Origin of the sequence: Thioalkalivibrio sp. ALD1, assembly GCF_000381245.1 — a bacterium.
In the GTDB taxonomy this organism is placed as follows: Bacteria; Pseudomonadota; Gammaproteobacteria; order Ectothiorhodospirales; family Ectothiorhodospiraceae; genus Thioalkalivibrio.
The window spans coordinates 878,266-934,771 of the sequence record NZ_KB906241.1 but is presented as its reverse complement, the minus strand read 5'-3'; the positions used below and the strand labels follow the sequence as shown (position 1 = coordinate 934,771).

General features: G+C 65.0%; 53 protein-coding genes and 5 tRNA genes (1 of these 58 cut by a window edge). 14 read left to right on the top strand and 44 right to left on the bottom strand.

Annotated elements, in window-relative coordinates; translation table 11 throughout:
• On the bottom strand, positions 1 to 254 hold the start of the coding sequence (locus F623_RS0104480) for an MFS transporter (protein WP_018867994.1). It extends 1,075 nt beyond the left edge of the window; 254 of the gene's 1,329 nt are visible here — the first part of the coding sequence; it begins with the start codon at positions 252 to 254; its stop codon lies off the left edge, out of view.
• Between the two features lie 57 nt (positions 255 to 311).
• Positions 312 to 950 (bottom strand): TIGR02281 family clan AA aspartic protease, encoded by a 639-nt coding sequence (locus tag F623_RS0104475; protein ID WP_018867995.1) that lies wholly within the window; start codon positions 948 to 950, stop codon positions 312 to 314.
• Between the two features lie 107 nt (positions 951 to 1,057).
• Between F623_RS0104475 and F623_RS0104470 the strand changes: the two genes are divergently transcribed.
• The 3 genes from F623_RS0104470 (at position 1,058) to ispG (ending at position 4,285) form a co-directional block, all read left to right on the top strand.
• Positions 1,058 to 1,888, top strand: coding sequence for a hypothetical protein (locus tag F623_RS0104470; protein ID WP_018867996.1), 831 nt, complete (start codon positions 1,058 to 1,060; stop codon positions 1,886 to 1,888).
• A complete protein-coding gene (locus F623_RS0104465; RefSeq protein WP_018867997.1) occupies positions 1,869 to 2,963 on the top strand; it encodes a hypothetical protein in 1,095 nt (364 codons plus the stop codon). The genes F623_RS0104470 and F623_RS0104465 overlap by 20 nt, the downstream gene beginning before the upstream one ends.
• 95 nt (positions 2,964 to 3,058) lie before the next feature.
• A complete protein-coding gene (gene ispG / locus F623_RS0104460) occupies positions 3,059 to 4,285 on the top strand; it encodes a flavodoxin-dependent (E)-4-hydroxy-3-methylbut-2-enyl-diphosphate synthase (protein ID WP_018860508.1) in 1,227 nt (408 codons plus the stop codon).
• A gap of 20 nt (positions 4,286 to 4,305) precedes the next feature.
• Here the strand turns inward: ispG and F623_RS0104455 are convergent, their stop codons facing one another.
• The 6 genes from F623_RS0104455 to F623_RS0104425 form a co-directional block, all read right to left on the bottom strand.
• On the bottom strand, positions 4,306 to 5,787 hold the full coding sequence (locus F623_RS0104455) for an AMP nucleosidase (RefSeq protein ID WP_018867998.1): 1,482 nt from the start codon (positions 5,785 to 5,787) through the stop codon (positions 4,306 to 4,308).
• A 68-nt stretch (positions 5,788 to 5,855) separates the two neighbouring features.
• Complete coding sequence (locus F623_RS0104450) at positions 5,856 to 7,448, bottom strand: Na/Pi cotransporter family protein (protein ID WP_018867999.1); 1,593 nt, start codon at positions 7,446 to 7,448, stop codon at positions 5,856 to 5,858.
• Between the two features lie 287 nt (positions 7,449 to 7,735).
• Complete coding sequence (locus F623_RS0104445; protein ID WP_018868000.1) at positions 7,736 to 8,392, bottom strand: TorF family putative porin; 657 nt, start codon at positions 8,390 to 8,392, stop codon at positions 7,736 to 7,738.
• Positions 8,393 to 8,486: 94 nt separating this feature from the next.
• Positions 8,487 to 9,872 (bottom strand): magnesium transporter, encoded by a 1,386-nt coding sequence (gene mgtE, locus F623_RS0104440; protein WP_018868001.1) that lies wholly within the window; start codon positions 9,870 to 9,872, stop codon positions 8,487 to 8,489.
• Positions 9,873 to 10,481: 609 nt separating this feature from the next.
• Entirely contained in the window at positions 10,482 to 12,053 is a 1,572-nt protein-coding gene (locus F623_RS0104430) for a PAS domain-containing methyl-accepting chemotaxis protein (protein ID WP_018868003.1), read from the bottom strand.
• 155 nt (positions 12,054 to 12,208) lie between these two features.
• On the bottom strand, positions 12,209 to 13,582 hold the full coding sequence (locus F623_RS0104425; protein ID WP_018860514.1) for an HDOD domain-containing protein: 1,374 nt from the start codon (positions 13,580 to 13,582) through the stop codon (positions 12,209 to 12,211).
• 109 nt (positions 13,583 to 13,691) lie between these two features.
• Here F623_RS0104425 and motA point away from each other — a divergent pair, with 109 nt between their 5' ends.
• The gene (gene motA / locus F623_RS0104420) at positions 13,692 to 14,543 is read left to right on the top strand and encodes a flagellar motor stator protein MotA (RefSeq protein ID WP_026278552.1); all 852 of its coding nucleotides are present in this window, start codon (positions 13,692 to 13,694) and stop codon (positions 14,541 to 14,543) included.
• A gap of 19 nt (positions 14,544 to 14,562) precedes the next feature.
• On the top strand, positions 14,563 to 15,546 hold the full coding sequence (gene motB, locus F623_RS0104415; protein ID WP_018860516.1) for a flagellar motor protein MotB: 984 nt from the start codon (positions 14,563 to 14,565) through the stop codon (positions 15,544 to 15,546).
• Positions 15,547 to 15,710: 164 nt separating this feature from the next.
• Here the strand turns inward: motB and F623_RS0104410 are convergent.
• The 21 genes from F623_RS0104410 to F623_RS0104310 form a co-directional block, all read right to left on the bottom strand.
• Positions 15,711 to 15,787 (bottom strand) — tRNA-Asp (locus F623_RS0104410).
• Positions 15,788 to 15,817: 30 nt separating this feature from the next.
• Positions 15,818 to 15,893: transfer RNA gene (locus F623_RS0104405), tRNA-Val, on the bottom strand.
• Positions 15,894 to 15,904: 11 nt separating this feature from the next.
• On the bottom strand, positions 15,905 to 16,177 hold the full coding sequence (locus F623_RS0104400; RefSeq protein ID WP_012981989.1) for an HU family DNA-binding protein: 273 nt from the start codon (positions 16,175 to 16,177) through the stop codon (positions 15,905 to 15,907).
• 251 nt (positions 16,178 to 16,428) lie between these two features.
• On the bottom strand, positions 16,429 to 18,894 hold the full coding sequence (gene lon / locus F623_RS0104395; protein WP_018860517.1) for an endopeptidase La: 2,466 nt from the start codon (positions 18,892 to 18,894) through the stop codon (positions 16,429 to 16,431).
• 102 nt (positions 18,895 to 18,996) lie between these two features.
• A complete protein-coding gene (gene clpX, locus F623_RS0104390; RefSeq protein ID WP_018860518.1) occupies positions 18,997 to 20,274 on the bottom strand; it encodes an ATP-dependent Clp protease ATP-binding subunit ClpX in 1,278 nt (425 codons plus the stop codon).
• A gap of 117 nt (positions 20,275 to 20,391) precedes the next feature.
• Positions 20,392 to 21,069 (bottom strand): ATP-dependent Clp endopeptidase proteolytic subunit ClpP, encoded by a 678-nt coding sequence (clpP, locus tag F623_RS0104385; protein ID WP_018860519.1) that lies wholly within the window; start codon positions 21,067 to 21,069, stop codon positions 20,392 to 20,394.
• On the bottom strand, positions 21,066 to 22,373 hold the full coding sequence (gene tig / locus F623_RS0104380) for a trigger factor (protein ID WP_018860520.1): 1,308 nt from the start codon (positions 22,371 to 22,373) through the stop codon (positions 21,066 to 21,068). The genes clpP and tig overlap by 4 nt, the downstream gene beginning before the upstream one ends.
• 85 nt (positions 22,374 to 22,458) lie before the next feature.
• Positions 22,459 to 22,545: transfer RNA gene (locus F623_RS0104375), tRNA-Leu, on the bottom strand.
• 116 nt (positions 22,546 to 22,661) lie between these two features.
• A tRNA-Lys gene (locus tag F623_RS0104370) sits at positions 22,662 to 22,737 on the bottom strand.
• A 144-nt stretch (positions 22,738 to 22,881) separates the two neighbouring features.
• The gene (locus F623_RS0104365) at positions 22,882 to 24,153 is read right to left on the bottom strand and encodes a YeeE/YedE family protein (protein WP_018860521.1); all 1,272 of its coding nucleotides are present in this window, start codon (positions 24,151 to 24,153) and stop codon (positions 22,882 to 22,884) included.
• Between the two features lie 138 nt (positions 24,154 to 24,291).
• Positions 24,292 to 24,975 carry a 7-cyano-7-deazaguanine synthase QueC gene (gene queC / locus F623_RS0104360; protein WP_018860522.1) on the bottom strand — a complete coding sequence of 228 codons (684 nt, stop codon included), beginning with the start codon at positions 24,973 to 24,975 and terminating at the stop codon, positions 24,292 to 24,294.
• 3 nt (positions 24,976 to 24,978) lie between these two features.
• On the bottom strand, positions 24,979 to 25,677 hold the full coding sequence (queE, locus tag F623_RS0104355; protein ID WP_018868004.1) for a 7-carboxy-7-deazaguanine synthase QueE: 699 nt from the start codon (positions 25,675 to 25,677) through the stop codon (positions 24,979 to 24,981).
• On the bottom strand, positions 25,674 to 26,441 hold the full coding sequence (gene ybgF / locus F623_RS0104350; protein ID WP_026278553.1) for a tol-pal system protein YbgF: 768 nt from the start codon (positions 26,439 to 26,441) through the stop codon (positions 25,674 to 25,676). Before ybgF ends, queE begins: the two co-directional genes overlap by 4 nt.
• Positions 26,442 to 26,585: 144 nt before the next feature.
• Complete coding sequence (gene pal, locus F623_RS0104345; protein WP_018860525.1) at positions 26,586 to 27,152, bottom strand: peptidoglycan-associated lipoprotein Pal; 567 nt, start codon at positions 27,150 to 27,152, stop codon at positions 26,586 to 26,588.
• Positions 27,153 to 27,192: 40 nt separating this feature from the next.
• A complete protein-coding gene (tolB, locus tag F623_RS0104340; RefSeq protein ID WP_018860526.1) occupies positions 27,193 to 28,479 on the bottom strand; it encodes a Tol-Pal system beta propeller repeat protein TolB in 1,287 nt (428 codons plus the stop codon).
• A gap of 32 nt (positions 28,480 to 28,511) precedes the next feature.
• The gene (tolA, locus tag F623_RS0104335) at positions 28,512 to 29,525 is read right to left on the bottom strand and encodes a cell envelope integrity protein TolA (protein WP_018860527.1); all 1,014 of its coding nucleotides are present in this window, start codon (positions 29,523 to 29,525) and stop codon (positions 28,512 to 28,514) included.
• Positions 29,526 to 29,536: 11 nt separating this feature from the next.
• A complete protein-coding gene (tolR, locus tag F623_RS0104330; protein ID WP_018860528.1) occupies positions 29,537 to 29,989 on the bottom strand; it encodes a protein TolR in 453 nt (150 codons plus the stop codon).
• A 3-nt stretch (positions 29,990 to 29,992) separates the two neighbouring features.
• Positions 29,993 to 30,667 carry a protein TolQ gene (gene tolQ, locus F623_RS0104325; RefSeq protein ID WP_018868005.1) on the bottom strand — a complete coding sequence of 225 codons (675 nt, stop codon included), beginning with the start codon at positions 30,665 to 30,667 and terminating at the stop codon, positions 29,993 to 29,995.
• 40 nt (positions 30,668 to 30,707) lie between these two features.
• Positions 30,708 to 31,160, bottom strand: a complete 453-nt coding sequence (gene ybgC, locus F623_RS0104320; protein ID WP_018860530.1) for a tol-pal system-associated acyl-CoA thioesterase — start codon at positions 31,158 to 31,160, stop codon at positions 30,708 to 30,710.
• On the bottom strand, positions 31,157 to 32,206 hold the full coding sequence (ruvB, locus tag F623_RS0104315) for a Holliday junction branch migration DNA helicase RuvB (RefSeq protein ID WP_018868006.1): 1,050 nt from the start codon (positions 32,204 to 32,206) through the stop codon (positions 31,157 to 31,159). The genes ybgC and ruvB overlap by 4 nt, the downstream gene beginning before the upstream one ends.
• Before the next feature lie 81 nt (positions 32,207 to 32,287).
• Positions 32,288 to 32,578, bottom strand: a complete 291-nt coding sequence (locus tag F623_RS0104310; protein ID WP_018860532.1) for an acylphosphatase — start codon at positions 32,576 to 32,578, stop codon at positions 32,288 to 32,290.
• 22 nt (positions 32,579 to 32,600) lie between these two features.
• On the opposite strand from F623_RS0104310, the gene arsC reads away from it, so the two are divergent.
• The 3 genes from arsC to F623_RS0104295 are packed head-to-tail and all read left to right on the top strand — an operon-like array spanning position 32,601 to position 33,921.
• Positions 32,601 to 32,957: an arsenate reductase (glutaredoxin) gene (gene arsC / locus F623_RS0104305; RefSeq protein WP_018868007.1), complete on the top strand. Its 357-nt coding sequence runs from the start codon at positions 32,601 to 32,603 to the stop codon at positions 32,955 to 32,957.
• Positions 32,954 to 33,568, top strand: coding sequence for an NAD(P)H:quinone oxidoreductase (wrbA, locus tag F623_RS0104300; RefSeq protein ID WP_018868008.1), 615 nt, complete (start codon positions 32,954 to 32,956; stop codon positions 33,566 to 33,568). Before arsC ends, wrbA begins: the two co-directional genes overlap by 4 nt.
• On the top strand, positions 33,565 to 33,921 hold the full coding sequence (locus F623_RS0104295) for a DUF2069 domain-containing protein (protein ID WP_018860535.1): 357 nt from the start codon (positions 33,565 to 33,567) through the stop codon (positions 33,919 to 33,921). Before wrbA ends, F623_RS0104295 begins: the two co-directional genes overlap by 4 nt.
• An 18-nt stretch (positions 33,922 to 33,939) precedes the next feature.
• Here F623_RS0104295 and hda read toward each other — a convergent pair whose 3' ends face one another.
• Genes hda through F623_RS0104280 form a run of 3 tightly spaced genes read right to left on the bottom strand, consistent with a single transcriptional unit; the run spans position 33,940 to position 36,775 of the window.
• A complete protein-coding gene (gene hda / locus F623_RS0104290; RefSeq protein ID WP_018860536.1) occupies positions 33,940 to 34,635 on the bottom strand; it encodes a DnaA regulatory inactivator Hda in 696 nt (231 codons plus the stop codon).
• A 32-nt stretch (positions 34,636 to 34,667) separates the two neighbouring features.
• Entirely contained in the window at positions 34,668 to 35,747 is a 1,080-nt protein-coding gene (locus F623_RS0104285; protein ID WP_018860537.1) for an AI-2E family transporter, read from the bottom strand.
• Positions 35,744 to 36,775, bottom strand: coding sequence for a DUF2066 domain-containing protein (locus F623_RS0104280; RefSeq protein WP_018868009.1), 1,032 nt, complete (start codon positions 36,773 to 36,775; stop codon positions 35,744 to 35,746). Before F623_RS0104280 ends, F623_RS0104285 begins: the two co-directional genes overlap by 4 nt.
• Before the next feature lie 425 nt (positions 36,776 to 37,200).
• On the opposite strand from F623_RS0104280, the gene purM reads away from it, so the two are divergent.
• From purM to F623_RS0104260, 4 genes are all read left to right on the top strand, one after another.
• Positions 37,201 to 38,259, top strand: a complete 1,059-nt coding sequence (purM, locus tag F623_RS0104275; RefSeq protein ID WP_018860539.1) for a phosphoribosylformylglycinamidine cyclo-ligase — start codon at positions 37,201 to 37,203, stop codon at positions 38,257 to 38,259.
• Entirely contained in the window at positions 38,256 to 38,993 is a 738-nt protein-coding gene (gene purN / locus F623_RS0104270; RefSeq protein WP_018868010.1) for a phosphoribosylglycinamide formyltransferase, read from the top strand. The genes purM and purN overlap by 4 nt, the downstream gene beginning before the upstream one ends.
• On the top strand, positions 38,944 to 39,744 hold the full coding sequence (locus F623_RS0104265) for a DUF3108 domain-containing protein (RefSeq protein ID WP_026278555.1): 801 nt from the start codon (positions 38,944 to 38,946) through the stop codon (positions 39,742 to 39,744). The genes purN and F623_RS0104265 overlap by 50 nt, the downstream gene beginning before the upstream one ends.
• A gap of 171 nt (positions 39,745 to 39,915) precedes the next feature.
• Complete coding sequence (locus F623_RS0104260) at positions 39,916 to 41,322, top strand: NAD(P)/FAD-dependent oxidoreductase (RefSeq protein WP_018868011.1); 1,407 nt, start codon at positions 39,916 to 39,918, stop codon at positions 41,320 to 41,322.
• 20 nt (positions 41,323 to 41,342) lie between these two features.
• On the opposite strand, the gene F623_RS0104255 is transcribed toward F623_RS0104260, so the two are convergent.
• The 3 genes from F623_RS0104255 to ilvA all read right to left on the bottom strand — a co-directional run bounded on the left by F623_RS0104255 (position 41,343) and on the right by ilvA (position 45,795).
• A complete protein-coding gene (locus F623_RS0104255; RefSeq protein ID WP_038040195.1) occupies positions 41,343 to 43,676 on the bottom strand; it encodes an EAL domain-containing protein in 2,334 nt (777 codons plus the stop codon).
• Positions 43,677 to 43,737: 61 nt separating this feature from the next.
• Positions 43,738 to 44,160, bottom strand: a complete 423-nt coding sequence (locus F623_RS0104250; protein ID WP_018860544.1) for a rhodanese-like domain-containing protein — start codon at positions 44,158 to 44,160, stop codon at positions 43,738 to 43,740.
• A 120-nt stretch (positions 44,161 to 44,280) separates the two neighbouring features.
• Complete coding sequence (ilvA, locus tag F623_RS0104245) at positions 44,281 to 45,795, bottom strand: threonine ammonia-lyase, biosynthetic (RefSeq protein WP_018860545.1); 1,515 nt, start codon at positions 45,793 to 45,795, stop codon at positions 44,281 to 44,283.
• A gap of 96 nt (positions 45,796 to 45,891) precedes the next feature.
• On the opposite strand from ilvA, the gene rpiA reads away from it, so the two are divergent.
• A complete protein-coding gene (gene rpiA / locus F623_RS0104240) occupies positions 45,892 to 46,551 on the top strand; it encodes a ribose-5-phosphate isomerase RpiA (RefSeq protein ID WP_018860546.1) in 660 nt (219 codons plus the stop codon).
• Positions 46,551 to 46,760, top strand: a complete 210-nt coding sequence (locus F623_RS0104235; protein ID WP_018860547.1) for a DUF2905 domain-containing protein — start codon at positions 46,551 to 46,553, stop codon at positions 46,758 to 46,760. The genes rpiA and F623_RS0104235 overlap by 1 nt, the downstream gene beginning before the upstream one ends.
• Positions 46,761 to 46,826: 66 nt before the next feature.
• Here F623_RS0104235 and F623_RS0104230 read toward each other — a convergent pair whose 3' ends face one another.
• From F623_RS0104230 to F623_RS0104190, 9 genes are all read right to left on the bottom strand, one after another.
• A complete protein-coding gene (locus tag F623_RS0104230; protein WP_018860548.1) occupies positions 46,827 to 47,666 on the bottom strand; it encodes a rhodanese-like domain-containing protein in 840 nt (279 codons plus the stop codon).
• A gap of 190 nt (positions 47,667 to 47,856) precedes the next feature.
• On the bottom strand, positions 47,857 to 51,699 hold the full coding sequence (locus F623_RS0104225; RefSeq protein ID WP_018860549.1) for a DUF3683 domain-containing protein: 3,843 nt from the start codon (positions 51,697 to 51,699) through the stop codon (positions 47,857 to 47,859).
• A 148-nt stretch (positions 51,700 to 51,847) separates the two neighbouring features.
• Complete coding sequence (locus F623_RS13050; protein ID WP_018860550.1) at positions 51,848 to 51,997, bottom strand: DUF3096 domain-containing protein; 150 nt, start codon at positions 51,995 to 51,997, stop codon at positions 51,848 to 51,850.
• 327 nt (positions 51,998 to 52,324) lie between these two features.
• Complete coding sequence (locus F623_RS0104215) at positions 52,325 to 53,242, bottom strand: MBL fold metallo-hydrolase (RefSeq protein ID WP_026278558.1); 918 nt, start codon at positions 53,240 to 53,242, stop codon at positions 52,325 to 52,327.
• A gap of 592 nt (positions 53,243 to 53,834) precedes the next feature.
• A tRNA-Gln gene (locus tag F623_RS0104210) sits at positions 53,835 to 53,908 on the bottom strand.
• A gap of 39 nt (positions 53,909 to 53,947) precedes the next feature.
• A complete protein-coding gene (rpsI, locus tag F623_RS0104205) occupies positions 53,948 to 54,340 on the bottom strand; it encodes a 30S ribosomal protein S9 (RefSeq protein ID WP_018860552.1) in 393 nt (130 codons plus the stop codon).
• 29 nt (positions 54,341 to 54,369) lie between these two features.
• Positions 54,370 to 54,798 carry a 50S ribosomal protein L13 gene (rplM, locus tag F623_RS0104200; RefSeq protein ID WP_012981954.1) on the bottom strand — a complete coding sequence of 143 codons (429 nt, stop codon included), beginning with the start codon at positions 54,796 to 54,798 and terminating at the stop codon, positions 54,370 to 54,372.
• A gap of 250 nt (positions 54,799 to 55,048) precedes the next feature.
• The gene (locus F623_RS0104195; RefSeq protein WP_017925837.1) at positions 55,049 to 55,576 is read right to left on the bottom strand and encodes a DUF4168 domain-containing protein; all 528 of its coding nucleotides are present in this window, start codon (positions 55,574 to 55,576) and stop codon (positions 55,049 to 55,051) included.
• 100 nt (positions 55,577 to 55,676) lie between these two features.
• A complete protein-coding gene (locus tag F623_RS0104190; protein ID WP_026279331.1) occupies positions 55,677 to 56,213 on the bottom strand; it encodes a hypothetical protein in 537 nt (178 codons plus the stop codon).
• Positions 56,214 to 56,506 lie beyond the last annotated feature (293 nt).

Sequence of the window (56,506 nt, the reverse complement as noted above, 5' to 3'; positions counted from 1 at the left end):
TCCATGACCGCCCCGGCAAACGGTGCGGCGATCACCACCATCGCGTAACTGGTCGCCAGCGCAAAACTCCACAACAGATTGCCCAGGCGGTAGTCCGGCCCGTCACCGACGATGATGCGGGTAAACAGGTCGCCAAAGATCACCGTGATGATCAGCAGCGTGTAAGCCTGGTTGGCGAAATCGAACATCGCCCAGCCGAAGATCTCGCGGCGCGGGGCGGGGGCATCGACGGGGTGACGCCGGATCAGCGGCATAGGGGATCAGGGGTGGTGGTTTGCCGCATCCTAACGCGAATCCACCCGGCAGTGAGCTTACGGCCGGATGGTGTAGGCCCCGCCTTCGAGCTCGACTTCGAAGGCGTCCAGAAACGCCTGGCCCAGCCGCGAGCGCGGCAAATCCCCGTCGGCCAGGACGATCACCGGGACGTCATCGCGGGCCAGATGCCCCAGTTGCAGGCGGTCAACGCGTAAGGAACGCCCCTCCACCGTGCCGCGTGCACGCTCAACCCGGATTGATTCCCCACGATCCGGATCGAGCCCCGCGCGCCGGGCATCGCGTTCGCGCAGCAGCACCAGCTCAGCCTCGGGATCGATCACGAAGGTCACCGCGTGGCCGTTGACCCCTCCGGTAACCGCGTGCTCGCCCGCCGAATCCCGATGTACGGTAACGCCGGCGCCACGCCGGTCGGATCGAGGAGCGCCAGCGCCGCGAGGGCGTCGCTCCACCTGCAATTCGCGGCGCTCGCCGTCGCGCTCGACCACCGCGCCACTGCCGGAGATGCGCAGCACCCGCACCCCGCCCGGCCCCGTCTCGCCCTCGCCGACCAGGGCGCGCTCCCCGTCGACCGACAACACAATCTGGTTGCCGAACACGGCATGTAGCTGCCATTCCTCCGCCGCGACTGGCGCAGTGAGCAGACAAAGCAGGATGATGACGACGATGCGTGGCATGCCCCGGTTATACCCTGACCACCTGAACCGAACCAGAACGGCTTCTCCCTGCATCGCGCGACGCCGACGCTTGCTACCATCGGGAGACACCCCTTGCGGAGCCACACATGTCTGTCAACGCCCCGTCCGCCGTGGCGCCCGCCCGGGCGCCGGCCACCGCCGCCCGCCAGCTGTTCACACTGGTGCTCCTGCTGATGGGGCTGTGGCTGCTCCACCTGAACCTGCGCGTGGCGCCCGAAGCGGTGATCCTGGCCCTGTGGATCGGGGCGACCCTGCTGATCGGCTACGGCGGCTTTCGCCGCCACCGTCTGCGCCGGGCGGCATTCCTGCGCGGCTATCTGGATGCGGGAAGCCCATGGAGCGAGCGTTTGCGCGGGGGCCCGTTGATGGCGCTGCGCCATCTGCTTGCTGGCGCCCTGCTGGGCGGGCTTCTGGTGCTGGCACTGGCCCGCATCCAGACCCCGGCGGTTTGGGCGGTCCTGGTCGCGGGCGGGCTGACACTGGTCGTGCTGGAGGCCGTCTTTGCCCGGCTGATCGCCGGTCACGCACACCCGCGTCTGGCCCCGGAGCTGGCCCGGCGCGGCGCCTTGTGGATTACCGGCGGAGGGCTGACGCTGGCTTTGCTGGTACTTGCTCTGCGCGGCTGGTATCCGGATCTGTCCGGCACCTCGCTGGAACAGGTGATCTGGTTCATGGTGGAGCACGAGGGGGCCCGCAGCGCCGTGCTGGAGATCGGGCTGCAACTGGCCGCGGCCCAGGACGGGCTGCGCCTGTGGCTCGGCCAGCAGTGGCTGCCGCCTGGCGCCCAGCCGCTGCCGGTTCTGGTGGCCTGGTCGCTGCTGCTGATCGAACAGGCATTCCTGGCCGCCGGCTTCCTGCTGCTGGCCAACGGGCTGTTCCCGCCCCGTGATCCCGGCGATGACCCCGCGCAACCGTAGACTCCTGCGGACCCTGGTCTGGTTCGCGCTGACCGCCCTCGCGGCGGCCGCGTTCCTGGCCCAGGTCGACCGCCACGAGCCACGCCAGTGGGATGATCAGGCACATGTCGAGCTGGAGTTCGAGGGCGAGCGCTATCGGCTCGACCGCGACCGGCTGAGCCGCCTGGAGCGCTTCTCGCTGGAGTGGCTGGAGGCCGGTGACGAGCAGGTCCGGAGCCAGTGGCAGACCCGAATCGATCAAGAACTGGATCAGCACTTCCAGACCCTGCACGACCGTGTGCCCGAGGTCGCGGACTGGTACTTCTCGCTGGGTGCGGAGTATCAGCGCCTGTTGCTCCGTGGCGCCCAGTGGCTGGGTACGGCAGAAGACGACGCGGCCACACGGGCCCTGCGCGACAAACTGCTGCCGGAAGACCTCTGGGATGGCCCCCTTCAGGCACTGGCCGAACGGGCGCAATGGGGTCTGGACGAGGATCAGCGCAAGGTCCGGGATGCCTGGCGCATCGCCCTGACACGCGAGATGGCCGACGCACGCGTACCCGCCACGCCAGCGGCCCTGCAATCCCCGATCGAACAGCACGCGCGCATCGAGCGGGCCCAACAACTGGCCAGTGCGATGGATGCGGATCTCGCCCGGCTGGAACAGCGCGCGGGCCTGGCAGCCACGGCCGCTGCCGGGACGGGGCTGGCCACCCCGCTGATCGCCCGTGCGGTGCAGGCCCGGCTGGCCGCCCAGGCAGCGCGCAGTGGCGGTGCGGCACTGACCCGGGCCGGGCGCGCTGGGGCCCTGGGCGCGGGCATCTGCGCCTGGAGCGGCCCGGTCTCGCTGGGCTGCGGGATCGCGGCCGCCGGCGCGGCCTGGGTCGGGACCGACTGGGTGCTGCTGCGGATCGACGAGGCGCGCCACCGCGAGGACCTCGAAGCCGCCCTGCACGAGGCCCTGGACGCCCTGCACACCGAGACCCGCCTGACCTGGCAGCAGGCCATTGCCGAGCATGTCAAGACACGCCACACCGCCAGCCGCGAGGCCATCGACAAGACTTTCCAGCCGTGGAAGGCGGCCATGAATCCGTGAACCGGGGCAACCCCGTCGCGCCTGCGGCGTCTCGGCAGCGGGCGGGGCCTGCGTTACACTCCGCGCACCGTTTTCCCGCCCCTGCGTAGCTCAACATGAACACGACCCCCGCCCGCCGCAAGACCGTCCCCGTTCGCATCGGCCCTGTCACCGTCGGTGGTGATTCCCCGGTGATGGTGCAGTCGATGACCAACACCGACACCGCCGACGCCCTGCGCACCGCCGTGCAGGTGGCGGAGCTGGCGCGCGCCGGCTCCGAGGTCGTGCGCATCACGGTCAACTCCGAGGATGCGGCAAAGGCCGTGCCGGAGATCCGCGAGCGGCTGGAGGCGATGGGGCTGGAGGTGCCGCTGGTCGGGGACTTCCACTTCAACGGCCACAAGCTGCTGACCAAGTACCCGGAGTGCGCCGAGGCGCTGGCCAAGCTGCGCATCAATCCCGGGAATGTCGGCCGCGGCTCGAAGCGCGACGCCCAGTACGCCGCGATGATCGAGACCGCGATCCGCTATGACAAGCCGGTGCGGATCGGCGTGAACTGGGGCAGTCTGGACCAGGCCCTGCTCGCACGCATGATGGACGAGAACAGCCAGCGTACCGAGCCGGCCGTGCCCGAGGCGGTGATGCAGGAGGCGCTGATCGCCTCGGCACTGGAGAGTGCGGCCGAAGCCGAACGCATCGGCCTGGCCCACGACCGCATCATCCTGTCGGCCAAGGTCAGCGGCGTGCAGCCGCTGATCAGCGTCTACCAGGACCTGGCCGCGCGCTGCGACTACCCGCTGCACCTCGGGCTGACCGAGGCCGGCATGGGTGCGAAGGGCATCGTCGCCTCCACCGCCGCGCTGGCCGTGCTGCTGCAGCAGGGCATCGGCGACACCATCCGCATCTCGCTGACCCCGGAACCCGGCGGCGACCGTACCAAGGAGGTCCTGGTCGCCCAGGAGATCCTGCAGAGTATGGGGCTGCGCAGCTTCCTGCCGTCGGTGGTTGCCTGCCCCGGCTGCGGCCGCACCTCCAGCGAGTACTTCCAGCACCTGGCACAGGACATCCAGTCCTACATCCGCCAGCAGATGCCGAACTGGAAGCAGCAGTACCCCGGCGTGGAGGAGATGACCGTTGCGGTAATGGGCTGCGTGGTCAACGGCCCCGGCGAGAGCAAGCACGCCAACATCGGCATCTCCCTGCCCGGCACCGGCGAGCAACCGGTGGCCCCGGTCTACGAGGACGGCGAGAAGACCGTGACGCTCAAGGGCGAACGTATCGCCGAGGAATTCCAGGCCCGCGTCGAGGCCTACATCGAACGCCGCTACGGCCAGACCGCCTGACGCACCACTATCTCGAGGCGCTACAGGAACGCCGTTTCGTTGAAGGAACGCAGCTTGCGGCTGTGGATCTCCTCGATGGGCATGTCGCGCAGCAACTCCATTGCGCGAATCCCGATCTGCAGGTGGCGGGACACCTGTGTTCGGTAGAAGCTCGACGCCATGCCTGGCAGTTTCAGTTCACCGTGAAGCGGCTTGTCGGATACGCACAGCAGCGTCCCGTAGGGGACGCGAAAACGAAATCCATTGGCCGCGATGGTTGCGCTTTCCATATCCAGGGCGATCGCCCGTGACTGGCTGAGGCGCTGCACCGGCCCGGACTGCTCCCGCAGCTCCCAGTTCCGATTGTCGATGGTGGCGACCGTGCCGGTGCGCATGATCTGCTTCAGATCGTAGCCTTCGAGCTGCGTGATCTCCGCCACGGCATCCTGAAGCGCGATCTGAATCTCGGCCAAAGCCGGAATCGGCACCCATACGGGCAGATCGGCATCGAGCACGTGGTCTTCGCGCAGGTAGGCATGGGCGAGCACGAAATCCCCCAGCGCCTGAGAGCTTCGCAGCCCGGCGCAATGACCCACCATCAGCCAGGCACGCGGACGCAGGACGGCGATATGGTCGGTCGCGGTTTTCGCATTCGATGGCCCGACACCAATATTGACCAGCGTCACCCCTGCGTAGCCCGGTCGCTGCAGATGGTAGGCCGGCATCTGCGGCAGGCGGGCCTGTGCGGGGACCGGTGCGTCGGGATCGGTGATTACGATATCTCCCGGCGCCACCAGCGCGGTGTAGCCGCTGTCGGGATCGCTCAGCTGTGCGCGGGCGAAGGCCTCGAATTCGTCCATGTAGAACTGGTAATTGGTGAACAGGACGTGGTTCTGGAAATGCTCGGGCGCAGTGCCCGTGTAATGCGCAATCCGCGCCAGCGAATAATCCACCCGTTGCGCACTGAACAGGGCCAGCGGCAGTGAGCCATCCTCGCGTGCCACGGCGTCACCATTGGCGGCCTCGTCGTTCATGGTGGCCAGATCCGGCACATCGAAATAATCGCGCAGCGAGCGTTCCTGCCCGTCATGCTCCAGCGGCTTCACCTCACCCCTGCCGGCCATGGCAAATTGAAGGGGTATCGGCGTGGTGGATGGGCCGATACTGACCGGGACACCATGGTTCTGCATCAGCAACGTGATCTGCTGATGCAGGTAATCCCGGAACAGGTCCGGGCGGGTCACCGTTGTCGTATACGTTCCCGGCTCCGTTACGTGGCCGAAGCTCAGGCGCGAATCGATCGGATCGAAGCGCGAGGTAGAAAAACGGATTTCCGGATAGAAGGCCCTGAACCGGGCCGCCGATTGCTCACCGCTGGAAAGACCATCAAATGCATCGACAAGAAATTGTGTTGCGGTCGCGTAGAGCTCTTCCAGGCAGGCGACCGCCTGGTCGGCATCCGTAAAAGAGCGAAACTCGGGCACCGCAGGGGCCTGAATTGGAGGCAAGCTGTTCGGCGTCATCCGGATTCTCCTCTCTGTTTGGCCAGTGCCTCGGTGCCTGAATCGCATCAGCTCGGTAACAAGCATGCTTACGTATCCAGCGCCTCGACCTCCGGTTCGTTGCGGCAGTAGATGTACGCGACGCCGCTCAGACGGCGATTGAGTTGCTGGAAGTCATCGAGGATCTCCCAGACCGGGTACGGCAGGCCGATCTGCGTGCGCTTCGCCTGGATCAGCCAGCGGCTGTTCTCCTGTTTGCGTTCCAGGATCTTGCGCCCGAACTCGGGGCGCTCGCGCATCAGCATCCGCGCCACGGTGTTCATCTGCTGCGAGAGCCGCGTCGCGGCCTCGGCCAACACCGGACGCGCGGCGTCCAGCGCGTTGGGATGTGTCCGCACGAGGCGCTCGACATCCTCGTAGAGGTTCGGACCCAGCGTGCGCACGATGACCGGCAGTTCGCGCATGAAGTCGTCCAGGGTCTCCTTCAGGATCTGGTCGTCCTCGTCCAGCGCGTCATCGGGGATGCCGTCCAGGAACTCCACCAGTTCGTCGCGAACCTCCAGGGTCTGCCAGCGCCGATGATCCATCTCCGTCTTGAGCCCGGGCGGAAGCGTACCCTCGGACAGCGCGAGCATCGCCCGCTCGCGGATCAGGTGCAGCTGATCGAAAACCTTCAGTGTCTCGCGCAGCACGGCGTTCAGGGCCAGGGCTGGATTCTGCAGGAGCAGCGGGTCGAGACTGGTCGCTGCGGAGGGCTCGGCGGCGGGCTCGGGAACCAGGACACGGACCCAGCGCCCGAGCAGGGGTGCGAACAGAATCGCCGCGCAGGCAGCCAGATTGAACAGGGTATGGCCCCAGGCGGCCTGCTGCGGGAGGGTACCGGGCAGCGACTCCAGCGATGCCAGCGGAACGGTCAGCAGCACGGCGGTGAGCGCGACCACCAGCGGCCCCTTGACCAGAAAATTGGCCAGACCGAGCCGGCGCCCCTGGCGATCGCTCCAGCCGGCAACCAACACCGTCAGCACCAGACCGATGTTCGCGCCCAGCACCCACAGCAGAAGCATCGTCAGGTCCACCTGGCCGCTGGCGACCAGCGCAAGCGCGAGCGCAATCGACGCCGTAGCGCTCTGCATCAACAGCGTGAGGAGTGCCGCGCCAATCAGAAACAGCAGCGGGAGCTGGCCCAGCGCGGCGAAGAGATTGACCACTGCTGGATCGCTTCCGAGGGAGCGGGCGGCCTCGCTCAAAAGCCCCATGCCCAGAAGCATGAAACCGAACGCCAGCAACGCCTGCCCGAGTCCGCGCGGGCGGGGAGCCTCGACGTACAGAAACAGTATCGCGCCCACGGCAACGAACAGGCCGGCGAACGCCTGCAGCTCGAAGGACAGCACCTGAATCAGCGCCGTCGTGCCCAGTTGTGCCCCCAGCAGAACCGCGAACACATTCTCCCAGGCGACATTCCCGCGGCGGGTCATCTGCACCGAAAGCAGGGCCGCGGCCGTCGACGAGGGCATCACGACCCCGCCAGCCACACCGCCGACCCATGCACGGCTCCGGGTGCGCGTGAAGCCCTGCAGCCAGTCGATCAGGTCGCCGCCCATCGCCCGCGCGAAGCCCTTGCGCAGGAAGCGCAGACCGAACAGGATCAGCAGGACACCCGCTACGAGATTGATCGTTTCCATCGCGGCACCTGTGCAGCGGTTCACACTCAGTTCGTGTACCGGCAGGCTCCGGGGCCATGTCCCGGAGCGTCGGGGTTGGGAGACGCCTGATCACCGCTGCCGAGCGGTTCGTTAGATACCAGCCGTTCGGACGGCAGAAAACGCTGCGCAACCTGAATGGCCGCCTCGGGACCACCTTGGCAGTCAAAAGCTCCTTTCCGGACCCGGATCCTCAAAAAGAAAACGGGCCGCTTCCCGGCTCGGAGTCCCGGAAGACGGCCCGCTGGTCAGTGTCCTGAGCGGACGCGTCAGAAGGTCAGAGTATAACCGGCCACGAAGAGGTCCTGGGCACCGCTCTCGTCGCGCGAGGCGTAGGTCAGCGAGAAGGTGCCGAAGTCGGTCGCGTGCGCCGCACCCAGTTCCCAAAACTTCGCGCCGTTGTCGTCGGCCGGATCGTCATAGCCAAGCCCGCCGAAGAGTTCGGTGCGCGGCGCCACTTCGTGTCCGGCCCCGACGAACCAGACGCGGCTTCCCTCGGCATCGCGATCGTCGGCGTGGGCGACATACGCCACCTCGGCGAACAGCGGCCCCCAATCGGCGCCCAGGAACAGCTCACCCTCGTCTTCGTCATCCAGGCTGGAGTAGTGGGAGTACTCGTATCCGAATTCGATACCGACCGGGCCGGCGTCAAAACCGTAGCCGACGAACGGGACGATCTCGGTGCCACGGCCACTGCCGAGGCTGGAGGCCTGCACACCGGTGAATACGCCGGTGGGGAAGCCCAGCTCGAAGCCGCCCTGCACCACCGGGTCGTTGTCCGACTTGGAGGCACCGTCGTCGATGTAGTCGGTGAACACGCCGATGTTGAATTCGGCCTCGGCAGCCTGAATGGCCGGCACCCCGAAGGCGAAGATGCCGGCCAGGGTGGCGCCCAGCACGCCGCGATGGAAGTTGCGATGATTCATGTCGATTCCTCGTTGTTCAATCATTCTTAACAGGCTTGACAGGCGCGCTGCCGGCGTCTGTCCTCGGCAACGCGATTCGGGTTCTCCCCAGGTTTCAAACCGGCATATGCGCGCTCAGCAGCCAGGCGGCCATACCAAAGTACACGGCCAGGCCGGTGAAATCCTTGATGGTGGTGATGAACGGGTCCGCCCCCGGCGCATGATCCACGCCGATCTTCAGCAGCACCCACGGAAGCAGGAATCCCAGGATCGAGGCGGTGAACACCGAGAAGAACAGCGCCGTGCCGACCACGAAACCCAGTTCCGGAATGCCGTTCGGTACACCTTGCCAGAAGTGGGCGATGGTCCCGGCGAGCACGGCCATAATCACCCCCATGACCAGGCCCACGGCGCCCTCACGCACCATGTGGCCACGGAAGAATCGGCCCAGGTTGATATGCCCCAGGGCAAGCCCGCGGGCGAAGATCGTGGTCGACTGCGTTCCCACGTTTCCGCCCATGTCCATCACCAGCGGGATGAAGATGGCCAGCGCAACCACCGCCGCCAGGGTGTCCTCGAAGAAGTCGATCACCCCGCCTACGGCCAGACCACCGGCCAGCGTCACCATCAGGAAGGCCATGCGCACCTTGACCGCATAGCCGATCCCGCCGGAGGTCAGCTTCTCCGAGCGCACGACATCCTTCTGGTGCAGCAGATCGCCGATCCCGGCCTTCTTGTAGAAGTCCTCCGAGGTGTCTTCCTCAAGCACGTCCATCGCGTCGTCGATGCGCAGCACCCCCACCAGCACGCCATCGGCATCCACCACCGGCAGATACGGCAGATCCGTGCGCTGCAGCAGGCGGGCGGCCTCGACCTTGTCGCCGTCGGGCGTGGTGTAGAAGTCCTCCAGTTCGATCAGATCCCCAACCGTCTGGCCGGACTCCGCGCGGAACATCCGGCCCAGGCGCACCAGCCCCTGGTAGTGGTGGTCACGATCCGTGATCAGCAGTGCGGCCCCGATATCGTCCGGCATATTGCGATCGTCGCGCAGGCGGGCAGTGACCTCGCTGACGGTCTCTTCCGGAGTCACCCAGAACACCGGGCGACGCATCACACGGGCCACGGTGTCCTCGTCCTGACGCCACAGGGCGCGTACCTTGTCGCGCTTGGCTCCGGGGAGGGCATCCAGCAGGTCATCCGCCAGGGACTTGCCCACCAGCGCCAGAGACCGCGCCAGGGTGTAGGCCGGCAGGGCCTGCACCAGCTCGCGGGCCTCCGGCTCGGGCATATGCTCGAACAGGATCGCCTGTTCTTCGTCGTCCATCGCCAGGAAGATGGCGCGACGCTCATTGGTGTCCACACCCTCGAGGATTACCAAGCGGGAACGCGGGTCCAGTTCCGACAGGCGGTTGGCGGTGATGGCCGGGACCGGATGGATCACCTCGTCGCGGGCAGCACCCACGTCACCGGCATGAATCATTTCCAGAATCTTGTCGTTCATTGCAATGCTCCTTGTGCTTAAAAAAATGAAAAACGCACGCGGGGCATTACAAAAGACAAAAGAATCCCGTGACTGCTGGTGGCGGTCTTTTACAAAACCCCCATCAGCGAGACGAACACCTTTTTCCTTTGCTCACTGCCCCGCAGTGATATTCCGGATCTAGACCCGGGGTCGTCGTCTTCAGGCGCTGGCATGGCGACCTCCTGCTGGTTGTTCATAGGTACAGTCCACTCCGCTGCGCGCACAGCAACGCACGCACCGGCCCGGAATCCGAGCAGAGGCGGAATATCATCGAATGGCATGGGGCAGCGCGCCACGCGCAAGGGCGGGCGCACAACGGGCTTGGGGGCTGGAGAAACGCCCGCGAGGGACGCTAGGGGGAAGGCGTTCTGTCACCCCCCGGAGTCACGCATATCGCTGACACCGGAGGGCACCACCGTTCTACCGGGTGGCGGGACCCCGCTGGCAACGATATGCACGCTCGTACCGGCCACCGGCCCGACGCTCATGCATCCATCGACAACAGTCCATTGACAGACCTCTGCTACTCAAGATGGGCGCGATTGTAGTGACGCACGTTCACTTTCGCAACCCCACACATAAACATTTTTACCCGGCCTTTTGTTCAAAACGCTGGATCAGCGCTTTTAGTTCGGCGGCCTCGGCCTGCATCCGCGCACTGGCGTCGCGCGCGTGCACCGAGACCGATCCGGTTTCACTGGCCACATCGCGTATGGAGGTCACGTTGCGGTTGATCTCCTCGGAGACCGCGCTTTGTTCCTCCACCGCCGTGGCGATCTGAGTGTTCATCTCGGTGATCTGGGCAACGGCCTGGCGGATGGTGGTCAGCGAATCACCGGCCGCCCGGGCCTTTTCCACCCCGTCGGCTGCCTGTTCCTGACTGGCGCGCATGGCAGACATCGCCCCGCGCGCGCCATCCTGCAGGCTCTCGATCATATTGCGGATGGTTACCGTGGACTCGTCGGTGCGCTGCGACAGGGAGCGCACCTCGTCGGCCACCACCGCGAAGCCACGCCCGTGCTCGCCCGCACGGGCGGCCTCGATCGCGGCATTCAGCGCCAACAGGTTGGTCTGTTCAGCAATCTCGCGGATCACGCTCAGGATCTTGTCGATCTCCTCGGTACTCGCCTCCAGCTTGCCCAACTTTTCCGCGGTGGATTCGACCTCGGCCGCCATGCGGTTGATCACGGCGACTGTGTCGTTCACGACCTCCTGACCGGCTCCGGTTTCTCTCTCGGCGTGGTTGGCCGCCTCGGCTGCACGGGCGGAGTTGCCCGCCATCTCCTGGATGGTCGAGCTCATCTCGTTCATCGCGGTGGCGACCTGGTCGATCTCGTTCTGCTGGCGCTCCACGCCCGAGGCTGTCTGCTCGACGCTGCTGGCCATCGCCTGCGCGTCACCGGCCACGGCATCGGCCTTGTCCTCGATGCGGCCCAGGACCGTGCGCAGCTTCGCCTCGTTGAAGTGCTGGATCAGCTCCAGCGACGCGCTGTCGTCACGACGTCCGGTGTAGATCGCCTCCATCACGGGATTGTCGAACTGCTCGCGCGCACGGCGCACAGCCTGACGCACGCCCGCGGTCAGCGCCCAGGTCACGCCCCCACCGGCGACGAAAACCAGGGCCACAATGGCAATCTGAGAAGTCACATCCGGCACCAGAAGCAGTGTGGCCAACACCAGGGCAAGCCCAGCGAGCCATGTACCGGCAAGGCGACAGGTGAGCCCGTGGTACCAGCGCCGCGTATAAGTCCGTCCACGGTTGAGCCCGGCATATACGGCCTCCGCGCGCCCCACATGCTCGCGATCCGGGATCGCCCGCACGGACTCGTATCCAGTTTTGCGCCCGCCCTCGTAGGACGGCGTCACAAAGGCATCGACCCAGTAGTGATCGCCGTTCTTGCGCCGATTCTTGACGATGCCCATCCAGGGACGGTCTGCCTTCAGGGTCTCCCACAGATTGGCATAGGCCGCCTCCGGCATGTCCGGATGGCGCACGATGTTGTGCGCGGCATGCTCCAGCTCCTCGCAGTCGAAGCCGCTGACGGTCACGAAGTCATCGTTGGCGTAACGGATGCGGCCCTTCTCGTCGGTGGCCGAGATCAGGTCGCCATGGGAGTCCAGGGGATACTCGGTCTGGGTGACAGGAAGGTTCTGACGCATAACGGACGATGTCCTTTTGTTCCGGTTCCGGGATGATTCTGGCGCAATAGGCCACCGCGCCACGCTGCGCACAGTACATATGCGCCAACCGATATAACGGCCGCGACCAACGAGTCTTGAGGCGGCTCGGGGCGCCGCCATATGCGGGACAATGGCTACTCAACGCTCGACGCAACCCGTACCACCCGAGAGAAGCCGCTGAATGCGCGGTCGTCGAGCGCATGCTGACGACTGCGACGGTCGGCGTACACGATACCGATCACCTGCCCCCGGTAACGCACCGGCGCAAAAAAGGCATCGACTCCACCGGTAAGCGCCTGGATGGCCTCCGGAAGCTCCACGCCCGGGTAATGGCGCCCCCACCATGTCGGCGCATCATCCTCCAGCACCGCTTCCAGCGGGCCCAGGGCGGAGCGCTGGATCACGAAGTGGCTGAACTCTGGCTCATGCAAAGTGCCCACCAGGTGCTCGGCCCGCAACGATTCACCATCACGTGAGAGGCCCGCGAACACAACGCGATTCAAGCCGAGACCAAACTGCATCACGCGCAGCATACGCCGCAGCCTCGACACGCGGTTCGCTTCGTGCTGCAGTCGGTTCAGGCCCCCCTCCAGCACGTCGGCACGCGGACAAAGTGCCAGGGGTGTACGGTGGCGTGGTTTCAGCCAGACCGATCCAGGTGTTTCGGGATCCAGAGGTTCGAGGCGGTACACGGCGATCTCTTCATTGAACCGCTCGATGATCTCGGACAGCCGGTCCGCGGCCACCTTTTCGTTGACCCCGGTCAAGCCGGCCAGCAGGCGCAGGTCACGATCACCACGCACCGTGTCCATGCCGCGCATGATCTGCCAGGCCAGGGCACTGGCCACCATGACCTCGAAGGCGCGTGGATGGACGGCATTGACCGCGCGCTGCGTGCCCACCACCAACTCGGGCAGCGCCATCGCCTCGGTCATCGCGCGCGACAAGTCGTCGGTCGCATAGCCCAGCGCGGCATAGCTGGCTTCGTCCGGGAGGGCATTGAGTTCGAGCATGGCCAGCAACCGTCCCATGCGCGGCTCTCCCTCGATCAGCAATCCCAACAGGCCCAGCTGGTTCATCAAGGCGGCCAGTCCCACTTCCGCGGGCTCGGCATCGCGGCGGCGGTACGCCACGTCGGCCGCGATCATCGCAGCCAGCCGCGACTGGCCCGCCACCTGCCGATACCGTTGTGGTTCGCGCACGGCCTCGACCACCCGGGGGGCTATGCGGATCTCGTCACAGACGTTCTGCAGGCCCAGCATCGCGATGGCATCCGGGACCGAATGAACCTCCTGGCGCAGCCCGCGACGCGAGCGATTGGCGCGCAGGACCAGGCGCAGGGCCAGCCCGGGGTCCCGTTCGGCCCACTGGCCGAGTTCCCGCAACGAACGCTGCACCAGGTCGTCGGGGTTGGAGAACGCAGCGTCACTGGCTTCCAGGATCGGCCAGTCGAGTGCGGCCAGCCGGCGTGCCTGACCGCTGTAGGGCGTGCCCTCATCCTGGGACATGCTGTACCTCGCGCAGGGGAGTCGTTATCGTTATGGGCGTCACTATATCAATTGCGAAAGCGTGGCCGACGTCACTTTCGCCCTATCGACAAAATCGGGGTTCCCGTACGTGAAGTATTTTCTTGGCATCGTCGTCGTATTCTCGTCGGTCTTCGGTGGATACTATTTTCATGGCGGCGACCTTTGGGTCATGTGGCAGCCATACGAATACTGGATCATCGGGGGTGCGGCGCTGGGTGCATTCCTGATTGCCAACCCGCCCCGCGTCGTCATCACCGTCTTCAAGTCCATCCCCAGCCTGCTCAAGGGGAGCAAGTACAAGGCGGACGACTACCTCGACCTGCTCGCACTGATGTACAAGCTGTTCACCAAGGCCCGCAAGGAAGGGCTGATGGGGGTGGAGAACGACATTGAGGAGCCGGAAAACAGCGAGCTCTTCCAGGCCCATCCGCGGGTGATGGCCGACCACCACGCCATGGAGTTCATCACGGACTACATGCGCCTGATCATCTCCGGCAGCATGAACCCGCATGAGCTCGATGCCCTGATGGACCTGGATCTGGAAACCCACCACGAGGAATCCCACAAGCCAGCCCACGCCGTGCACCGCGTCGCGGATGCCCTGCCCGGCTTCGGGATCGTTGCCGCGGTGCTGGGGATCGTGATGACCATGGGCAAGCTCGACGGCTCCATCGAGGAGATCGGCTCGAGCGTGGCGGCCGCCCTGGTCGGCTCATTCCTCGGAATCCTGCTGGCCTACGGCTTTGCCGGCCCGACTTCGACGGCCCTCGAAGCCCGCGCACAGGAAGAAGCCAAGTTCCTGCAGTGCATCAAGGCCTGCATCCTGGCCAACGTCCAGGGCTACAGCCCGCAGGTTGCGGTCGAGTTCGGTCGCAAGACCATGGAAGGCGCCATGCGTCCGAGCTTTACCGAGCTCGAGGAGCACGTGAAGGGGGCCTGACCGCCTCCGGATCACCCCAATGGGCGTCGAGGACAAGACCCAGCCGATCATCGTCAAGAAGAAGGTGGTTCAGGCCGGCCACCATGGTGGCGCGTGGAAGATCGCGTTCGCCGACTTCACGCTCGCAATGATGGGCTTTTTCCTGGTGTTGTGGCTGCTCGTGGCCCTGGACGCCGAACAGCGCGCCGGCATCTCGGAATACTTCCAGAATCCTTCCGCGTTCAGGGGCGAGGCGCACTCGCCCGGTCAGGCCCCCGGAGACGGGACGGGCGTGGATCCGTCGCTGATCGACTTCGAGGGCATGCCCGAACTAATCCAGGACCCCGAGGCCATGGATGCACCGGCCGGGCTGGATGGAGAAACCCTGGACGAGCTTGCCGAGGCACGCGACCGGGAGGCCCTGGAAGCCCTGCAGGAGGCGCTGGAGGAGGCGCTGGAGCAGAGCCAGGCCCTGGAGCCCTACAAGGATCAACTGCTGCTCGATATCACCCCGGAGGGGCTGCGCATCCAGATCATCGATCGCGAAAATCGACCGATGTTCGACACGGCCAGCTCCACCCCCTTGGAGCACGCCGACGCGATCCTGCGCGAGCTGGCCAGCCTGATCAACAAGGTTCCCAACCGCATCTCGATCACCGGTCATACCGATGCCCGTCCGTTGCTCAGGGCAGACTATTCCAACTGGGAACTCTCGGCCGATCGCGCGAACGCGGCTCGACGCGCGCTGATCGCGGGCGGCGCAGAGCCTGATCAGGTGGCACGGGTCGTGGGCCTGGCCGACAGCGTCCCGTTCAACCGCGACGATCCGGAGGCGGCCATCAACCGGCGCATCTCGATCATCGTGCTCAACCAGGAGGCCGAGGAAGCCATGCGCCAGAGCCTCGAGAGTGAGGCCTATGCGCCTGAGGCCGATGCCTTCCCGAACGGCGAGAGCGACGACGAGCCCGACACAACGATCGACCCCCTGCCCCTGCCGCTGGATACCGATTCGGACGCTAGCTAAACACCCGAGGATCTGCCGCAGATGGCACGATGCCTCCGTCCGATCCCTCAGTCTGGACGCCAATCCCACCGCTTCTTACATGCGCCGGGGAGCCTCCGCGCTCGGATGGATTTCGACAACATACAGGCAAAGAAAAAGGCGCCCGAAGGCGCCTTTTTCAAGTATGGCGGAGCGGACGGGACTCGAACCCGCGACCCCCGGCGTGACAGGCCGGTATTCTAACCAACTGAACTACCGCTCCAGATTTCGGCATGCCGCCAGATCAGCTGCATGGTGGGTGCTGACGGGTTCGAACCGCCGACATTCGCCTTGTAAGGGCGACGCTCTACCAACTGAGCTAAGCACCCGATAAAGCGCGCTAGTTTACGCGATCCTTGAGCGCTTTACCAGCCTTGAACGAAGGCGTTTTGGAGGCGGCAATCTGGATGGACTGGCCGGTACGCGGGTTGCGACCGGTGCGGGCTTCGCGCTCGCGGACGAGGAAGGTGCCAAAGCCAACCAGGGAGACCTGGTCGCCCTTGGCCAGTGTATCGCCCACCACGGTCACCATGGCGTCCAGCATGCGGCCGGCCTGGGCCTTCGGGACATCGGCTTCTGCGGCGATCGCGTCGATCAGTTCGGATTTATTCATGAAGCGCTTCCTTATCTCAGTGGTGACTCAGGCTTGCGGCCCGATGAAGGCCAAGCTTACACCAGCGCGGGGAGGGTTCTCCATCCTGTCGCGGGCTTGCCCAGCCGGGAATCAAATAATGCGATTGGGGTTATAGCAAGGGCCTCGAAAAAGTGTCAAACGAGCGTTACACAGCCGTTAGCGGAACACCGTGCGCCAGGACGCAAAAAACCGCGACCCCCGGGCCGCGGTTATGATTGCAAATCCGCTACTTAGTGATGCCGAACACGGCGCCGACCTGATTCCTTGGACGGCTTCACGGCTTCCTCGACCTTGGTCGGCGCATCGCCACTTTTGCCCTCGGGCAAGTGGGTGAGAGCAACCTCGAGCACTTCGTCGATCCACCGCACCGGACGGATATCGAGCTTGTTCTTGATGTTCTTCGGAATGTCCACCAGGTCCTTTTCGTTCTCCTCGGGGATCAGAACCGTGCGGATGCCTCCACGATGGGCCGCCAGCAGCTTCTCTTTGAGGCCCCCAATCGGCAACACCTGGCCGCGCAGGGTAATCTCGCCGGTCATCGCCACATCTGCTCGTACCGGGATACCGGTCAGCGCCGAGACAATGGCCGTGCACATCGCGATACCGGCCGATGGGCCGTCCTTGGGAGTGGCACCCTCGGGCACATGGATATGCAGATCCTTGTTCTCGTGGAAATTCTCCTCGAGCCCCAGGGATTCGGCACGCGAGCGGACGACGGTCAGCGCGGCATGGATCGACTCCTGCATCACATCGCCGAGCTTGCCGGTCTGCTGCGTCTTGCCCTTGCCGGGCACCACCGTTGATTCGATCGTCAGCAGTTCGCCGCCGACCTCGGTCCACGCCAGGCCGGTCACCTGGCCGATCTGGTCGTTTTCCTCGGCCAGACCAAAGCGGAATCGCCGCACACCCAGGTATTTTTCCAGCGTCTTGGGCGTGACGGCCGTGGTGCGGGATGCGTCCTTGCCCTTCGCCAGCAGGCGCTGCTTGACCACCTTGCGGCAGATCTTGGCGATCTCGCGCTCCAGGGCGCGCACGCCCGCCTCGCGAGTGTAGTAGCGAACGATGTCGCGCACCGCGGCGTCGGAGATATTGATCTCGTCGGCCTTCAGGCCGTTGGTCTTGATCTGCTTCGGCACCAGATAGGTGTGCGCGATGTTCACCTTCTCGTCCTCGGTGTAGCCGGACAGGCGGATGACCTCCATGCGGTCCAGCAGCGGCCCCGGGATATTCATGGAATTGGCCGTGGCCACGAACATCACGTCAGACAGGTCGTAGTCGACTTCCAGATAGTGGTCGCTGAAGGTGTGGTTCTGCTCCGGGTCCAGCACCTCGAGCATCGCCGAGGCCGGATCACCGCGGAAATCCATCGCCATCTTGTCGATCTCGTCGAGCAGGAACAGCGGGTTGCGCACCCCGACCTTGGACAGGTTCTGGACAATTTTGCCCGGGAGCGAGCCGATGTAGGTCCGTCGGTGGCCACGGATCTCCGCCTCGTCACGCACGCCGCCCAGCGCCATGCGCGAGAACTTGCGGTTGGTCGCCCGCGCGATGGACTCTCCCAGTGAGGTCTTCCCAACCCCCGGAGGACCGACCAGGCACAGGATCGGGCCCTTGAGCTTGCGTACACGGGTCTGCACGGCGAGATACTCAAGGATGCGTTCCTTGACCTCTTCCAGGCCGTAGTGGTCCTCGTTGAGGATCTTCTCGGCACGCGAAAGGTCCTTGCTGACCCGGGTCTTCTTCTTCCACGGGACATTGACCAGCCAGTCGATGTAGCTACGCACGACGGTGGCCTCGGCCGACATCGGCGACATCATCTTCAGCTTGTTCAGCTCGGCGGTGGCCTTCTTCTTGGCCTCCGCCGGCATGCCGGCCTGCTCGATCTTTTCGGCCAGGTCTTCCTGCTCGTTCGGGGCATCCTCGAGATCACCCAGCTCCTTCTGAATGGCCTTCATCTGCTCATTCAGGTAGTACTCGCGCTGGGACTTCTCCATCTGCTGCTTCACGCGGCCGCGGATCTTCTTCTCGATCTGCAGCACGTCCATCTCGCCCTCGATCTTGGCGACCAAGTGCTCCAGGCGCGCGCGCACATTGGCGATCTCGAGGACCTGCTGCTTCTCCTCGAGCTTCAGCGACATGTGCGCGGCAATCGTGTCGGCCAGACGCGAGGTATCGTCGATCCCGGCCAGCGAGGTCAGGATCTCCGGCGGGACCTTCTTGTTCAGCTTGATGTATTGCTCGAACTGATTGAGTGCGGAGCGACCGAGGACTTCCAGTTCCTTCTCCTCGGTGTCGTATTCCTCCTCGATCATGCGGATATCGGCGGTGAAGTAGTCTTCTTCCTTCTCGGAATCGCCGGTCGTGGAGACGTCCATCACGCGCGCACGCTGGGCGCCCTCGACCAGCACCTTGATGGTACCGTCGGGCAGGCGCAGCAGCTGCAGGATATTGCCGAGAGTGCCGATCTCGTGCAGGTCATCAGCCTCCGGCTCGTCCACCTCCGCGCTCTTCTGCGCGACCAGGAGGACCTGTTTGTTCTGCGCCATCGCGGAATCCAGCGCGCGGATCGACTTCTCGCGACCCACGAACAGCGGGATGACCATGTGCGGGTATACCACGACATCGCGCAGCGGCAGCACCGCGACACGCTTGACGGGGGAGTCCACCTCGTTCTGGGAGGAGTGTTGGTCGGTCATGTGGCCCCCTCAGGGCTAAGCGAATGTACGGGATAAATGGGGTCGCCCTGACCGTTTTTCAAGCCGGGGCCATGCCAGCCCCCAGGACCCGACCGCGGAACCTCAGGAGTCCGCGGCGGCCTGCTTGGAGAACGAGGCGTTCTCGTAGATCAGGTAGGGCTCGGCGTCACCCCGGATTACGGCCTCGTCGATCACCACCTTGCTGACCCCCTCCATCGAGGGCAGCTCGTACATGGTGTCGAGGAGGATGTTCTCCATGATGGTACGCAGGCCACGCGCCCCGGTCTTGCGCTCCATCGCCTTGTGGGCGATCGCGGAGAGGGCGTCATCTCGGAACTCCAGTTCCACGCCTTCCATGTCGAACAGGCGGGCGTACTGCTTGACCAGGGCGTTCTTCGGCTGGGTCAGGATGGTGATCAGCGCGTCCTCGTCCAGCTCGTCCAGCGTCGCCTGCACGGGCAGGCGACCAACGAACTCGGGAATCAGGCCGTAGCGCACCAGGTCGTCGGCCTCCAGCTGTTTCAGCCACTGGCCACCGCTCTTGGTCTCGTCCTTGGAGCTGACCTCAGCGGAAAATCCGATACCACCCTTCTCCGCACGCTGCTGGATGATCTTCTCCAGACCGGAGAAGGCACCGCCGCAGATGAACAGGATATTGCGGGTGTCGACCTGTAGAAACTCCTGCTGCGGGTGCTTGCGACCGCCCTGCGGCGGCACGGAGGCCGTGGTGCCTTCGATCAGCTTCAGCAGGGCCTGCTGCACGCCCTCGCCCGAGACATCGCGGGTGATCGAGGGGTTGTCCGACTTGCGCGAGACCTTGTCGATTTCGTCGATGTAGACGATGCCGTTTTCGGCCTTCTCGACATCGTAGTCGCACTTTTGCAACAGCTTCTGGATGATGTTCTCGACGTCCTCCCCCACGTAACCGGCCTCGGTCAGCGTGGTGGCATCGGCGATGGTGAACGGGACGTTGAGCACCCGGGCCAGCGTCTCGGCCAGCAGCGTCTTGCCGGAGCCGGTCGGGCCGATCAGCATGATGTTGGACTTGGACAACTCGACGTCGTCCTTGCCGGCCCGGGCCTCAAGACGCTTGTAGTGGTTGTACACCGCCACCGAGAGGATCTTCTTCGCGGAGTTCTGTCCGATTACGTAGTCGTCCAGGATCTCGCGGATCTCGCGCGGCTTCGGTAACGAATCGCGCTCGGTATGCCCCGCCTCCTGCATCTCCTCGCGAATGATGTCGTTGCAAAGCTCGACACACTCGTCGCAGATGAAGACGGAGGGCCCCGCAATCAGCTTGCGCACCTCGTGCTGACTCTTTCCGCAGAAAGAGCAGTACAGAAGCTTGCCGTCGGCGGAGGGGGTCTTGTCGTCGCTCATCCGTATGCCTCGGTTGCGCTGTCAGGGTTTCTCAAAACATGCCCCGTTTGCAGGCGCGTTGCAAACGGACCGGGCGCGAGTCCGGTATATCCGGCTCGCGATCCGGACATGGCGCGATCAGGCCTTTTCCTTCTTGCTGGCGTCCTTGTCGCCTCCGGATGCTGGCGCACCGCGGCTGGAGAGGACGTTATCGACCAGACCGTAATCCTTCGCCTCAGCCGCGGTCATGAAGCGGTCACGATCGGTATCCTGCTCCACCTGCTCCACGGTCTGGCCGGTGTGATGGGCCAGCACGCGGTTGAGCTCCTCGCGGATCTTCAGGATCTCGCGGGCGTGGATGTCGATATCCGACGCCTGCCCCTGGAAGCCCCCCAGCGGCTGGTGGATCATGACGCGCGAGTGCGGCAGGCAGTAGCGCTTGCCCTGCGCGCCACCGGCCAGCAGGACCGCGCCCATGCTCGCGGCCTGCCCGACACACAGCGTACTCACCTCGGGCTTGATGAACTGCATGGTGTCGTAGATCGCCATGCCCGCCGTCACCGCCCCACCCGGGGAGTTGATGTACAGGCTGATCTCCTTGTCCGGGTTTTCCGACTCGAGGAACAGCAGCTGGGCCACGATTACGTTGGCCATGTAGTCCTCAACCGGACCCACACAGAAGATGACCCGGTCCTTCAACAACCGGGAGTAGATGTCATAGGCACGCTCGCCGCGGGCGGTCTGTTCGACCACCATCGGGACCAGATTCAGCCCCTGGGCATGCTGCGCCCCCTGACCGGCCATGTCGTGGCTCATTCGGTCGACTCCTTGTTCGGATTCATTACGTCCTGGAAGCTGGTCTTCTTCTCGGTGACCTTGGCCTGATCAACGATCCAGTCGACCACCTGGTCCTCGAGCACCAGTGATTCCAGGTTGCTCTTCGCCTGCGGGTTGGAGCGGTAGTACTGCTTGACCTCTTCCGGGTCCTCGTACGTGGCCGCCATGTCTTCCAGGTCGCGCTCGACCCGCTCCGCGTCCACCTCGAAGCCCTTCTGGTCGATGATGGCCCGCAGGGCCAGACCCAGGCGCACGCGGCGCTTGGCCTCTTCCTCGAACAGGCTGTCGGGGAGCGGCTGGGTCTGCTGGGCACCACCGAAGCGCTTCTCCGCCTCCTCGCGCAGGCGATTGACCTCGGACTTCACCAGGGCGTCCGGCAGGTCGAAGCCGTGGCGCTCGATAATCAGCTCCATGACCTGATTCTTGACCTTGCCCTTCAGCGCCTGGTTCAGCTCGCGCTCCATATTGGACCGCACGTCGGCACGAAGTTTCTCGACCGAACCGTCCTCGATGCCGAATTTCTTCGCGAACTCCTCGTCCACCTCGGGCAACTTGGGCCCCTCGACCTTCTTGATGGTCAGGGCGAACTGCGCGGTCTTGCCTTTCAGGTTCTCGGCCGGGTAGTCGTCCGGGAAGGTGACATCGATGGTCGGCTCCTCTCCGGTCTTCACGCCCTTGAGCTGCTTCTCGAAATCCTCGATCAGGCGGCCGGCACCCACTTCCACCTGGAAGTCTTCGGCCCTGCCACCCTCGAACTCTTCGCCATCAAGGCTGCCGACGAAGTCCAGCGTGATGCGATCACCCTTCTTGGCCTTGCGCTTGACCTCGGCCCATTCCTTGTTCTGCTCGCGCAGGGAATCGATCACACGATCGACGTCCTCCTCGCCAATTTCGGCCACCGGACGCTCGATCTCGGCATCGGAGAAGTCGGCCACCTCGACCTCGGGGAAGACCTGAAAGCTCGCGGTGAACTCGATCGGCTGGCCGTTCTCCACACTCTGCGGCTCAATACTCGGGTTCCCGGCCGGCTCCAGGCCCTCCTGCTGCACGGCCTCGCGGTAACTCTCCTGCAGGACTTCGCTCAGCACCTCCTGATAGACCCCGGCGCCATAACGCTGGCGCACAACCTTCAACGGGACCTTGCCCGGGCGAAAGCCATCAAGCCGAACGCGCTTGGCCAGCGATTTCAGGCGGTTGTCTACTTCGGTCTCGACACGTTCGGGGGGGACCTGGATGGTCATCTTGCGCTCCAGGTTGCCGGTGGCTTCAACGGAAACTTGCATGAAGGGCCTCGCAATGGTTCAAAAATCGGTCATCCCTGCCGACCGCAGCACTCGCCGGCTGCCTGCCTGGGCATACACGGGACATTGGTGCGAAAGGAGAGACTCGAACTCTCACGGGTTTCACCCCACTGGGACCTAAACCCAGCGCGTCTACCAGTTCCGCCACTTTCGCGTGCATGTTCAATGGTTCAATAAAGGCGCGCATTCTAGCCTGTTCGCGCCCCATAAACACAAAAAGCCCGCGAAGGCGGGCCCTTGTGCCGGCCGCGCTGCCGCGGCCGGGAATAATGGTGGGTCGTGTAGGATTCGAACCTACGACCAATTGGTTAAAAGCCAACTGCTCTACCAACTGAGCTAACGACCCATGTCTACGGCCCGCCTGGGAACCTTCACCGAAGGCGCCCGCCGGCCTGCTTGTCGCGCGGCGTACCCGGGACTGCCCGGGCCGCCGCGCCGCGTAGTTTACGGCCCACCGGGGAAAACGCAAGGCTCCCGCGGTGGTCGACAATCAGATCGCCTCGAGCTTGCGCATGCCACCCGGCAGCAGCTTCATGTCCACCAGGGCGGTGACCAGGGACTTGCCAAAGGTGGCCTCCTCTTCATAGACCATCTTGTAGTACTGGATCTTCATGGTCAGGGCAGAGCCAAACACGATGAAGGCGAAGGTGAAGAAGCCACCCAGGGCCAGCGTGGATACCCCCGTCACCGCCTGACCGATGGTGCAGCCCAGGGCCAGAATGCCACCGACACCCATCAAGATGCCGCCAATAAAGTGGTTGACGAAGTCGCGGAAGGACGAGAACCACTCGATGCGGAAGCTGCGCGAGACCAGGGCCCAGAAGAACGACCCGAGGACCACGCCGGCCAGCGCCATCACACCGAAGAACAGCAGGGTGCGATCAAAACCACCGAGGGTATACCCAAGGCTCTGGCCCATCGGATTCACGAACGTGAACGACTGGTTGGCCCACGGACCGGCCAGTGCCGGGCGCTCGCCATCATCGGCATCAGCGACGAAATCCCATTCCTGGATGTATTCCTGGGCGGTGTACATGCCGCCCATGCCATCGTCGATCTGGATGTTGCTGGTCAGCCACCAGGCACCGATCACCATCAGGCCCACCACGAGGCCGCCCAGGATGTTGTCGAAGCTCTTGCGGAAATCAGCGGCCTTGAAGATCAGGGCCAGCAGCAGCACACCGATCACCAGGCCCAACACCAGGCGAGCGCCCAGGGCGTTCTCGCCAGCGATGATGGAGCCGAGATCCTGGCCACCTTCCAGCTGGAAGGACACGACGTCCATCCAGCCGAACAGCAGCTGGAACAGGGTCTGGCCAGTACCAAAAACGGTCTCTCGACTGGTCAGCAGGTAGGCCATGATTCCGATCATGATCATGACCAGCACGGACTTGATGTTGCCGCCACCGACCCGGACCAGAGTCTTGTTACCACAACCAGACGCATAGGTCATGCCGATACCGAAGAGGAAACCGCCCAGCACGTGCCCGAGCCAGTTGAAGTTTTCACCGCGATACGGAGGGAAGGAGCCCTCGGCGCTCAGCACCCCGAAGAACTCGAGCAGCGCCACACCCAGCATGGCCGTAGCGATTGCCAGCAGCCAGGAGCGCATGCGTCCGGTGTCGCCCATGTTTACCCAGTCGGAGACCGCGCCCATGGTGCAGAAGTTGGTCTTGTTCGCGACCGCACCCAAGATGAAAGCGAGGACGAACGCCCCGCCCAGGTACATCATGGCCGCGGTTGAAAAGCTGGAGAATTCCATCAACGTATCCTCTCACTGATCGGTTTTCGGGCACGCCTGCACCCATGGGGTGCGCAGCATACATCGGACGCAAGACGAGATCGACCCCCTTTTCATTCCCGGCGCGGAGCCGTCTCCCGGGATCAGAGCCTCTCGCCGTCAGCGGCTCTGGTAGGGGGTGGGGTCGGGGACACCAGCCGCTGAGAAACCCTCCCGCCGGATACGGCAGCTGTCGCAACACCCGCAGGCGCGGCCCTCGGTGTCCGCCTGGTAGCAACTCACGGTCTGGGCATAATCCACACCCAGTCCCGCACCGGCACGGATGATCTCGGCCTTGCTCATGTGCATCAACGGTGCACGTACCTCCCAGCGTACGCCTTCGACTCCGGCTCGGGTAGCGACCTGAGCGAGATTCCGGAAAGCATCGATGAAGGCTGGACGACAATCCGGGTAGCCGGAATAATCCACCGCATTGGCACCCACATAGAGCAAGCGCCCATCCAGGGTCTCGGCAAGCCCCAGCGCCAATGACAGGAATACCGTATTGCGAGCAGGCACATAGGTCACGGGGATGCCCTCGCTCGCCTCGGTAGGTACGGCAATCCCGTCATCCGTGAGCGCCGAGCCGCCGATCGCGGTCAGATCGACGCGGACCACGCGGTGGTCATGCACGCCCTGGGAGGCGGCCACTCGGCGGGCCGCGTCCAGCTCGGTGCGATGCCGCTGTCCATAGTCGATGGACAGGGCATGGCAGTCGAGCCCGTCGGCCCGCGCCATTGCCAGGCAGGTCGCCGAATCCAACCCGCCCGAGAGCAGCACCACCGCCTTTTCCGGTTGCGACATCGACTAGCGCCCCGGCTGATCGCCCCACAGGAGTTTGTGGAGCTGAAGCTGAAACCGTACCGGCAGTCGTTCGGCCACGATCCAGTCGGCGAGCTCGCGCGGCGCAAGCTCGCCGTATACCGGCGAGAACAGGACCTCGACCCCGGGCGCGAGGTCCAGGCGCCCGAGTTCGGCGCGCGCCCAGTCGAAATCAGCCCGGTTGGCGAGCACGAACTTCAATTGATCGCCAGCCGCCAGGTGGGGAATATTGGCCTCCAAATTGCGTCCCTGCTCGCCTGAATCCGGCGCCTTCCAGTCCATGACGACCGAGACGCGCGCATCGAGCCCGCCGATGTCGAGTGCACCACTGGTCTCGAGGGACACCCGATAGCCCGCGGCGCACAGCTGCGCCAGGAGTATCCGGCAACCCGGCTGAGCCAGCGGCTCCCCGCCCGTGACACAGACATGCCGCACACCCGCCCGGGCGACCCACGCCAGAATCGAGTCCAGCGTATGCACCTCGCCCCCCTCGAAGGCGTAGACGCTGTCGCACCAGCGGCAACGCAGCGGGCACCCGGTCAGCCTCACAAATGCGGTTGGCCAGCCCGCATCCGCCGCCTCGCCCTGAAGCGAGACAAACATCTCGGTGATACGGACCCGGGGCGGGCTGCCCGACGTCTCCGCGGTTGGTGCGCGCACAGCGCGCACAGGGATCTCGGTCATTGCCCGTCGAGCCGACGCAAACGCTCGCGCGCCAGACGGTCGAGTGTCGTGCCGCCGAAATCGGCACGCACCGCCTCGAGCGCCTCGCGGGCCTCGTCTTCGTTGCCCAGCTCGTAATGCGAATAGCCGATCTTGAGCAGGGCATCCCCGGACTTGTCGCTCTCGGGATACTGTTCCCGAAGGCGCTCGAAGTCCTCCAGGGCGGCCTCGAAGTCGCCACTGGCGTATCTGGCCTCGGCCAGCCAGTACCAGGCATTGGCCGAATAGTCACTGTCGGGGTAATCCTCGATGAATCGCTCGAGGCTGCTCATCGCGGCGCTGTAATCACCCGCCATCAACTGGTCGAAGGCCTCCTGATAGGCCGCCTGTTCGTCTGCTTCAGGCAGGTCGAATTCCATGACCTCTTCCGCCGGGGCAGCCGCATCCGCCGGGGCAGCCTCGCCGGTCTCGAATGTAGCCACGCGCTCGTCCAGGTTGCGGAACTGGTCGCGCTGACGGGCATTCAGGCGGTCCAGCTCGTGACGCAGGGTTTCCACCTCGCCTCGCAACTCGCGCATTTCCCGGTTCATGGTCTCCGCGCCGCGCAGCAGTTCCTGCATCGCGCTGGAATCAAGCGTCCGTTCGATCCGCTCCAGGCGCCGGGAAAGATCGCGGATCTGCGACTGTGTCGCGAAGACGTCGTCCTGGGCCACTGCCTCGCTGACCAGCGGGCTCCACGAGCCCATCGCCAGGACGAGCAAACCCGCACCGACAGCCACACCCACTCGCGGAAACAGAAATGCCCCCGAAGGGGCACGCGGCACGCCCGAGGCCGACCCTGCCACGGTTCGCGATTGAAAACGAAATGCCCCCGGAGGGGCATTTCGGTTACTCCTACCTGCCAAACGCCGCATGGCGCCTCCCGTCATCTAGCGCCGGGATTCGTAGACCAGTTCGACCCGGCGATTCTTGGCCCAGGCCTCCTCGTTCTGTTCGAAGGCGACCGGCATCTCTTCACCATAACTGATGACCTCGATCTGGTCATCCGAGGCACCATTAAGAGTCAGGATGCGGCGCACCGACTGCGAGCGGCGCTCGCCCAGCCCCAGGTTGTACTCGCGGGTACCACGCTCGTCGGTATGGCCCTCCAGGCGGAGGCGGGCACCGGAGTTCTGCGCCAGATAGGCCGCATGCGCCTCCAGCATGTCCATGTACTGCGACTGCACCTCGTCGCGGTCAAACTCGAAATAGACCAGGCGCTCGGCCAGCGGGCTGTCCGGATCGTCCAGTGCGTCGGCATCGAACTGCCGATCGCGACCCAGCGCACGGGCCTCGGCCTCACGAGCCTCGCGTTCGGCGCGCTCACGCTCGGCCTCCTCGGCCGCGGCCCGCTCGGCCTCGCGTTCTGCATCTTCGGCATCACGGGTCGGTGTCGCACATGCCGACAACGCCCCAATGACCATGGCCACAAAAACCCAGCGAAAGATCGTGCTCATCACGTCGTTATCCTCAAAATGCTGCAGTTGTCGATAAAGATCAGTTCAAGGGTGACCAGGCCGGTTCACGCACCTCGCCCTCCCTGGCGGCGAGGCGCTGATGTACCTGTCCATCCTGGCTCACCGAGCCGAGAACGCCACGCCCACCGTCCGTCATGGCATAGATGATCATGCTGCCATTCGGGGCAAAGCTTGGCGATTCCGCGTCCCGTCCTTCCGTGAGGCGGGTCACACGACGGTCGTTCAAATCGAGACGGGCCAGTTGAAATCCGCCATCACCACCGTGCACGTAGACCAGATAACGCCCATCCGGAGACACCGTCGCTGCGGCCGCATAGCCGCTCTCGAAAGTCAGACGCCGCGGGCTGCCCCCCTCTCGTGGCAGCGCATAGATCTGCGGTGCGCCCGCACGGTCGGAGGTGAAATAGAGGGTTTCGCCATCCGGCGACCAGACCGGTTCGGTCTCGATCGAGCTGGTCTGGGTCATCTGGCGCATCTCGCCCGTCTCGAGCTCCATCAGGTAGATATTCGGCGCCCCGTCGCGTGACAGGCTCAGTGCGAGATAGCGACCATCGGGGGACCAGGCGGGCGCACTGTTGATGCCGGTAAAGCTGGCCACCCGCTCACGGTTGCCCGTCTCCACATTCTGGCGATAGACCTCGGAGCGGCGGTTCTCGAACGAGACGTACACGAGTTCGCGCCCGTCCGGCGACCAGTCCGGCGACATGATCGGCTTGGATGAACGAAACAGGGTGCGCGGGTTGGCGCCATCGGAATCGGCTACCTCGAGTGCAAAGCGACGATCATCGCCGTTCCGCTCCACGCTGACGAACGCGATGCGCGCACTGAATGCCCCCGGGTCACCCGTGATCTGTTCGTAGATGATGTCCGAGATGCGATGCGCTCCGCGCCGGAGCATGTCGCCGGGCACCGGAATGCGCCAGCCGCCCAGACGTTCCTCGGACAGCACATCAAATACGTGAAATTCCACCAGCACGTCATCGCCATCGCGACGCTGATTGCCGACCACCAGATACTCCACCCCGACGTCGGCCCAGGGCTCGGCGAGAAAGTCCGCCGGCCCGGACGGGGCCGAAGGCAGATCATCCCGTTCGACGTTGAACAGTCCGCTGCGGGCAAGGTTGGCCGCGACGATCTGGGAGATGTCCTCGTCGAGCTCGCCCTCCCCCTCGTAGGTAAACGGCGCGACGGCCACCGGTATCGCCCCGGTGACGCCCTCGGTGACCGTGACTTCCAGTACGGCCTGTGCCTGCGCTGCCCACAGCAGCAGCATGGCCGGCAGCATCCAGTGAATCAGTCGTCGCATGAGCTCCTCGTCAGGCGGGCGTGACCCGCGAATCAGTCCGGTTCAAATCGGATCCGCACCCCGCCACGCACCGCGCTCGCATCCGGCGGGCGTGGCAACGAGCTCAGACGGTCCATGGTCTGTCGCACGGAGTCGCAGAACCGGCTGTCGCCGGAACAGCTTTCAATATCGAAGTCGATGATACGCCCGGTCTCGTTCACACGCACGAGAACAATGGCACGGTCCGAGGAGTCGATATCCGACGGCTGACGCCAGCGCCGCTGGACTACCGACTGCACCTGGGAACGCCACTCATCCACCTCGCGATCCATCTGCGCCTGACGCTCGGCGGCCTCGCGCCGTTCGCGCGCCTCCGCCAGGCGCTCCTGTTCGCGCTCCATCGCTTCGCGCCGGCGCTGCTCTTCCAGCTCACGCTCCTGCTCGGCCCGACGCTCGGCCTCTTCCTGGGCTCGCCGTTCGGCTTCTTCCCGTTCGCGGCGCTCCTGCTCCTCCTGGGCCTGGCGTTCGGCCTCCTCACGCTCGCGCCGTTCCGCTTCCTCGCGTTCGCGGCGTTCTTCCGCCTCGCGCCGGGCCTCTTCCGCCGCTTCGCGCTCGGCACGGATGCGCTCACGTTCGGCCTCGGCCTCTTCCTGCGCTCGACGGCGCTCTTCCTCGGCCTCGCGCCGTGCCTGTTCGGCTTCTTCGATCGCCTGCTGCCGCGCCCGTTCTTCCTCTTCGCGACGGCGCTGCTCCTCGGCCTGGCGACGTTCCTCCTCGCGCTGGGCCTCCTCCTCGGCCCGGCGCTGCTCTTCCTCTTCACGCAGCTGCTCGGCAACCTCTTCCTGGCGCGCGACCTCGCGCTGGTGCTCGACCTGGTCGAACGACTCGGCATCCACCGCCACAGCGTCAATGACCTCGATGTCCTCCTGTACCGAGATCTCGACCGCCGCGCGTGAGGAGGTGGGAGAGATCAGACTGATATTGAACATCAACGCCGCAAACAGCGCCCCGTGTAACAGGAGCACGAGGAGGAAGCTGACAGGATGACGGCGGACAAGCTCGAACACGGCGGCAGGGATCAGTCGCTGTTTTCGCGCGGCGGCTCGGTGATCAGGCCGACACGCCCACCGCCCGCTCGTTGCAGGGCGATCATGGCGTCGATTACACGCCCGTAGTCCACATTACGGTCGCCGCGCACAAAAGTCTGCGTCCCCGGATGTTCCGCCAGGAACTCGCGCACGATTTCGGTCATCTCCTGCGGGGCCAGCGGCTCGTTGACGATCGGCCCCTGGTTCAGACTCATCGCTCCACTGGAGTCCACGGTCACCACTAATGGCTCGGCCGCCTGTTCGTCCTGGTCGAGGGCCTCGGCATCCGCCTCCGGCAGGTCAACCTCCACGCCCTGCTGCAGCATCGGCGCGGTGATCATGAAGATAATCAGGAGCACCAACATCACGTCGATAAACGGCACGACGTTGATCTGGGACATGGGCCGCCGCAGGCGGCTGCTGTTACGGCGCGACTCGGACATGGATCAGGCCGTGGCCTCGGAGGCCATCTCCGCGGTCTTGGCATGCACCTGCCGGTTCAGCAAGGCCACAAACTCGTCATTGAAGTTTTCCAGGCGCACAGCCACGCGATCGACATCACCCGCGAAGCGGTTGTAGGCAATCACGGCCGGGATCGCGGCGAACAGACCCAACGCGGTCGCGATCAGCGCCTCGGCAATACCGGGCGCGACCATCGCGAGGGTCGCCTGCTGCACCCCGGAAAGCCCCAGAAACGCATGCATGATGCCCCAGACCGTGCCGAACAGGCCGATGTACGGGCTGGTCGACCCCACAGTGGCAAGAAACTGCAGGTAGCGCTCCATGTCATCAATCTCGCGGGCGATCGCTACCCGCATCGCACGGTGCGCGGGCTCGCCGGCCGGGATCCCGTGCTGTCGGGCACGCAGGAATTCCTTGAAGCCGGAGGAGAATACATGCTCCATCCCGGACATCTCTGGCTTGCGACGCACCCCTTCGTACAGATGCGACAGATCGGCACCCGACCAGAAACGCTCCTCGAAGTCGTCACAGGCGCGGTGCGCCGCATTCAGGGATCTGGCCTTGACGATAATCGCCAGCCAGGAGAGCACGGAGGCGAGCACCAGAATCACCATCACCAGCTGGACCACCAGGGTCGCCTCCATCACCAGCTGGTACATCGAAAAGTCGACTGCCACTTGTCCGTCTCCCGTTACAGCGTTATTTGGCTCCGGCCGCGTGGGCGGCCGGCCCATGATCATGATGTCGGCGCAGGGCCTCCAGCACCGGAGCGGGGATTGCGGCGGGTGCCTGACGGGCTACCTCGACACAGGCAATGCCCACTTCGCCACTCGCCAGCGCCTCGCCATCACGCTCTACGGTCTGATGGAACTCCAGGCTGGCCCGGCGCAGCGAATGCAGCCGGCAGGTGACCGTCAGGGCGTCATTGAAGCGCGCCGGCCGCCGCATATCCACACAGCAGCGGCGCACCGCAAACACAATCCCGCATTCCTCGCGCAATGCATCCTGCTCAAACCCCAGCGCACGCAACCATTCAGTGCGCGCGCGTTCCATGAATTTCAGGTAGTTCGCGTGGTAGACCACACCACCAGCGTCAGTGTCCTCGTAATACACCCGCACCGGCCACGCGAACGGGGCAGCAGAATCCGTCATCGACGATCTCCGCCCTGGCTGTCGACCGGCGTGAGAAGATCGGGTTCCGCCGCAGCTGTCGTCGGACCGAACATCGCCAGCGTCCGCCGCGTAGCCTGACGCCCGCGAGGCGTACGCTGCAGATATCCCTGCTGAATCAGAAATGGCTCGACGACGTCCTCCAGTGTGCCGCGATCCTCGTTCAGCGCAGTAGCCAGGCTCTCCACCCCGACCGGCCCGCCGTCGAATTTCTCGACCAGTACCTCCAGCAGGCGGCGGTCCTGGGCATCCAGGCCCGAGGCATCGATCGCCAGCAGATCCAGGGCCTGGCCCGCGACCTCGGCGGTAATCACGCCGGAGGCACGGACCTCGGCATAATCGCGCACGCGCCGCAGCAGACGATTCGCCAGACGCGGCGTACCCCGCCCGCGGCGCGCGATCTCCGCCGCCCCGTCGGGTTCGATCCCGACACCCAGCAATCCGGCGGCACGGGACACAATATGGGCGAGGTCGGTGACAGTGTAATGATCGAGTCGTTGCACGATGCCAAACCGGTCACGCAACGGGGCCGAAAGCAGGCCGGCACGCGTGGTCGCTCCCACGAGTGTGAACGGGGGCAAGTCCACCTTGATCGAGCGCGCGGCCGGCCCCTCGCCAATGACGATATCGAGCTGGCTGTCCTCCAGCGCCGGGTAGAGGATCTCCTCGACCACGGTCGGCAGGCGATGAATCTCGTCGACAAACAGGACATCCTGGGGCTCCAGCGCCGTCAGGATCGCGGCCAGGTCACCGGCACGCTCCAGCACCGGGCCGGAAGTCTGGCGCAGCCCCACCCCCAACTCGTTCGCCACGATATGGGCCAGGGTCGTCTTGCCAAGCCCCGGAGGGCCGGCCACCAGCGTATGGTCCAGGGCCTCGCCACGCCCGCGCGCCGCTTCGATAAACAACCCCAACTGTTCGACCACTCGGGGCTGTCCGGTGTAGTCGTCCAGCCGCTTGGGACGCAGGCTGACCTCCACCCGCGTGTCCTCCGACTGACTCTGCATATCGACCAGGCGCGATTCCATGACCCCGCAGTATGCATCCGTCGCGATGGCGTTTATAGACCCCCGTACAACTTTAGAGGAAGCGTCCCGAAAGCTCCCGAATCAACCGGTATCGAAGCCTGCGGGCAACGGCTCGGGCGGGCTCACAACCTGCGCATCCAGTTCCTCCACATGCGCCATGCGCGGTCCCTCCCAAAGCCATGCCTCCAACCGGTCCAGGGCATCCGGGGAACCGACCGCCAGCACCTCCACACGTCCGTCCGGCAGGTTGCGCGCATACCCCGCCAGCCCGAGCGCCTGTGCCTGCTCGCGGGTCGAGGCGCGGAAGAACACGCCCTGCACGCGCCCCCTGACATGCCAGCGGCGGGCATGGGTATCATGGGCATTTGCCATCGATGACCTCCGGAGTCGATTCATGTCCGATGCCCCTACGCTGTATCACAACCCGCGCTGCAGCAAGTCGCGCGCGACCCTCGCCCTGCTGAGGGAGCAGGGCGTGGAGCCCGAGATCGTGGAGTACCTGAAGACGCCGCCGGACGCCGCCACCCTGAAGGGCGTGATCGAGAAGCTGGGTCGCCGCCCCCGCGACCTGCTGCGCACGGGCGAAGCGGAGTACCGCGAACTGGGCCTGAAGGACGCCGAGATGGATGACGATGCGCTGATCCAGACCATGGTCCAGCACCCGAAGCTGATCGAGCGCCCGATTCTGGTCGTCGGGGGGCAGGCCCGCATCGGACGCCCGCCGGAACAGGTGCTGGAGATCCTGTCGTGAGCACGACGGCGGAGATCCTGGTCCTGTACTACAGCCGCTACGGAGCGACCGCCGAGCTGGCCCGCCAGGTCGCGACCGGCGTCGAGAAGGCCGGCGCCACCGCGCGGGTGCGCACCGTAGCCCCGGTTGCCACGAACATCGGCGAGGACCGCCCTGCAGTACCCGAGGACGGGCCGCCCTACGCCGAGCTGCGTGATCTCGAGGAATGCGCGGGGCTGGTCATGGGCTCGCCGACCCGCTTCGGCAACATGGCCGCGCCGCTGAAGTATTTCCTCGACGGCACCAGCGGGCTGTGGGCCAGCGGCGGGCTGGTGGACCGGCCCTTCGGCGTCTTCACCAGCACCGCCACCCAGCATGGCGGCCAGGAGACCACCCTGCTGAGCATGGCCCTGCCGCTGATCCATCAGGGCATGCTGTGGGTCGGCGTGCCCTACACCGTGCCAGAACTGAACAGCACCACCAGCGGCGGTACTCCCTATGGTGCCAGCCATGTGGCCGGCACTCAGGGCGAGCAGGCGGTTACGCGCGACGAACAGCGCATCGCTGCATCCCTTGGAGAACGCGTCGCCCGAATTGCCCTGCGCCTCAAGGCTTCGGGCGCCCCGGCATGATCGCGTTGTCCCGCGCCCTGGCCCTCGTCGGCTTTCTGGGATTGCTGCTGCTGATCCTGATCTGGACCACCTGGATCGCCCCGCCGGAAATCGTCCCGGTATGGCTGGCGCTGATCGTGCTCGTCATGCCGCTGCTGTTCCCGCTGCGCGGCATGCTGCACGGAAGGCGCTACACCCACGCCTGGTCCAGCCTGCTGGCACTCGCCTACATCACGCTCGGCATCACCATCGGGGCAGCCGCCGAAGACCGGCTCTACGGCCTCCTGATGACCGGTGCCAGTCTGGCCTGGTTCGCGGGCAGCCTGCTGTTCGTGAAACTGGACGCCCGGCGGGCCCGCGCGGCAGCCGAGTAAGCTCAAGCAACCCCGGGTTCAGCCCATGCGGGCCAGCTGTTCGCGCACGAACGGGATGGTCAGTCGCCGCTGCTGGGCCAGCGCGGCCAAATCCAGACGGTCCAGCAACTCCAGCAGCGTCGAAAGGTCGCGCGAGCAACGGCGCAGTAGGTAATCCGCCACCGGCTCCGGCAACTCCAACCCACGCAGGGCTGCACGCTGCGCCAGGATCTCCTTGCAGGCCGCATCATCCGGCCGCTGCATGCGGAACACCGGGCCCCAGGCCAGGCGCGAGGCCAGATCCGGTAACCGCACTCGGAGGCCCTCGGGGGCCGCTGCAGCCGCCAGCAGCACACGGCAGTCGGCATCGCGCAGCCGGTTGATCAGCCCGAACAGGGCCTCGTCCCAGTCCCCGCGTCCCACCACGGCCTCGAGATCGTCCAGCGCCACCAGACGCGAGCGCTCCAGGCCATCGAGCACGGCCATCGGCGGCGCATCACACACCTCGCCAAGCGGCAGGTAGCTGACCGGCTCCCCGCGCTCGTGGCCTTGGTGACAGGCGGCCTGCAACAGGTGCGTCTTGCCGGAGCCGGACGGCCCATGCAGCAGGATCTGCGGCTCCTGGATCCCGGTCCCGGCGCTCAGGGCCTGCACGGCATCCCGCGCCAGGGCATTGCCTGCGGCGCAAAAACCGGTAAAACGCGAGGCGTCTCGCAGGCGCAGGTCCAGCGGCATCTGACGCTCGAGCGGGCTGTTGCCTTCGGGCCTCACGGGGTATCGGCCTCGGCTGCGTTCATGGCCCGATAGCGCGCCATGGCCTGACGCACCGCCACTGCGAGCACCGCCGCCACCGGCAACGCCAGCAGGACCCCGAAGAACCCGAACAGCTGACCGCCGGCGAGCACGGCAAAGATCACCGCCACCGGATGCAACCCGGTCCGGTCCCCCACGAGCCACGGGGTCAGCACCACCGACTCCAGGATCTGCGCCACCGCGAAGATCACCAGCACCACCAGCAACAGCGTCCAGCCATCGCCCTGGAACAGCACCGCCGCCGTGGCCAGCACGATACCCACGATCACGCCCACATAGGGGATGAAGCTGACCAGCCCGGCAATCAAGCCAATGGCCAGCCCCATCTGCACGCCCGCCACGCTCAGGGTGATCGCATAGAACAGCCCCAGCGCCAGCATCACCAGCAACTGCCCGCGCAGGAATGCCCCCAGGGTATTGTCCGATTCCACCGCAAAACGCGTGACCGGGTCACGCCAAGTGCGCGGCAGCAGGTCATGCAGCCCCGCGACCAGCCGTGGCCAGTCCCGCAGCAGATAGAAGCTCACCACCGGGATGAGCACCAGGTTGAGCACGCCGAGGACCAGGGCACCGGTCGAGCTGCCCAGCCAATGCAGCAACCCACCAGCCAGCCCGCCGGCCTCGCGCCAGTGCTCGGCCAGCAGTTCCTGCAGTGCCGCCGGCTCCAGGGCCGGCAGGCGATCGCCCGCGTGTTGCTCAATCCAGGGACGGACCTGCTCGTCGAACCACGCAATCACCTCGGGCAGCAGCAGCATCAACCGTTCGAACTGGGCCATGGCCAGCGGGATCAGGACCAGCACCAGCCCCGCCAGCCCGAGCATGACAAGCACGAAGATCACCAGCGTGGCCAGGGTGCGCGAACCGCCCGTGCGCACCGCCAGGCGCGTGACCAGCGGGTTGAACAGGTAGCCGATCAGAAGCGCGATCAGAAACGGTGTGAGAATCGGAGCCAGTAGATAGAGTGCAACCCCCAGGATCACCAGCCCGACCAGGGCCGCCAGCGTGGCGGTGGAGAACGGTGCCGGAGAGTTCACTCGCGGCGCAGCCAAGCCTTCGCCTCGGAATCGCCGTGCGGGTCTTCCGCCACGCCGTAGCCGCTGGCGTGCAAGAGGTCTACCAGGTCATCCGGAGCCAGTCCCGTGCGCACCTCGAGCGTCACCGCGTTACCACCCAGTGAATCCAGCCTTGCACTCTCGATGGCCTCGATCTGCGCCAGCTCCCGCCGCAACGCCTCGAACGCGGGAAAGCCCTCGACCCCGACAAAGCCCAGTTTCACCCAGTCGGGCTCGGCGGCGACGCGCGCCAGCGGTGCCACGACCTGGTCAAGACCATCATCAACCGCCGCGCGGGCCGCGGCGGCCGGGGATTCGCCACGGCCCTCACTGCGGTACTCGCGCCCACCATGCACGGTAATAGCACGCGCCTCGGCAGCACCCCCGACCGAGCGTACATGCAGCGCCACGATACCCGTCGGCCCGTAGCGCCTGGCCGCTTCCTGCAGCGGCTCGGTCACGCCACCAATCACATCCCCCGCCTGCGCGGCCCGGCGATCCTCCAGATCCCCCAACGGGAGCACAAAGGGCATCCCGCGGTCACGTCCCAGCACGTCGACCGCGGCCAGCACGTCGGCCGAGTCCTGGGTGGAGCCCAGCAGGTGGCGGCGCCCGCCCTCCTCGTACACCGCCCAGACGAGCAGCTGCGGGCGCGCGCCCAGCACCACGGGGACGTCGGCGGCATTCAGCGCGCTGCGCAGGCGGCCCCGATCAAACTCCAGGCGATATTCGCCGTTGTCCACTTCCTGGCGTCGACGCAGGGCCTCAATGCGCCCATCCTCATCGAGTTCCAGCAACAGGACCTGTGCCAGTTCGCGCAACTCAGTCGAGCGCTGCCCGGCCACGCGCACCAGCGCCCGTTCCAGACCCTGCGCCAGCGCGGTCGTCTCGTCCTCTGCGTGGACGTTCACCACGACGGCATCATCCGCCAGCAACGGGGAGGCCCCCAACAGCAGACACAGGAGAAGGCACGCAGCCAGGGCGCGGGACGGGCGAAAGAGGCGCAGCATAGGGTTGAATGGTGTTTTCGACAGGCGCCCAAAATACCACAGCGCCCCAGGGAAACACTGATGAATGTACACGCTCGCGTTGGTACCCCAGGTTTTCCGAGACAAGGCGCGTCGTGCAGCGGGTAGTGGTTCTACCCGCAAGCGGCGCAACGCAGGACCGGGGAACCTGGGGTGCCAACCCCGAAGGGGCTCGGCCGCTTTTGCGCGCGCACGGCGTTGCGGCTCCCTTGTGCAGAATGACTGCACGGCGGTCACCGCGCCTTGTTCGCACGCAATAGCGACTCGAGCGCGAGCGTGCACATTCATCAGTGTTTCCCTAACCTCCACCGCCCGATTTTTTGCACGCCCCCCGGCGCCTCGCTACCATGCCGGATTCCGCGAGCGCCGCCGGATACCGGATGCGGCCATCAACACCCAGGGTACCCATGTCCGAAACCCGTTCAGGCCTGACCTACCGCGAGGCCGGTGTCGACATCGAGGCCGGCGCCGAGCTGGTCGAACGCATCAAACCCCACGCCGCACGCACGCAGCGCCCCGGCGTCATGGCCGGACTGGGCGGCTTCGGCGCCCTGTTCGAGCTGCCAATGGACCGCTACAGGCAGCCCGTGCTGGTGTCCGGTACCGACGGCGTTGGCACCAAGCTGCGTCTGGCCCAGGAGACGGGGCGCCATGACAGCATCGGCGTCGATCTGGTCGCGATGTGCGTGAACGACATCGTGGTGCAGGGGGCCGAGCCGCTGTTCTTCCTCGACTACTACGCCACCGGGCACCTGGACGTCGACATCGCCGCGGATGTCGTCACCGGTATCGCCACCGGCTGCGAACAGGCCGGCTGCGCCCTGATCGGGGGCGAAACGGCCGAGATGCCGGGCATGTACCAGGGCGAGGACTACGACGTTGCGGGCTTCGCGGTCGGCATCGCCGAAAAGGAGGCCCTGATCGACGGCACCCGGGTCAGCGCGGGCGACGTCGTGCTCGGGCTGGCCTCCAGCGGCCCGCACTCCAATGGCTACTCCCTGATCCGGCGCGTGCTGGAACACTCCGGCGCGGCCCTGGATGCCTCGCTGCCGGGGGCCGACGGCACCACGCTGGGCGATGCCCTGATGGCCCCGACCACGATCTACGTGCGCCCGCTGCTGGATCTGATGCAACAGTTGCCGGTACACGCGGCCGCCCACATCACCGGCGGCGGCCTGACCGAGAACCTCCCGCGGGTGTTGCCGGACCCGCTGTGCGCGCGTATCGACGCCCATGCCTGGCCGTGGCCGCCGGTATTCAAATGGCTGCAGCAGGCCGGCGACATCGCGCCTGAAGAAATGCTGCGCACATTCAACTGCGGGATCGGCATGACCGTGATCATCCCCGAAGACCGTGTCGAAGCCGCCAGCTCGACACTGGCGCGGGCAGGGATCCCGAGCTGGCCGATCGGCGTGATCGAGGACTGCGACGCCACGGCTCCCGGGGTGGTCTACGCCGCGCGATGAGCAGCACCGCCGGACCCGCAAACCCGGATTCCCTGCCGCGCCTGGTCGTGCTGATCTCCGGACGCGGCAGCAATCTGGGCGCCCTGATCGAGGCCTGCAACAATGGCCGCGTCCCGGCCCGGATCGTGGGCATCGTCAGCAACCGCCCCAACGCAGGGGGACTGGCCTATGCCGAACAGCACGCGATCCCGGCACGCGTCCTGAACCACCGCGACTACCCGTCGCGTGAGGCCTTTGACGAAGACCTGGCCGAGGTGATCGAGTCCTTTCACCCCGATCTCGTGATCCTGGCCGGCTTCATGCGCATCCTCACACCCGGATTCGTCGATCGCTTCACGGGACGGCTGTTGAACATTCACCCCTCCCTGTTGCCGAAGTACCGTGGGCTGGACACACATGTCCGCGCGCTGGCCGACGGGGAGCACGAACACGGCGCCAGCGTGCATTTTGTCACCCCCGAACTGGACGGCGGCCCGGTGATCATGCAGGCCCGCGTGCCGGTCCTGCCCGAGGACACGCCCGAGAGTCTCGCCACCCGTGTCCAGCGTGCCGAACACCGGCTGTATCCCGAGGTCGTGCGGCGCCTGTGTTCAGGGGAAATTCAGTGGCGCGACCGCATCGTGACCGGGGACAACACCCCGCTGACGGTCCCGCTGCAGCTCGCAACCAATGAGGTCGTACCCGATGTTGAAGCTCCCGATGAACGGAGCCCTGCGCCGCGCGACGCGGACTAGCCTGCTGGCGGCCCTGCTCCTGCTGGGACAGATCCTGCTGTTGCCCGCGACAGCGGACGAACCCCGGGAGGGCCCCCGCCTGCCGCCGTTCACGGCCAGCTACGAGGCCCAGGCCATGGGCAACACCCTGAACGCCCGGATCACGCTGAATCACGAAGATGTGCAGACCCGCATGGCCATGGATGCCCATGTATCCGGCTTCCTGCGGATTCTCGGGCGCTTCGAGTTGAGCCGCGAGGCCTTGATGAACGCCAACGATGTCGGACTGCAGCTGGTGACGTCGCGCAGTCGCGAGATCACACCCCGGCGCGAGCGCAAGGTCGAAACACGCTTCGACTGGGAAGAAGACCGCGCGATCGGGCACGTGGACAACGAGCGTTTCGAACTCGAAGTCCCACCTCACACCCTGGATTTTCTCGGCTCGCTCTACTTTATGATGCAGCGCCTGGAAGCGGGCGACCTGGCTGGCGAGGGCGATGGCGAAACGGTGCAGACCCTGGAACGTGATCGCCTGCGCCAGTACCGCTTCGAGTACGCCGACACCGAGACCATCGAGTCCCCGATGGGGCGCATCGAAACGGTGCGCATCGTACGCAAAAGCGAGGATAGCGACATCGAACTCTCCGCCTGGTTTGCCCCCGACCTCAGCCACATCCCGGTGCGTTTTGACTACGAAGCCGACGGCCGCGTGTTCGAGTTGAAGCTCACCCGACTGGAATGGCACGACCCGATCATTGACCTGAACGACTAGCCGGAATGTTTCGCCAATTGGGTCCGCCCTCGCTTGCCGCTTGAACGTACAAGGAAATTTCCTCGACAGTCCGTATAATCGCGATCCGGCGCCGCCGCGGAAAGCCCCTTTGCATGCCCAGTCGCCGGCGCGATCATCGAACGAATTCACGAAACATTCGGGCTAGACATCATGAGCGAAACCTTTGACCTGGCCATCATCGGAAGTGGCCCAGGGGGCTATCGTGCCGCCGTTCTGGGTGCCCTGCGCGGGCTCAGCGTCGTCATAATCGAAAAAGGCGACTGGGGCGGCTGCTGCCTCAACCGTGGCTGCGTACCGAAAAAGGACTGGTATCACACTGCGCGCCTGGTCAGCGCCCAGCGTCATTTCGAGGGCCGCGGCATCAGCGGCAGCCTCAAGGCCGACATGGGCCGTGCCTGGGACCACCAGAAGGATGTCGTCACCACGGTGCGTGATTCCTACCTCGGCTACATGAAGCACCTGAAGATCCGCTACCTGCACGGTGCCGCCCGCTTCCGCGACGCCGAGACCCTGGAGGTAACCACGGAGGAAGACACCGAAACCGTCCAGGCACGGCACACCATCATCGCCACGGGCGCCACCGCGACCGTGCCGGCACCGTTCGAGGCCGAACCCGGTCGCGTTCTGACCACCGACATGCTGTTCGATGACAAGCCGCCCGCAGGCGAACGCGTCGCGATCATCGGCTCCGGCGTGGTGGCCACCGAGTTCGCCTGGATCTTCCATCACCTCGGCAAGAAGGTGACCTGGCTGTCGCGTTCGAAGCCACTGTCCGCCCAGAAATTCAGCCCGCAGGCACTGGGTACGCTGAAAGAACGGCTGGCGGCGGACGGCATCGAACCGATCCGGGTCAAGGGCTACGAAAGCGTCGAGATCTCCGAGCAAGGCGTCGTCATCACGGATACCGACGGCAACGCCCATGAGGTCGACTGGGTCCTGCTCGGCACCGGGCGCACCCCGCATACCGGGGACCTGAACCTCGATGAGGCCGGGATCAAGACCGACAGCCACGGGTTCGTGAAGCGCCGCCCCACCCTGCAGACCGACGTCGACCACATCTATGCGATCGGCGATGTCGCAAGCGAATGGCAGACCGCTAATCACGCCCTGGCGGACGCCACCATCGCGGTGGAGAACATCCAGAACGGCAACACCCGCGAGCAGGACGAGCGCTTCGTGCCGATCGCGATCTACTCCGCAGTAGAGATGGCGCGCCTGGGGATGGACGAGGATGATGCCGAGGACGAGGAACTGGAACCGGCGGTTGGCTTCGCCGCCTTCGAGACTTCCCCTCGCGCACTGGGCCAGGATGAGCCGGAGGGTTTCGTACGCCTGATCGGCGACATGGACACCGGCGCCCTGCTGGGCGGCGAGGTCATCGGAAGCGACGCCGGCGAACTGATCCATATCCTGTCGCTGGCCCCCGACCGCGATACCGCGCTGGCCTGGCTCGCCCGCGGCCAGTGGAACCACCCGGCCCGTGCCGAGGAATTCCTCAACGCTACGGAAACGCTTGCGTCGAAGTGGAACCTGAAGTCCGAGATCTTCGGACTTTAGCCGGGGGGTTGCCCGGCGGGTCATGACGAGCCGGCATGCTCCCCCTGGCGCGCGACCTCGTCTTCGAATGCGGCGACGGGCATCGGGCAATGAAACAGGAAGCCCTGGAAACCGTGGCAGCCATGGCGCAGCAAGAACGCGCGCTGCCCTTCGGTCTCAACACCCTCGGCAACCAGCGCCAGGCCCATATGGTGAGCAATGGCCGTGACCGTGGCGACGATATTGGCATCGTCGATATTCGTCTCCAGATCCCGCACGAACGAGCGGTCGATCTTCAGTATGTCCAGCGGCAGGCGCTTTAGATACCCGAGTGACGAATACCCGGTGCCAAAATCGTCCAGCGCCAGGCGTATACCCAGCGCGCGCAGGGCCTCCAGGTTGGACATGAGCGTCTCGGTCGCATCGACCATCACGCTTTCGGTCACCTCGATCTGCAGCACCGAGGGATCCACCCCATACTCGCTCAACAGCCCGCGCACCTCGTCCAGCAAGCGCCCCTGACGCAGATGGTGAGGCGACAGATTCACCGATATGGGAAGCCCCGCCAACCGCGGATTCGCCTGCCAGCGGCTCAGGGTCGCGCAGGCCTGATGCAAGGCGAGGCGGCCGATCTCCACGATCTGGCCGCTATGTTCGGCAACGGGAATGAACTCGGCCGGTGACACCCAGCTGCCATCGGCGCAAGGCCAGCGCATCAGCGCCTCCGCCCCGGTGATTTGTCCCTGGTCGTCCACCTGCGGCTGCAAGTGAATCAGCAGTTGCCCCTCGTCGAGTGCCTGGCGCAGACCGCGCTCCAGTTCCGCCTCCCGCTGCAGCAGCCGCTGCATCTCGGGGTCGTAGAAACGCACCCCATTCCGGACCTGGCGCTTGGCCTGGTACATCGCAAAGTCGGCCTGCTTGAGCAGTTCCTCGGGCGTATCGTGGACTTGGGGAAACACCGTGATCCCGAAGCTGCCGGACATCGCGTGTTCGATGCCGTCGATGGTGACCGGCTGGCTCAGTGCCTCCAGCAACTCGCCCGCCAGCGCACGCGCATCCACGGCGGCCTGATCCCGGTCGGCGGACAACGCCTCGAGCAGTATCACGAATTCGTCACCTCCCAGGCGCGCCACGATGTCCTGCGCGCGGAGGCGCCCCGTCAGACGCTGCGCCATGACCTGCAGCAATTGATCCCCCGCCGAATGTCCACAGGTATCGTTCAGGGTCTTGAAGTTGTCGAGATCCAGTAGCAGCAAGGCTGCGTGCTCGCGGGTGCGGCGCGCCGCGTGGATCGCATGGTCAAGATGTTCCAGAAGCAGACGGCGGTTGGGCAGGTCCGTCAGCGCATCACGAAAGGCGAGACGTGCGTTCTCCTCTTCCATCTCCAGCATGCGCTCCAGACGCTTGGCCATGGTGCCCGTGGCCTCCTGCAGGCTGGCGATCTCGAAAACCCGACAGTCGGCCAGTCGTTCTTGCGGAAAGCGGCCGTGGCCAATCTCTTCCAGCGTATCCACCGCCTGCCGAAGGGGCCGCAAGGTACGCCCCAACCAGGCGTACAACCCAACGGCGATCAGCACAAAAACCGACAGCGCAAAGGCATAGGTCACCGTGTTGATCAACTCCTGGGTCCTGACGGACTCGGTAATATCCCGAACCAGCACGACATTGGCCTGCGGGTAATCCTCGTTGTAGGGGGTCAGCGGCAGGTGGACCACCTGATAGGCATGGTCGTCACCCCGTACGCGACTCGCCATGGGTTCGGAATGCCAGATCCTGCCCAGGGGCAATGCCACGCTCGTTGGGGCAGTGCGTCCCAGGGCACCTTCCCGGTCCAGCAGGGCTGCCTGTCCCTGGCTTGCCTGCGCCAACGAACGCAATGCGCCACCGGCCAGGTCGCGCATCAACAGCACCACCCCCAGCGGCTGGCCCGCTCGGTAGACCGGCACCGCGAGCCCGGCATAGAGGGCCTCACCCGGCACGTGGTGCAAACCCTGGTGAAATCGGCCGTCGTCCAGGGCCGAATCCGCCAGTGGGAAGACCGGCTCTTTGCGCGGATCGGAGTCAAAGCGCACCTGACCGCCGCGATCCAGCACGACAACCCGGTCGGCAACGCCTCCCGCCCGCAGGCGGTTATCCAGTGGAGCGGCATACGGACCGACGGGCTCGTCGCCCGCCAGGGCATCGAGCAGGTCCTGGTTGCGCGTCACCGAGGTGGTTTCGGAGCGCAGGCGCTGGTGCTCGTTCTCGAGTGTCTGATTCCAGACAGCCCTTTGCCCTTCGATCCCAAGGCGATCGAAGCGCTGCTCGGCCTGCCCCATGGCGAGTTGCGTTCCTACCGCAATGGCCACGGCCAGTACCAGCAGGCTCGCGAACATCACCAGCGTCAAGATCGTGCGCAACGACAGGCGACGGACCGTCCCCAACCGGGGCGTCTCGCTACTCGAACGGATAGCCATAACGGGTCCATTCGGGGTAGCCACCCGGGAAGTAGTGAACGCGGGTAAAGCCCCACTCCTGGGCCCGCCGGACGGCCGCCTCGGTGCGCCAGCAATCACGCTCGTTGCAGTAGACCACCACCGGCCGATCGGTGCCCCCCACTACTTCGAGCAGGCGCTCACGCGTGAAACGATCCCGATGATCGTCGGGATCGCGCATGATGGTGAGGTTGATTGCGCCCGGGATGCGTCCGGCCTCGTAGTCGGCAGGCAGGCGCGTATCAATAAAGGGCACGCCCTCGCGAAAGCGGAGCCAGGCCCCGTCCGCACCGATCATTTCGGTACCCGGGATGGAGTCCGGTGCACGATAGGGCGCGTCGGCCGCCGAGGCACCCATCAGGGTCGCCCAGAGCAACGCGATCATACCGACTCTGCACACACCAATCCCTGCCATCACACTCCCTGGCTACCGTGCCTTTTCGATATTCCGCTGTAGATGGAAGATATCAGTCCGCCACAGGTTATGTCGCGGAAGCGAGCATGCTCAGCGCAGGAACAGCGAGTAGGCCGGGTTGGCCGTCTCCTCGTGCCAGGGGTAGCCGACTTCCTTGAGGAATTCGCGAAAGCGCGCGCGATCCTCGGCCGGGATCTGCATCCCCACCAGTACGCGCCCATAGGCGGCCCCGTGGTTGCGGTAGTGGAACAGGCTGATGTTCCAGGTCTGGCCCATGTGGGTCAGGAAGTTCAGCAGCGCCCCGGGGCGCTCGGGAAACTCGAAGCGGTACAGGCGTTCGTTGCGGACCTCGCCGCCATGACCACCGACCATGTGCCGCAGGTGCAGCTTGGCCACCTCGTTCTCGGTCATGTCCATGACCTCGTAGCCCTGCGCCTCCAGCGTCTCGCGGATCGCCTGGCGTTCGCTGTCGCCACCTTCCAGCTTGATCCCGGCAAACACATGGGCACGCTCGTCGTCCGCGTAGCGATAGTTGAACTCCGTAATGCCCCGCTTGCCGATGGCCTGGCAGAATTGGCGGAAGCTCCCCGGACGCTCGGGGATGGTCACCGCGAACAGGGCCTCGCGGTGCTCGCCGATCTCCGCACGCTCGGCGACGTGGCGCAGGCGGTCGAAATTGATGTTGGCGCCGCTCAGCACGGCGGCGAAGTCGCCCCCGGTGATTCCCTCGCGCGCGATGTACTGCTTCATCCCGGCCACGGCCAGAGCGCCTGCCGGTTCCGCCAGCACACGGGTGTCGTCGAACACGTCCTTGATCGCGGCGCAGATCGAGTCGGTATCCACCAGCAGGACCTCGTCGACCAGCTCGCGCACCAGGCGAAAGGTCTCCTTGCCCACCTGACGCACGGCGGCGCCGTCGGCAAAGATCCCGACCTGCTTCAGCGTGACGCGACGATTCTGCTGCAGCGCCTTGTACATGGACGGGGCGTCGTCCGGCTCGACCCCGATCACCTTGATCTCCGGACGCAGGCGCTTGATGTAGGCGGCCATACCCGCCGCCAGGCCGCCGCCGCCGATGCAGACGAACACCGCATCCAGCGGTGCGGAATGCTGGCGCAGCAGCTCCATCGCCACGGTGCCCTGCCCGGCGATCACGTCCGGATCGTCGAACGGGTGGATAAAGGTATAGCCGTGCTTCTCCTGCAGGGCCCGCGCATGCGCGGCCGCCTCGTCAAAGGAGTCGCCGTGCAGCACCGCCTTGCCACCATAGCGGCGCACGGCCGCGATCTTGATCGACGGCGTGGTCACCGGCATCACGATCACCGCCTTGATCCCCAGGTGGCTTGCCCCCAGCGCCACCCCCTGGGCATGGTTCCCCGCGGAGGCGGCGATCACGCCTTTCTTGCGCTGCTCGGGCGTGAGCTGCGCGATCTTGTTATAGGCTCCGCGCAGCTTGAACGAGAACACCGGCTGCAGGTCCTCGCGCTTGAGCCAGATACTGGACCCCAGACGCTGCGAAAGCGTCGGCATCGGCTCCAGCGGCGTCTCGCGCGCGACATCGTAGACGCGCGCCGTGAGGATCTTCTCAAGGTAGGGGACTGTCATGGCCGGAACGATAGCACGGCGCGAATCATGCTTGTCTCGATTACGCGCCAGTCGGTATCCTCGGTGGGTTATGGACATCACAGACGAGACAGCGTAATGACTCAGGACGAAATGAAGAAAGCGGTCGCCGAGGCCGCGCTCGCGCGCATCGAAAGTGGCTGGATCGTGGGGGTCGGCACCGGCTCCACCGCGAACTACTTTATTGATGCCCTGGCCGGGATCAAGAGCAAGATCGACGGCGCGGTGGCCTCCAGCGAGGCCAGTGCGGAGCGCCTGCGCGGCCACGGGATCGAGGTCCTGGATCTGAACTCGGCCGGCCCGCTGCCCATCTACGTCGATGGCGCCGACGAGGCGACGCGCCACCTGCACCTGACCAAGGGTGGAGGCGGCGCGCTGACCCGCGAAAAGATCGTCGCCGCGGCCTCGAAGACCTTCATCTGTGTGGTCGACGAGACCAAGATCGTGGACTACCTGGGGGCCTTCCCGTTGCCGGTCGAGGTGATTCCGATGGCCCGCAGCCACGTGGCCCGTGCGCTTTCGAAGCTGGGCGGCAATCCGGAGTTGCGCGAGGGCTTCAAGACCGACAACGGCAACGTCATTCTGGACGTACACAACCTGCGCATCATGAATCCGGTGGAGCTGGAGTCCGAACTGGACCACATCGCCGGCGTGGTCACCAACGGTCTGTTCGCCCGCCGCCCGGCGGACGTGATGCTGGTCGGCTCTCCCTCTGGCGTCGAGGAAATGACCGCCTAGTGAGCGAGACCGGCAAGTGGCTGATCGTCATCGGCGGGCTGATCGTGCTGATCGGCCTGCTGTGGCCCTGGCTGGGAAAGATTCCCTGGGGCCGGCTGCCGGGCGATATCGTGATCGAACGCGAGAACGCCCGGTTCTATTTCCCGATCACCACAATGATTATCGTGAGTGTGGTGATCTCGATCGTTCTCGCGATCTTTCGCCGCTGACTAAACGAGAAAGGCCGGGGAATACCCCGGCCTTTCTCTTGACGGTGGCCCCGCACAGGACCTGCGCTAGCGCGCCATGACCTCATCGTAAAAGCGCTGCAGGCCGCCTTCGAGGAAGTAGTAGTCATCCACTCCGAGTTCTTCCAGGTGATACTGCAACCAGCGGACCTGCTGGCCATACTGATCGAAGATCAACAGGGTTTGATCGTTGCGGCGGGCCTCATTCACGATGCGATCCAGGGCACTGATATCCGACAGCGGCGCGCCGACCTCGCGGCCACCGAACAGCGAGATCTCGTCCCGTTCGCCGCGACTGCGGATGTCCACCACGACGGCTTCGCCATCGCCCTGGCGGGCCCGCCGGGAGAATGCATCGGCCTCCAGCAGGCGCGCCTCGAATGCCTCCTCGCTGATCAATTCGCCCTCGACCTCGTTGGCCGGTTCTCCGCGGAAACGGGCCAGTCCCGGGTAGCGCTCGACCCAGTCCTGCATCCCGGCGTCATAGGCCTGAGCCGCGGCCACACCGAGTTCGTTGGCGCGCGCGGCGGCGCGATAACCGGCGTAGCTCTGACGCCCATTACAGTAGAACACCAGCGGGCTGCCGTGTTCCTCCTCCAGCGCCCGGATCTGCCGATCGAAATCTTCGCTGTCGAGGTCGACATGATGGGCGCCTTCGATATGCAGGATGTCGTACTCCAGCCTCGGTCGCACATCGATAACCGTGGAGCCTGACAACTGGCCACGCAGGTCAAACAGATCCACCGCCTCGACACCAAAGCGCTCGTAGAGCGGACGACCGGGGAATTCCACAAAAGGTTGCTGGGCCGAGGCCACGATGGGCGCACCGGCCAGACTCAGGCACAGGGCCACCAGGGCCACCCGGGGGCGAGCGAATCGAATGGTCATGCGAACTCCCTTGGTTGACGATGGGCGTCCGCGAACTACGACCCACGAATCGCCCCATTAGCCCTCCGGGTCCCGGCCCGGAACGCACATCCCGCGATGCACGTCCTGGCAGGGTACCCGGTTGCCCGATTGTAGCCAACCGGGGACGTCTTTCCAGGCAATGGGCCAGAGAGGTCCGAGCCGTCCCGCGTTACAGAAGGACCTTCTCGATGCCGCCCTCGCGTGCGCGGTCGATGAAGTTCTTCTGCCAGCCCTCGCCCATCAGGCGATTGGCCATCTCGACCACGATGTAGTCGGTATCCAGGCCGGTGTCCTCGCGGTAGCGGGACAGGCCCTGCTGGCAGGCCGGGCAGGAGGTCAGCAGCTTCACGTTGCCGTTTTCGGCCTTCTCCTCGCCGGTGAGCTGGCGGATACCCTTGTGCAGCTCCTCCTGCTTGCGGAAGCGGACCTGGGTGGCGATATCCGGGCGGCTGACCGCGAACGTGCCGGCCTCGCCGCAGCAGCGATTGGACTGCAGCACTTCCTGTCCCAGCAGCTTGCCGGCCACGTCGGTCGGCTTGTGCGACTTCATCGGCGAGTGGCAGGGGTCGTGGTACATGTACTGCACCCCCTTGAGCCCTTCCAGCTTCACGCCCTTCTCCATCAGGTACTCGTGGATATCGAGCAGGCGGCAGCCCGGGAAGATGCGCTCGAACTCGTATTTGAGCAGCTGATCCATGCAGGTCCCGCAGGAGACCACTACGGTCTTGATGTCCAGGTAGTTCAGCGTGGTAGCCACGCGGTGGAACAGCACCCGGTTCTCGGTGGTGATCTGCGAGCCCTTTTCGAAGTCGCCGTTGGAGTTCTGCGGATAGCCACAGCACAGGTAGCCCGGCGGCAGCACCGTCTGCGCGCCGACGTCGTAGAGCATGGCCAGCGTCGCCAGACCGACCTGACTGAACAGGCGCTCGGAACCACAGCCGGGGAAATAGAACACCGCGTCCGAGTCGAGATCCGTCTTCACCGGGTCGCGCAGGATCGGCACATAACGCGAATCCTCCAGCCCCAGCATCTGGCGCGTGGTCTGGCTCGGCAGACCGGCCGGCATCGGCTTTTTCACGAAGTGCACGACCTGTTCGTGCATCGGGGCCTTGCCGGTCGTGGAACGCGGGCGCTTGCCCTCTCCGGTCAGGTTGAGCTTCTTGAACGCGTAGTGGCCGAGGCGCTGGGCGGCATAGCCCATCTGGATCGCCCCCTTGCGGATGCCCTTGATCTTGGACGGGTCCTTGGTGTTCAAGAAGGCCATGGACATCATCGTCGCCGGCGTGGCCTTGCGCTTGCCCTTCTTCTTCAGGATCGAGCGCATGTGCATGGTCACGTCGCCGAAGTCGATGTCGACCGGGCATGGATTCAGGCACTTGTGGCAGATGGTGCAGTGGTCGGCCACATCGTTCATCTCGTCGAAGTGGTGCAGCGACAGCCCGCGCCGGGTCTGCTCCTCGTAGAGGAAGGCCTCGACGATCAGCCCGGTGGCCAGGATCTTGTTGCGCGGCGAATAGAGCAGATTGGCGCGCGGGACATGCGTGTTGCACTCCGGCTTGCACTTGCCGCAGCGCAGGCAGTCCTTGATCTCGTCGTTGAGATCGCCCAGCTCGCTCTGCTCCAGGATCAGCGCCTCCTGCTTCACCAGACGCAGAGAGGGTGTGTAGGCGTTGGACAGCCCGGAGCCCTCGAGCAGCTTCCCGGCGTTGAACACACCATTGGGGTCGACCTCCTGTTTGTACTTCGCGAACGATTCGATGCGCTCGGGCTCGAGGTACTGCATCTTGGTCAGTCCGATCCCGTGCTCGCCGGAGATGACACCGTTCAGCTCGCGCGCCAGGCGCATCACGTCATCCACCAGACGCTCGGCCTGGTGCATCATCTGGTAGTCGTTGGAGTTGACCGGGATGTTGGTGTGCACGTTGCCATCCCCGGCATGCATGTGCAGGGCGATGAACAGCCGGCTGGTCAGCACGCGGTCGTGGATCGCGGCCAGGCGCTTGCGCACCGACTCCATCTGGTGACCGTCGAAGATCTCGAACAGCGGACGCTCCACCTCCGCGCGATAGGAAATGCGCAGGCTTCGCCGCAGCAACAGGTTGATCAGCTTGTCGTGGTCCCGGCGATCGGCACGGGCGGTCTCGTCCAGCAGCTCGTCGCACTCGGAAGCCAGTGTGAAGAAGTTGTCCGCGATCGCCTTCCAGCGCTTCTGCACCGCCGCAAGTTTTTCCACGGCACGTTCACGCTTGGCCTCGAACCACTGCTGGCCTTCGCCACCCGTATCCTCCAGCAACTCGCGCAGCTCGGGGTGATCGCCCCGCATGCACTCCAGCACCTCGTCCACCATCGCCAGCTTGTTCTTCAACGACTCGCGCACGTTCAGGGTTTCGACCCCCTCGGTGTACTCGGCGAGCCGCTCCAGCGGGATCACCACGTCCTCGTTGATCTTGAACGCGTTGGTGTGATGCGCGATCGCAGCGGTGCGTGCGCGATCCGCCCAGAAGCGCTTGCGCGCCTCCGGGCTCACGGCGACAAAGCCCTCGCCATTGCGGGCGTTGGCCGCACGCACCATCTTGGCGGCAAGCTGGCCGAGGGCGTCCTCGTTGTCGGATACGATATCGGCAATCAGCACCATCTTGGGCTGCTCGCCGCGCGCGCCCTTCGGGGTGTACTTGACCGCGCGCACGTAGCGCTCGTCCAGGTGCTCGAGACCGGCCAGCAGGACCTCGCCCTCGGCGTCCACCGCATCCTTGATCTCGACGATCGCCGGCACCGCCTGGTGCAGGTCGGTTCCGTAGAACTCCAGACAAACGGTACGAATATTGTCCGGCATCCGGTGCAGGATGAACTCGGCCGACGTGATCAGACCGTCGCAGCCCTCTTTCTGGATGCCGGGCACGCCCATCAGGGCCTTGTCGGTCACATCCTTGCCCAGGCCGACCTTGCGGAAACGGGCACCGGGCATTTCAAGCACCTCCGGCTCGCCGGCCGGCGTACGGCCATCGGGCCCGTAGCGGGTGATGCGGAAGCGGACAATCTCGGCATCGTGAATCTTGCCCAGGTTGTGATCCAGGCGCTCGACGTACATCCAGTTCGCCTCGGGCGTGACCATGGTCCAGGCCGCGAGGTTGTCCAGCGCAGTCCCCCAGAGCACGGCCTTCTTGCCACCGGCGTTCATCGCGACGTTACCACCGATGGTCGAGGCGTCCTGCGAGGTCGGATCCACCGCGAACACTAGGCCGTTCTCGGCCGCCAGCTCGGAGACACGCTTGGTGACCACACCGGCCTCTACCCGCACGACCGGGACGTCCTTGTCTACCCCGGGCAGCGGGCGGCGTTCGACCGCGCCGATGCCTTCGAGCTTTTCGGTATTGATCACGGCGGAACGCTTGGACAACGGCACGGCACTGCCGGTATAGCCAGTACCACCGCCGCGCGGGATGACGGTCAGGCCGAGTTCGATACAGGCCGCGACCAGCGGCCCCATCTCTTCTTCGGAGTCCGGAGTCAGCACCACGAACGGCAGTTCCACGCGCCAGTCGGTGGCGTCGGTGACATGCGAGACGCGCGCCAGGCCGCCAAACTGGATGTTGTCCTTGTGGGTCAGGCCTTTCATGCGCTTGCGCACGCGCTCGCGCAGCTCCAGCGTCTGCTGGAACTCGTCGGAAAACGCGGTCACCGCCGCCTGGGCCCGGCGGGCGAGCGTCAGCGCCTTCTCGTTACCATCGGCGCGCTTGCGGATCTGGTCCAAGCGGTGCTGCATCGCATCGATCAGCGACTTGCGGCGTTTCTTGTCGTCCAGCAGGTCGTCCTGGATGTACGGGTTGCGGGCCACGACCCACATGTCGCCGAGCACCTCGAACAGCATACGCGCGGACACTCCGGTCTGACGTTCGCCGCGCAGTTCGTTAAGGAGATCCCAGGTGTCGGAGCCCAGAAAGCGGATGACAATTTCGCGGTCGGAGAATGAGGTGTAGTTATAGGGTATTTCTCGAACGCGTTCGGCGGTCATTGAGGCTTGGCCCCCCGATCAGAATGAGCGCAAAGAGTAACGGCTCCGTGCGGGGCGCGCACGAAGTCGCACTCTTCGTCCATGCTTTTTGGCACCAAAGTATCTACCGATGCACCCGCAGTTCGGTGCCAGCGCTCTAGATCCCGCTTTACAGGTAGGCCAGCAGCCCCACCGCACCGATCACGATCAGGTAGATCGCCACGATGTAGTTCAACAGCCGGGGCCAGATCAGAATCAGGATACCGGCCGCAAGCGACAGAATGGCCGTCAACAGGCCGGGATCGATATGCAAGGTCATGCGGATGCTCCTTTGCCGGGCTGGACGGCCCGGCATCGACCGATAGGGAAACACTGATCAATGTACACGCTCGCGCTCGAGTCGCTTTTGCGTGGGAACAAGGCGCGGCGACTGCCGTGCAGTCATTCTGCACAAGGGAGCCGCAACGCCGTGCGCGCGCAAAAGCGGCCGAGCCCCTTCGGGGTTGGCACCCCAGGTTCCCCGATGCTGCGTTGCGCCGCTTGACCGTAGAATGACTACGGCGCTGCGCGACGCGCCTTGTTTCGGAAAACCTGGGGTGCCAACGCGAGCGTGTACATTGATCAGTGTTTCCCTAGGTGAGCGAGATCAGAAGAGCTTTTCTTCCATCTCCAGGTAGACGGCGTTGGCGTTGCTGCGATTGGTCTCCTCGAACGCCGGAAGATCTTCGTAGTCGGACCAGTCCATCGCTCCATAGGCCTCGTCGAAGGAATCCATGTTTTCGACTGCCTCGGCCATATGCTCACGCAGATACGCAATATAGTCACGGGTGAACTTCACCGCGCGTGCTGCCTCGTCGGTGGCGTCGCCATGCCCCGGGACCAGGAACTTCAAGTCCATCTCCATCAGTTCTTCCAGACGATTGACCCAGTTTTCCGAGTCCAGCGCGTCGTCACCCATGAACGGGATGCGGCCGTCGAACACGATATCGCCAGCAAAGACCACGCCGGTCTCCTCGACCACCATGATGATGTCGTCCGGTGAATGCGCCGGCCCCGCATGCACGCAGCGAAACGTCTTGCCCCCGAGCTCGATCACGTACTCGTCATCGAAGAACTCGTCCGGCGGGATGATCTGGGTGTCCTCGTCGACCCAGGGGGTCAGCACGCCTCGGCGCTGCTCGAGCCGGGCGGCGGCCCCGGGGCTGTCGAGATAGTCCTTCGCGCGCGACTGCCCGATGATTTTTGCGTCCGTGTGATCGGCGAAGGCCTGCAGGCCATAGATATGGTCTGCATGATAATGGCCGGCAATCACGTACTTGATCGGCTGCTCCGTGACCTCCTTGATCCGCCGGATCATCTCGAACCCGAGCGGCGGCGTCCCCAAGGCGTCGTAAACCACCACACCCTCGTCCGTCACCACAAAACCTGCGTTCGAGGTATGCCCCTCGTTGTCCGGGTCCGGGATTCCGGATATCCCGATCATATACCAGGTATCCGCGCCCTCGACCTCGTGGGCAGTGGTATCGACGCTGACCGGCTCGTAGGGGTTGTCAGGTACCGACATGGATTTCTCCTCTCCTGTTTTCTTGACCTTGTTGGCGAACATCGACTCGAAGTTCGCACGATTCCTGAAGGATTCGACGCAGAGGGCCCGGAAGAATTCCCGTACGTTGCGGGTGGGGCCTCGATCAAGGGAGTGTAGCGAGTTTGGGACGCGGGCAGGGAAAGCAACGGCATTGATGGCCGCACCGCCTTGCGGGGGACAGCTGGGGACCCGGATGATTCGGCGGCTGCGCCGCCTCACCCCTTCGGGGCTGCACGCGCAGCGCGTGCAGTGCTCCGCTGCGCTCCGCCGAACCTTCCGGGTTCAAACCCTGGGCTCACTCAAATATCCATAGAAAAGGGCCCCGCGAGGGGGCCCTCCCTGACGTAACGACCAGTCCAAAGCAAATGGCGGTGAGCCCCTTCGAGGGGCACACCGCCATGGCTGGGGGACCAGGATGATTCGGCGGCTGCGCCGCCTCACCCCTTCGGGGCTGCACGCGCAGCGCGCGTGCAGTGCTCCGCTGCGCTCCGCCGAACCTTCCAGGTTCGAACCCTGGGCTCGCTCAAATATCCATAGAGAAGGGCCCCGCGAGGGGGCCCTTCTCTATGGATGGCTGGGGGACCAGGATTCGAACCTGGGTTGACGGAGTCAGAGTCCGTAGTCCTACCGCTAGACGATCCCCCAGTAAACCGGGTGCCGTACGCGCCGGCACTCGAGCGCGGTTTAGCGCTTCGAGTACTGGGTCGCGCGGCGGGCCTTGCGCAGACCGACCTTCTTGCGCTCGACCTCACGGGCATCACGGGTCAGGTGACCACCGCGACGCAGCGGCGAACGCATCTCTTCGTTGTACTGCACCAACGCGCGGGCAATGCCCAGACGAATGGCGCCGGCCTGGCCGTTGCCGCCCCCGCCTTCCACGGTCGCGATCACGTCGAAGTTCTCGGTGGACTCGGTGGCCTCCAGCGGCTGACGCACGACCATGCGCGAGGTCTGGCGGCCGAAGAACTCGTCCAGCGGCTTGTCGTTGACCGTGATGTTGCCCGTACCCGGGCGCAGGAACACGCGGGCCGAGGAGGTCTTGCGACGGCCGGTGCCGTAGTATTGATTGGTAGCCATACGGATCGATTTCCCTTGCTGTTGAGCCGTCAGATGTCGAGCGGCTGCGGCTGCTGCGCGGTGTGGCGATGCTCGGTACCGGAGTACACCTTGAGCTTCTTGAACATGGCGCGGCCCAGCGGGTTGCGCGGCAGCATGCCCTTCACGGCGAGCTCGAGCACCTTCTCCGGATGACGGTCAATCATCTGGTTGAAATTGGCTTCCTTGATACCACCCGGATAGCCGGTATGGCGGAAGTACTTTTTGTCGCTGGCCTTGTTGCCGGACACACGAATCTTTTCCGCGTTGATCACGACGATGTAATCGCCAGTGTCCACGTGCGGCGTGTAGACGGGCTTGTGCTTCCCGCGCAGGCGACGCGCGATTTCCGTGGCGAGGCGGCCGAGGGTCTTGTCCGCGGCGTCGACCAGGAACCAGTCGCGTTCGACTTCGGCCGGCTTGGCGCTGATGGTGCTCATGTCTTGATGCTCCGATGTCGGGGCGATTCAGAAAGCGCGCAAGAATAGCGCTTCCAGGCGCCCGGTTCAAGAGACACGGGGGGATTATTAGCCTCGTCCATCGATACTCCGCCAGTAGAGTGCCCCTTCGGGATGTTTCGCGTTTCCCGGCCGGGAGACATCCGCCGGGAGAAACCAATAAAAAGGCCGGCACGAAGGCCGGCCCTTTCGGGACCCGGGCGCGAGGCCCGGGGTCCGGAACGGGGATGGATTACATCTCCGCTTCGGCGCGCTCCTGGACTTCCTGCATCAGTTCAGGATCATTCTGCAGGGCCATGGCCACTTCGTTGTATTCCTCGACGGTCATACCGGCGTCTTCAACAGCGCTGACCATTTCGTCCTGGGCTTCCTGCTGCATGGACTGGGCCTCGGTTTCATCCTCGGCTTCCTGCAGGCGGTTGGCGAAGTCTTCACGCACTTCCTGGACCGCCACAAAGGCGCCCACGAAGGTGTCGATGTCTTCTTCGCTCAGATCCACTTCGGGGGCCTGCTGAGCGGGCGGGGCACCAGCAGCGCCACCTTCCGGCGGAGCACCACCTTCAGGCGGCTGGCCACCCTGGGCACCACCCTGCGGCGGCTGACCGCCCTGCGGAGGCGCACCTTCGGCACCACCCTGCGGCGGGGCCCCTTCGGCACCACCCTGGGCACCACCCATGTCACCGGTCTGCGCGGTTGCCACGCCACCGATCGCGAACATGGAAGTCAACGCGAATGCGAGTGCGGTCTTGCGAAAGCTCATCGTGTCTACCTCTTCCTCTGGGTTAAAAAAAATCCTGAGGCTCCTGCCTCAGGAATAGGTGCCGGGCAGACGAACACTGCCCGGCTTGCCCGTTAGCCCCTTACCAGTCGGGGCTGTCGTCATCGTCGTCTTCATCGTCGCCAGCCGGGGCTTCAGCGCCGCCAGCCTGGGCCATTTGCGGAGGCATACCGCCATCGCGGTCTTCGTCCTCATCGTCATCCGCGGGGCCCGCAGCATCACCGGCCTGGACCATCTGCGGAGGCATACCGCCGTTGCCCTCGTCGTCGTCATCTTCTTCGGCCGGGGGCGCACCAGCATCACCCGCCTGGACCATCTGCGGCATGCCGCCGTCACGATCGTCATCATCTTCTTCGGCCGGAGGCGCACCAGCATCACCAGCCTGGGCCATCTGCGGAGGCATGCCACCGTTATCCTCGTCGTCATCATCGTCGGCCGGCGGCGTGGCAGGTTCACCCGCCTGGACCATCATCTGGGGCGGCATGCCACCCTGTTCTTCCTGCTCGTCCTCATCCGGTGTCTCGGCACCTTCGCCCATGGCTTGCGCGGCGCTCAGGCCACCGAGGGCGAACAGGGAACTCATGGCGATTGCTAGAGCAGATTTGCGGAAAGTCGACATCGTGCTTCTCTCCTTCATTTGAAGTTTCAGCACAGTCAACGGAATGGGCTCGATTGGCTTTCGGTTGACTGCAACGGAGAAGTAGCAGGTGCCGTGCCAAAAACAGAATAAAACCGATAAAAAACTGTTTTTCAGATAGTTAAGCAATACGGTCCGGCTAACGGGCGGACCTGGATCACGGGGATATGAGGGTCAAAATGACACATGGGTCGGGGAGACCCGGGTCAGTACGGCCCATCAGGGGCCGGGAGGGGGGACAGGGTCACGAAAAAACCGGCAGGAACGGGGAAGCA

What these genes read in the sequence shown, in the direction of transcription:
- F623_RS0104475 (WP_018867995.1), bottom strand. Translation starts at nt 950, where the DNA reads ATGCCACGCATCGTCGTCATCATCCTGCTTTGTCTGCTCACTGCGCCA.
- F623_RS0104470 (WP_018867996.1), top strand. Translation starts at nt 1,058, where the DNA reads ATGTCTGTCAACGCCCCGTCCGCCGTGGCGCCCGCCCGGGCGCCGGCC.
- F623_RS0104465 (WP_018867997.1), top strand. Translation starts at nt 1,869, where the DNA reads ATGACCCCGCGCAACCGTAGACTCCTGCGGACCCTGGTCTGGTTCGCG.
- ispG (WP_018860508.1), top strand. Translation starts at nt 3,059, where the DNA reads ATGAACACGACCCCCGCCCGCCGCAAGACCGTCCCCGTTCGCATCGGC.
- F623_RS0104455 (WP_018867998.1), bottom strand. Translation starts at nt 5,787, where the DNA reads ATGACGCCGAACAGCTTGCCTCCAATTCAGGCCCCTGCGGTGCCCGAG.
- F623_RS0104450 (WP_018867999.1), bottom strand. Translation starts at nt 7,448, where the DNA reads ATGGAAACGATCAATCTCGTAGCGGGTGTCCTGCTGATCCTGTTCGGT.
- F623_RS0104445 (WP_018868000.1), bottom strand. Translation starts at nt 8,392, where the DNA reads ATGAATCATCGCAACTTCCATCGCGGCGTGCTGGGCGCCACCCTGGCC.
- mgtE (WP_018868001.1), bottom strand. Translation starts at nt 9,872, where the DNA reads ATGAACGACAAGATTCTGGAAATGATTCATGCCGGTGACGTGGGTGCT.
- F623_RS0104430 (WP_018868003.1), bottom strand. Translation starts at nt 12,053, where the DNA reads ATGCGTCAGAACCTTCCTGTCACCCAGACCGAGTATCCCCTGGACTCC.
- F623_RS0104425 (WP_018860514.1), bottom strand. Translation starts at nt 13,582, where the DNA reads ATGTCCCAGGATGAGGGCACGCCCTACAGCGGTCAGGCACGCCGGCTG.
- motB (WP_018860516.1), top strand. Translation starts at nt 14,563, where the DNA reads ATGGGCGTCGAGGACAAGACCCAGCCGATCATCGTCAAGAAGAAGGTG.
- F623_RS0104400 (WP_012981989.1), bottom strand. Translation starts at nt 16,177, where the DNA reads ATGAATAAATCCGAACTGATCGACGCGATCGCCGCAGAAGCCGATGTC.
- lon (WP_018860517.1), bottom strand. Translation starts at nt 18,894, where the DNA reads ATGACCGACCAACACTCCTCCCAGAACGAGGTGGACTCCCCCGTCAAG.
- clpX (WP_018860518.1), bottom strand. Translation starts at nt 20,274, where the DNA reads ATGAGCGACGACAAGACCCCCTCCGCCGACGGCAAGCTTCTGTACTGC.
- clpP (WP_018860519.1), bottom strand. Translation starts at nt 21,069, where the DNA reads ATGAGCCACGACATGGCCGGTCAGGGGGCGCAGCATGCCCAGGGGCTG.
- tig (WP_018860520.1), bottom strand. Translation starts at nt 22,373, where the DNA reads ATGCAAGTTTCCGTTGAAGCCACCGGCAACCTGGAGCGCAAGATGACC.
- F623_RS0104365 (WP_018860521.1), bottom strand. Translation starts at nt 24,153, where the DNA reads ATGGAATTCTCCAGCTTTTCAACCGCGGCCATGATGTACCTGGGCGGG.
- queC (WP_018860522.1), bottom strand. Translation starts at nt 24,975, where the DNA reads ATGTCGCAACCGGAAAAGGCGGTGGTGCTGCTCTCGGGCGGGTTGGAT.
- queE (WP_018868004.1), bottom strand. Translation starts at nt 25,677, where the DNA reads ATGACCGAGATCCCTGTGCGCGCTGTGCGCGCACCAACCGCGGAGACG.
- pal (WP_018860525.1), bottom strand. Translation starts at nt 27,152, where the DNA reads ATGAGCACGATCTTTCGCTGGGTTTTTGTGGCCATGGTCATTGGGGCG.
- tolB (WP_018860526.1), bottom strand. Translation starts at nt 28,479, where the DNA reads ATGCGACGACTGATTCACTGGATGCTGCCGGCCATGCTGCTGCTGTGG.
- tolR (WP_018860528.1), bottom strand. Translation starts at nt 29,989, where the DNA reads ATGTCCGAGTCGCGCCGTAACAGCAGCCGCCTGCGGCGGCCCATGTCC.
- tolQ (WP_018868005.1), bottom strand. Translation starts at nt 30,667, where the DNA reads ATGTACCAGCTGGTGATGGAGGCGACCCTGGTGGTCCAGCTGGTGATG.
- ybgC (WP_018860530.1), bottom strand. Translation starts at nt 31,160, where the DNA reads ATGACGGATTCTGCTGCCCCGTTCGCGTGGCCGGTGCGGGTGTATTAC.
- ruvB (WP_018868006.1), bottom strand. Translation starts at nt 32,206, where the DNA reads ATGGAATCGCGCCTGGTCGATATGCAGAGTCAGTCGGAGGACACGCGG.
- F623_RS0104310 (WP_018860532.1), bottom strand. Translation starts at nt 32,578, where the DNA reads ATGGCAAATGCCCATGATACCCATGCCCGCCGCTGGCATGTCAGGGGG.
- arsC (WP_018868007.1), top strand. Translation starts at nt 32,601, where the DNA reads ATGTCCGATGCCCCTACGCTGTATCACAACCCGCGCTGCAGCAAGTCG.
- F623_RS0104295 (WP_018860535.1), top strand. Translation starts at nt 33,565, where the DNA reads ATGATCGCGTTGTCCCGCGCCCTGGCCCTCGTCGGCTTTCTGGGATTG.
- hda (WP_018860536.1), bottom strand. Translation starts at nt 34,635, where the DNA reads ATGCCGCTGGACCTGCGCCTGCGAGACGCCTCGCGTTTTACCGGTTTT.
- F623_RS0104280 (WP_018868009.1), bottom strand. Translation starts at nt 36,775, where the DNA reads ATGCTGCGCCTCTTTCGCCCGTCCCGCGCCCTGGCTGCGTGCCTTCTC.
- purM (WP_018860539.1), top strand. Translation starts at nt 37,201, where the DNA reads ATGTCCGAAACCCGTTCAGGCCTGACCTACCGCGAGGCCGGTGTCGAC.
- purN (WP_018868010.1), top strand. Translation starts at nt 38,256, where the DNA reads ATGAGCAGCACCGCCGGACCCGCAAACCCGGATTCCCTGCCGCGCCTG.
- F623_RS0104265 (WP_026278555.1), top strand. Translation starts at nt 38,944, where the DNA reads ATGTTGAAGCTCCCGATGAACGGAGCCCTGCGCCGCGCGACGCGGACT.
- F623_RS0104260 (WP_018868011.1), top strand. Translation starts at nt 39,916, where the DNA reads ATGAGCGAAACCTTTGACCTGGCCATCATCGGAAGTGGCCCAGGGGGC.
- F623_RS0104255 (WP_038040195.1), bottom strand. Translation starts at nt 43,676, where the DNA reads ATGTTCGCGAGCCTGCTGGTACTGGCCGTGGCCATTGCGGTAGGAACG.
- F623_RS0104250 (WP_018860544.1), bottom strand. Translation starts at nt 44,160, where the DNA reads ATGATCGCGTTGCTCTGGGCGACCCTGATGGGTGCCTCGGCGGCCGAC.
- ilvA (WP_018860545.1), bottom strand. Translation starts at nt 45,795, where the DNA reads ATGACAGTCCCCTACCTTGAGAAGATCCTCACGGCGCGCGTCTACGAT.
- rpiA (WP_018860546.1), top strand. Translation starts at nt 45,892, where the DNA reads ATGACTCAGGACGAAATGAAGAAAGCGGTCGCCGAGGCCGCGCTCGCG.
- F623_RS0104230 (WP_018860548.1), bottom strand. Translation starts at nt 47,666, where the DNA reads ATGACCATTCGATTCGCTCGCCCCCGGGTGGCCCTGGTGGCCCTGTGC.
- F623_RS0104225 (WP_018860549.1), bottom strand. Translation starts at nt 51,699, where the DNA reads ATGACCGCCGAACGCGTTCGAGAAATACCCTATAACTACACCTCATTC.
- F623_RS13050 (WP_018860550.1), bottom strand. Translation starts at nt 51,997, where the DNA reads ATGACCTTGCATATCGATCCCGGCCTGTTGACGGCCATTCTGTCGCTT.
- F623_RS0104215 (WP_026278558.1), bottom strand. Translation starts at nt 53,242, where the DNA reads ATGTCGGTACCTGACAACCCCTACGAGCCGGTCAGCGTCGATACCACT.
- rpsI (WP_018860552.1), bottom strand. Translation starts at nt 54,340, where the DNA reads ATGGCTACCAATCAATACTACGGCACCGGCCGTCGCAAGACCTCCTCG.
- rplM (WP_012981954.1), bottom strand. Translation starts at nt 54,798, where the DNA reads ATGAGCACCATCAGCGCCAAGCCGGCCGAAGTCGAACGCGACTGGTTC.
- F623_RS0104195 (WP_017925837.1), bottom strand. Translation starts at nt 55,576, where the DNA reads ATGAGCTTTCGCAAGACCGCACTCGCATTCGCGTTGACTTCCATGTTC.
- F623_RS0104190 (WP_026279331.1), bottom strand. Translation starts at nt 56,213, where the DNA reads ATGTCGACTTTCCGCAAATCTGCTCTAGCAATCGCCATGAGTTCCCTG.